52 protein-coding genes and 1 pseudogene (2 of these 53 running past the window's edge) are annotated in these 56,127 nt (G+C 64.8%); 20 read left to right on the forward strand and 33 right to left on the reverse strand.

From position 1 onward, the window contains the following. Positions 1 to 260, forward strand: the 3' portion of a protein-coding gene (locus RX330_RS23155) for a hypothetical protein (protein ID WP_317239944.1). Its footprint begins 430 nt before the window's first position; the window shows 260 of its 690 coding nt (coding positions 431–690); the start codon falls outside the window, past its left edge; the stop codon is at positions 258 to 260. A gap of 16 nt (positions 261 to 276) precedes the next feature. Here RX330_RS23155 and RX330_RS23160 read toward each other — a convergent pair whose 3' ends face one another. From RX330_RS23160 to RX330_RS23195, 8 genes are all read right to left on the reverse strand, one after another. Further along, positions 277 to 732, reverse strand: coding sequence for a MarR family winged helix-turn-helix transcriptional regulator (locus RX330_RS23160; protein ID WP_212087052.1), 456 nt, complete (start codon positions 730 to 732; stop codon positions 277 to 279). 24 nt (positions 733 to 756) lie between these two features. Beyond that, on the reverse strand, positions 757 to 1,461 hold the full coding sequence (locus RX330_RS23165; protein WP_212087055.1) for an ABC transporter ATP-binding protein: 705 nt from the start codon (positions 1,459 to 1,461) through the stop codon (positions 757 to 759). Continuing rightward, on the reverse strand, positions 1,458 to 2,249 hold the full coding sequence (locus RX330_RS23170; protein WP_317239945.1) for an ABC transporter ATP-binding protein: 792 nt from the start codon (positions 2,247 to 2,249) through the stop codon (positions 1,458 to 1,460). The genes RX330_RS23165 and RX330_RS23170 overlap by 4 nt, the downstream gene beginning before the upstream one ends. Beyond that, positions 2,246 to 4,135, reverse strand: coding sequence for an ABC transporter permease (locus RX330_RS23175; RefSeq protein ID WP_212087061.1), 1,890 nt, complete (start codon positions 4,133 to 4,135; stop codon positions 2,246 to 2,248). Before RX330_RS23175 ends, RX330_RS23170 begins: the two co-directional genes overlap by 4 nt. 149 nt (positions 4,136 to 4,284) lie before the next feature. Then, on the reverse strand, positions 4,285 to 5,487 hold the full coding sequence (locus RX330_RS23180; RefSeq protein ID WP_212087064.1) for an ABC transporter substrate-binding protein: 1,203 nt from the start codon (positions 5,485 to 5,487) through the stop codon (positions 4,285 to 4,287). Positions 5,488 to 5,507: 20 nt separating this feature from the next. Further along, positions 5,508 to 6,092 carry an amino acid synthesis family protein gene (locus RX330_RS23185; RefSeq protein WP_084803796.1) on the reverse strand — a complete coding sequence of 195 codons (585 nt, stop codon included), beginning with the start codon at positions 6,090 to 6,092 and terminating at the stop codon, positions 5,508 to 5,510. Positions 6,093 to 6,119: 27 nt separating this feature from the next. Next, the gene (locus RX330_RS23190) at positions 6,120 to 7,016 is read right to left on the reverse strand and encodes a UPF0280 family protein (protein ID WP_317239946.1); all 897 of its coding nucleotides are present in this window, start codon (positions 7,014 to 7,016) and stop codon (positions 6,120 to 6,122) included. Next, positions 7,013 to 8,470 carry a 6-hydroxynicotinate reductase gene (locus RX330_RS23195; protein WP_317239947.1) on the reverse strand — a complete coding sequence of 486 codons (1,458 nt, stop codon included), beginning with the start codon at positions 8,468 to 8,470 and terminating at the stop codon, positions 7,013 to 7,015. Before RX330_RS23195 ends, RX330_RS23190 begins: the two co-directional genes overlap by 4 nt. A 246-nt stretch (positions 8,471 to 8,716) precedes the next feature. On the opposite strand from RX330_RS23195, the gene RX330_RS23200 reads away from it, so the two are divergent. Both RX330_RS23200 and RX330_RS23205 read left to right on the forward strand, forming a co-directional pair. Further along, the gene (locus tag RX330_RS23200; protein ID WP_317239948.1) at positions 8,717 to 9,199 is read left to right on the forward strand and encodes a (2Fe-2S)-binding protein; all 483 of its coding nucleotides are present in this window, start codon (positions 8,717 to 8,719) and stop codon (positions 9,197 to 9,199) included. Further along, positions 9,199 to 12,720, forward strand: a complete 3,522-nt coding sequence (locus RX330_RS23205) for a molybdopterin cofactor-binding domain-containing protein (RefSeq protein WP_317239949.1) — start codon at positions 9,199 to 9,201, stop codon at positions 12,718 to 12,720. Before RX330_RS23200 ends, RX330_RS23205 begins: the two co-directional genes overlap by 1 nt. A 25-nt stretch (positions 12,721 to 12,745) precedes the next feature. Here the strand turns inward: RX330_RS23205 and RX330_RS23210 are convergent, their stop codons facing one another. Then, positions 12,746 to 13,711: a catechol 2,3-dioxygenase gene (locus RX330_RS23210; protein WP_317239950.1), complete on the reverse strand. Its 966-nt coding sequence runs from the start codon at positions 13,709 to 13,711 to the stop codon at positions 12,746 to 12,748. A gap of 440 nt (positions 13,712 to 14,151) precedes the next feature. On the opposite strand from RX330_RS23210, the gene RX330_RS23215 reads away from it, so the two are divergent. Both RX330_RS23215 and RX330_RS23220 read left to right on the forward strand, forming a co-directional pair. Continuing rightward, a complete protein-coding gene (locus RX330_RS23215; RefSeq protein ID WP_317239951.1) occupies positions 14,152 to 15,891 on the forward strand; it encodes an ATP-binding protein in 1,740 nt (579 codons plus the stop codon). A 30-nt stretch (positions 15,892 to 15,921) separates the two neighbouring features. After that, positions 15,922 to 16,425, forward strand: coding sequence for an MgtC/SapB family protein (locus tag RX330_RS23220; RefSeq protein ID WP_317239952.1), 504 nt, complete (start codon positions 15,922 to 15,924; stop codon positions 16,423 to 16,425). Here the strand turns inward: RX330_RS23220 and RX330_RS23225 are convergent. After that, positions 16,422 to 18,986 (reverse strand): cation-translocating P-type ATPase, encoded by a 2,565-nt coding sequence (locus tag RX330_RS23225; RefSeq protein WP_317239953.1) that lies wholly within the window; start codon positions 18,984 to 18,986, stop codon positions 16,422 to 16,424. The two genes, RX330_RS23220 and RX330_RS23225, sit on opposite strands and share 4 nt — an antisense overlap. Continuing rightward, entirely contained in the window at positions 18,983 to 19,150 is a 168-nt protein-coding gene (locus RX330_RS23230; protein WP_212087091.1) for a hypothetical protein, read from the reverse strand. Before RX330_RS23230 ends, RX330_RS23225 begins: the two co-directional genes overlap by 4 nt. A gap of 184 nt (positions 19,151 to 19,334) precedes the next feature. Between RX330_RS23230 and RX330_RS23235 the strand changes: the two genes are divergently transcribed. Then, positions 19,335 to 19,484, forward strand: a complete 150-nt coding sequence (locus RX330_RS23235; protein ID WP_317239954.1) for a hypothetical protein — start codon at positions 19,335 to 19,337, stop codon at positions 19,482 to 19,484. Positions 19,485 to 19,577: 93 nt separating this feature from the next. Here the strand turns inward: RX330_RS23235 and RX330_RS23240 are convergent, their stop codons facing one another. Further along, positions 19,578 to 19,721: a hypothetical protein gene (locus tag RX330_RS23240; protein ID WP_317239955.1), complete on the reverse strand. Its 144-nt coding sequence runs from the start codon at positions 19,719 to 19,721 to the stop codon at positions 19,578 to 19,580. A gap of 268 nt (positions 19,722 to 19,989) precedes the next feature. On the opposite strand from RX330_RS23240, the gene RX330_RS23245 reads away from it, so the two are divergent. Further along, positions 19,990 to 20,145, forward strand: coding sequence for a hypothetical protein (locus RX330_RS23245; RefSeq protein ID WP_317239956.1), 156 nt, complete (start codon positions 19,990 to 19,992; stop codon positions 20,143 to 20,145). A 71-nt stretch (positions 20,146 to 20,216) separates the two neighbouring features. Here RX330_RS23245 and RX330_RS23250 read toward each other — a convergent pair whose 3' ends face one another. Next, on the reverse strand, positions 20,217 to 20,846 hold the full coding sequence (locus RX330_RS23250) for a ParB-like protein (protein WP_317239957.1): 630 nt from the start codon (positions 20,844 to 20,846) through the stop codon (positions 20,217 to 20,219). 329 nt (positions 20,847 to 21,175) lie between these two features. Here RX330_RS23250 and RX330_RS23255 point away from each other — a divergent pair, with 329 nt between their 5' ends. The 6 genes from RX330_RS23255 (at position 21,176) to RX330_RS23280 (ending at position 25,946) form a co-directional block, all read left to right on the forward strand. After that, on the forward strand, positions 21,176 to 21,517 hold the full coding sequence (locus RX330_RS23255; protein WP_317239958.1) for a hypothetical protein: 342 nt from the start codon (positions 21,176 to 21,178) through the stop codon (positions 21,515 to 21,517). A gap of 221 nt (positions 21,518 to 21,738) precedes the next feature. Then, a complete protein-coding gene (locus tag RX330_RS23260) occupies positions 21,739 to 22,026 on the forward strand; it encodes an acyl carrier protein (protein ID WP_007592476.1) in 288 nt (95 codons plus the stop codon). Between the two features lie 10 nt (positions 22,027 to 22,036). Beyond that, on the forward strand, positions 22,037 to 22,507 hold the full coding sequence (locus RX330_RS23265; RefSeq protein ID WP_212087108.1) for a 3-hydroxyacyl-ACP dehydratase FabZ family protein: 471 nt from the start codon (positions 22,037 to 22,039) through the stop codon (positions 22,505 to 22,507). Next, positions 22,504 to 23,709 carry a beta-ketoacyl-ACP synthase gene (locus RX330_RS23270; protein WP_212087111.1) on the forward strand — a complete coding sequence of 402 codons (1,206 nt, stop codon included), beginning with the start codon at positions 22,504 to 22,506 and terminating at the stop codon, positions 23,707 to 23,709. Before RX330_RS23265 ends, RX330_RS23270 begins: the two co-directional genes overlap by 4 nt. Before the next feature lie 18 nt (positions 23,710 to 23,727). Continuing rightward, on the forward strand, positions 23,728 to 25,005 hold the full coding sequence (locus RX330_RS23275; protein WP_212087114.1) for a beta-ketoacyl-ACP synthase: 1,278 nt from the start codon (positions 23,728 to 23,730) through the stop codon (positions 25,003 to 25,005). 8 nt (positions 25,006 to 25,013) lie between these two features. Continuing rightward, positions 25,014 to 25,946: a lipid A biosynthesis lauroyl acyltransferase gene (locus RX330_RS23280; RefSeq protein ID WP_212087117.1), complete on the forward strand. Its 933-nt coding sequence runs from the start codon at positions 25,014 to 25,016 to the stop codon at positions 25,944 to 25,946. 80 nt (positions 25,947 to 26,026) lie between these two features. Here RX330_RS23280 and RX330_RS23285 read toward each other — a convergent pair whose 3' ends face one another. The 7 genes from RX330_RS23285 to RX330_RS23315 all read right to left on the reverse strand — a co-directional run bounded on the left by RX330_RS23285 (position 26,027) and on the right by RX330_RS23315 (position 34,646). Further along, the gene (locus RX330_RS23285; protein ID WP_317239959.1) at positions 26,027 to 27,136 is read right to left on the reverse strand and encodes a polyamine ABC transporter substrate-binding protein; all 1,110 of its coding nucleotides are present in this window, start codon (positions 27,134 to 27,136) and stop codon (positions 26,027 to 26,029) included. 6 nt (positions 27,137 to 27,142) lie between these two features. Continuing rightward, a complete protein-coding gene (locus tag RX330_RS23290) occupies positions 27,143 to 28,321 on the reverse strand; it encodes an aminotransferase (protein WP_317239960.1) in 1,179 nt (392 codons plus the stop codon). A gap of 8 nt (positions 28,322 to 28,329) precedes the next feature. Then, entirely contained in the window at positions 28,330 to 28,656 is a 327-nt protein-coding gene (locus tag RX330_RS23295; RefSeq protein WP_317239961.1) for a rhodanese-like domain-containing protein, read from the reverse strand. A gap of 211 nt (positions 28,657 to 28,867) precedes the next feature. Further along, positions 28,868 to 30,796: a potassium transporter Kup gene (locus RX330_RS23300; protein WP_212087125.1), complete on the reverse strand. Its 1,929-nt coding sequence runs from the start codon at positions 30,794 to 30,796 to the stop codon at positions 28,868 to 28,870. A 140-nt stretch (positions 30,797 to 30,936) separates the two neighbouring features. Next, positions 30,937 to 32,838: a potassium transporter Kup gene (locus tag RX330_RS23305; RefSeq protein ID WP_212087128.1), complete on the reverse strand. Its 1,902-nt coding sequence runs from the start codon at positions 32,836 to 32,838 to the stop codon at positions 30,937 to 30,939. A gap of 173 nt (positions 32,839 to 33,011) precedes the next feature. Beyond that, positions 33,012 to 33,839 carry a flagellar motor protein MotB gene (locus tag RX330_RS23310; RefSeq protein ID WP_212087130.1) on the reverse strand — a complete coding sequence of 276 codons (828 nt, stop codon included), beginning with the start codon at positions 33,837 to 33,839 and terminating at the stop codon, positions 33,012 to 33,014. A 33-nt stretch (positions 33,840 to 33,872) separates the two neighbouring features. Continuing rightward, positions 33,873 to 34,646: a motility protein A gene (locus tag RX330_RS23315; protein WP_212087132.1), complete on the reverse strand. Its 774-nt coding sequence runs from the start codon at positions 34,644 to 34,646 to the stop codon at positions 33,873 to 33,875. A 441-nt stretch (positions 34,647 to 35,087) separates the two neighbouring features. Between RX330_RS23315 and RX330_RS23320 the strand changes: the two genes are divergently transcribed. After that, a complete protein-coding gene (locus tag RX330_RS23320) occupies positions 35,088 to 35,381 on the forward strand; it encodes a hypothetical protein (protein WP_212087135.1) in 294 nt (97 codons plus the stop codon). Between the two features lie 14 nt (positions 35,382 to 35,395). On the opposite strand, the gene RX330_RS23325 is transcribed toward RX330_RS23320, so the two are convergent. From RX330_RS23325 to RX330_RS23340, 4 genes are all read right to left on the reverse strand, one after another. Next, a complete protein-coding gene (locus tag RX330_RS23325) occupies positions 35,396 to 36,115 on the reverse strand; it encodes an RraA family protein (RefSeq protein ID WP_212087139.1) in 720 nt (239 codons plus the stop codon). Positions 36,116 to 36,236: 121 nt separating this feature from the next. Further along, positions 36,237 to 37,118 (reverse strand): CDP-alcohol phosphatidyltransferase family protein, encoded by an 882-nt coding sequence (locus RX330_RS23330; protein WP_212087142.1) that lies wholly within the window; start codon positions 37,116 to 37,118, stop codon positions 36,237 to 36,239. Between the two features lie 86 nt (positions 37,119 to 37,204). After that, positions 37,205 to 37,903 carry a phosphatidylserine decarboxylase gene (locus RX330_RS23335; RefSeq protein WP_212087144.1) on the reverse strand — a complete coding sequence of 233 codons (699 nt, stop codon included), beginning with the start codon at positions 37,901 to 37,903 and terminating at the stop codon, positions 37,205 to 37,207. A 78-nt stretch (positions 37,904 to 37,981) separates the two neighbouring features. Next, positions 37,982 to 39,940 (reverse strand): ABCB family ABC transporter ATP-binding protein/permease, encoded by a 1,959-nt coding sequence (locus RX330_RS23340; RefSeq protein WP_317239962.1) that lies wholly within the window; start codon positions 39,938 to 39,940, stop codon positions 37,982 to 37,984. 200 nt (positions 39,941 to 40,140) lie between these two features. Between RX330_RS23340 and RX330_RS23345 the strand changes: the two genes are divergently transcribed. After that, on the forward strand, positions 40,141 to 40,746 hold the full coding sequence (locus RX330_RS23345) for a TIGR00730 family Rossman fold protein (protein ID WP_212087149.1): 606 nt from the start codon (positions 40,141 to 40,143) through the stop codon (positions 40,744 to 40,746). Positions 40,747 to 40,828: 82 nt separating this feature from the next. Here RX330_RS23345 and RX330_RS23350 read toward each other — a convergent pair whose 3' ends face one another. The 4 genes from RX330_RS23350 to cysS all read right to left on the reverse strand — a co-directional run bounded on the left by RX330_RS23350 (position 40,829) and on the right by cysS (position 44,865). Beyond that, positions 40,829 to 41,206, reverse strand: a complete 378-nt coding sequence (locus tag RX330_RS23350; protein WP_317239963.1) for a VOC family protein — start codon at positions 41,204 to 41,206, stop codon at positions 40,829 to 40,831. A 74-nt stretch (positions 41,207 to 41,280) separates the two neighbouring features. Further along, positions 41,281 to 42,879 (reverse strand): citramalate synthase, encoded by a 1,599-nt coding sequence (cimA, locus tag RX330_RS23355; RefSeq protein ID WP_317239964.1) that lies wholly within the window; start codon positions 42,877 to 42,879, stop codon positions 41,281 to 41,283. Beyond that, on the reverse strand, positions 42,876 to 43,367 hold the full coding sequence (locus RX330_RS23360) for a GNAT family N-acetyltransferase (RefSeq protein ID WP_317239965.1): 492 nt from the start codon (positions 43,365 to 43,367) through the stop codon (positions 42,876 to 42,878). The genes cimA and RX330_RS23360 overlap by 4 nt, the downstream gene beginning before the upstream one ends. A 115-nt stretch (positions 43,368 to 43,482) precedes the next feature. Then, positions 43,483 to 44,865 carry a cysteine--tRNA ligase gene (cysS, locus tag RX330_RS23365; RefSeq protein ID WP_317239966.1) on the reverse strand — a complete coding sequence of 461 codons (1,383 nt, stop codon included), beginning with the start codon at positions 44,863 to 44,865 and terminating at the stop codon, positions 43,483 to 43,485. Positions 44,866 to 45,158: 293 nt separating this feature from the next. On the opposite strand from cysS, the gene RX330_RS23370 reads away from it, so the two are divergent. Together RX330_RS23370 and RX330_RS23375 are read left to right on the forward strand one after the other, a co-directional pair. After that, on the forward strand, positions 45,159 to 45,464 hold the full coding sequence (locus RX330_RS23370; protein WP_317239967.1) for a hypothetical protein: 306 nt from the start codon (positions 45,159 to 45,161) through the stop codon (positions 45,462 to 45,464). A gap of 131 nt (positions 45,465 to 45,595) precedes the next feature. Further along, positions 45,596 to 46,783, forward strand: coding sequence for a DUF2865 domain-containing protein (locus RX330_RS23375; RefSeq protein ID WP_317239968.1), 1,188 nt, complete (start codon positions 45,596 to 45,598; stop codon positions 46,781 to 46,783). A 233-nt stretch (positions 46,784 to 47,016) separates the two neighbouring features. Here RX330_RS23375 and RX330_RS23380 read toward each other — a convergent pair. From RX330_RS23380 to RX330_RS23390, 3 genes and pseudogenes are all read right to left on the reverse strand, one after another. After that, positions 47,017 to 48,773, reverse strand: a pseudogene (locus RX330_RS23380) (NAD+ synthase). Positions 48,774 to 48,807: 34 nt separating this feature from the next. Then, complete coding sequence (locus RX330_RS23385) at positions 48,808 to 49,161, reverse strand: diacylglycerol kinase (protein ID WP_212087181.1); 354 nt, start codon at positions 49,159 to 49,161, stop codon at positions 48,808 to 48,810. A gap of 4 nt (positions 49,162 to 49,165) precedes the next feature. Next, on the reverse strand, positions 49,166 to 50,554 hold the full coding sequence (locus RX330_RS23390; protein WP_317239970.1) for a class II 3-deoxy-7-phosphoheptulonate synthase: 1,389 nt from the start codon (positions 50,552 to 50,554) through the stop codon (positions 49,166 to 49,168). A gap of 179 nt (positions 50,555 to 50,733) precedes the next feature. Between RX330_RS23390 and RX330_RS23395 the strand changes: the two genes are divergently transcribed. Next, positions 50,734 to 51,630, forward strand: coding sequence for an alpha/beta fold hydrolase (locus RX330_RS23395; protein ID WP_317239971.1), 897 nt, complete (start codon positions 50,734 to 50,736; stop codon positions 51,628 to 51,630). A gap of 860 nt (positions 51,631 to 52,490) precedes the next feature. Beyond that, on the forward strand, positions 52,491 to 53,303 hold the full coding sequence (locus RX330_RS23400; RefSeq protein WP_317239972.1) for a nickel-binding protein: 813 nt from the start codon (positions 52,491 to 52,493) through the stop codon (positions 53,301 to 53,303). Between the two features lie 141 nt (positions 53,304 to 53,444). Here RX330_RS23400 and RX330_RS23405 read toward each other — a convergent pair whose 3' ends face one another. Continuing rightward, positions 53,445 to 53,708, reverse strand: a complete 264-nt coding sequence (locus RX330_RS23405; RefSeq protein WP_212092503.1) for a hypothetical protein — start codon at positions 53,706 to 53,708, stop codon at positions 53,445 to 53,447. Positions 53,709 to 53,860: 152 nt separating this feature from the next. After that, positions 53,861 to 54,661, reverse strand: a complete 801-nt coding sequence (locus RX330_RS23410; RefSeq protein WP_317239973.1) for a LuxR C-terminal-related transcriptional regulator — start codon at positions 54,659 to 54,661, stop codon at positions 53,861 to 53,863. Positions 54,662 to 55,018: 357 nt separating this feature from the next. Here RX330_RS23410 and RX330_RS23415 point away from each other — a divergent pair, with 357 nt between their 5' ends. Then, on the forward strand, positions 55,019 to 56,127 hold the 5' portion of the coding sequence (locus tag RX330_RS23415) for an acyl-CoA dehydrogenase family protein (RefSeq protein ID WP_317239974.1). 124 nt of this gene lie beyond the right edge of the window; only the first 1,109 of its 1,233 coding nucleotides appear in the window; the start codon lies at positions 55,019 to 55,021; the stop codon falls past the right edge of the window.

A 56,127-nucleotide genomic window follows, 5' to 3' on the forward strand; every position in this document is an offset into this window, starting at 1 on the left:
ACATCAACACCATGCCTGCCGAGCTCAGCCCGGCCGGCTTTCGCCGTGATGGCGACCAAGCCGTCGTCACGGGTGAAGTCGAGCTCGCCTTTCGAACATCGCACCGGCAGCTCGCGGTCAACATCGAGGGACAGCCGAACCGGATCTACCCGATCGGATTGTCGGCCAGGGCGCCGCATACCCCGGAGCTCGGAACATGGCGTTCCCTGCCCGACCGCAGCGAGATCCGATACCGGGCCAAATGGCCGGAAAAAGACTAAGTTTCGATCGTCTTCGCTATCGCAGCTTGTTCAACAGCGCCATCAGCGTCTCGCGCTCTTTTGCGTCGAGCGGTGCCAGCGTCTCGCGCGTGATCGCCAGCGCGTTCGGCGCCAGCTTCTCCGCAAGCTGCTGACCCGCACGCGTCAGGCTCACCAGCAGGCGCCGACCATCCTCGGGATCCTGGCTGGTTTCGGTCAGGCCGCGCGCCGTCAGGCGGTCGATCACGCCCTTGATGGTGGCGACGTCCATTGCGGTCAGCCGGCCGAGCTGGTTCTGCGAGCACGGCCCGGTCTCGGCGAGCTTCGACAGCGCCGCCCATTGTGTCGGCGTTAGGTTGGTCCCGATGTCGCGGGAGAAAATCGAGCTGTGGCGCTGCCAGACCTGGCGCAGGATGAAGCCGACCTGCTCGTCGAGCACGTAAGGCGGTTTTGCCGGTTTGATGCTTTTCTTCGCCGTGACGCTTCTCGCCATCCGTTCGTGGCCCTTCCCATTGCCTCACAACGACAGATGCGCGTCGCGGATATCCGGACGCGCGTCGAGCTCGGCCATGGTGCCGCCGAAACAGATGCGGCCGCGCTCGACGATGTAGGCGCGATCCGAGATCAGCCGCGCGAAGTGCAGATTCTGCTCGGAGACGACGATGCTGACGCCTTCCTTCTTCATGGTCAGGATGGCGTCGACCATCTGCTCGACGATCTTCGGCGACAGGCCTTCCGACGGCTCGTCCAGCAGCACCAGGGACGGATTGCCCATCAGCGTGCGGGCAATGGTGAGCATCTGCTGCTCGCCGCCGCTCATGCGGCCGCCCGGACGGCCCCGCATCTCGCCCAGGTTTGGAAACAGGGCGAACAGCTTTTCACGGGTCCAGTGCGGCGCGTTCGGACGCTTCGGCTGGCGGCCGACTTCGAGGTTTTCCTCGACCGTCAGGTCGGTGAAGATGCGCCGCTCCTCCGGCACGTAGCCGAGTCCGTCGCGCACGATCTCATGCGTCGGGCGCAGCGAGATGTCCTTTCCCTCGAACAGGATGCGGCCGGTTCGCTGCGCGACGAGACCGACGATGGAGCGGAACGTCGTCGACTTGCCGGCGCCGTTGCGCCCGAGCAACGCCACCACCTCGCCCTCGCCGACCTCGAAGCCGATGTCGAACAGGATATGCGCCGGGCCGTAATGACTGTTGAGGCCCTCGACAGTCAGCTTCATGTCGAGGCTCCCTCGCGGTGGCGGGCATCATAGACGAGGCCTTCGCCGAGATAGACCGCCTGCACCTGCGGATTGCCGCGCACCTCGGCCGGCGTGCCTTCGGCGATCAGCGTGCCGCGGTTGAGCACGATGATACGGTCGGCGTGCTCGAACACCACGTCCATGTCGTGCTCGGTAAAGAGCACCCCGATCGACTTCTCGCGGGCGATCTGCGCGGTGAGCCGCATCAGGTCGACCCGTTCGCGCGGCGCCATGCCCGCGGTCGGCTCGTCCATCAGGAGCAGCTTCGGCTGGTTGGCGAGCGCCACCGCAAGCTCGAGTCGCTTAAGGTCGCCATAGGCGAGCTCACCGCAGGGACGATCCGCATAGCCGCCCATGCCGACGAGCTCGAGCAGCCGGCCGGCCTCGCCACGGTCGAACTTCGGCGCCGAGCCGAACAGATTGAACAACTGCTTGCTGTGAGAGATCAGGGCGACCTGGACGTTCTCGCGCACGGTCATGGTGGCAAAGGTCGCGGTGATCTGAAAGGTGCGCCCGACGCCGAGCCGCCAGACCTCCCGCGGCTTCCTGGCCGTGATGTCCTCGCCCAGCAGCCGGACATGGCCGGAATCCGGCTTGTTCTGGCCGTTGAGCATGTCGAAGCAGGTGCTCTTGCCCGCGCCGTTCGGCCCGATCAATGCCAGGATCTCACCGGCACGCAATGAGAACGAGACGCCGCGAACGGCATGGATACCGCCATAGGATTTGGTCAGGCCTTCGACGGCGAGAAGTGGAGGTGCAACGCTCATTCGGCAGACTCGATCGGCTTGGCGAGCAAGGGAGATCCGGGCGGCGATGCCTTCTTCCGGCGTTGCGCCAACATCTCCAGCATGCCGACGATACCCTTGGGGAAGACGACGACAATCAGCATGATGAAGCCGCCGAGCACGAGCTTCGACAGGTCGGTCTGGCTGACCAGCCAGATGTTCAACGCCTTGTAGACGATGGCGCCGATCACCGCGCCCGACACCGTCTCGACGCCGCCGAGCAGCACCATCACCAGCGCATCGACCGACAGCGAAATACCGAGATTGTCGGGGAAGACACTGCCCTTGAGGTAGGCGAACAGTGCGCCGCCGATACCGGCGGTCGTGCCGGCGATCACGAAGGCGGTCCACTGGATACGCTTGGCGTTGATGCCGATCGCTTCAGTGCGCAGGAGCGAGTCGCGGGTGGCACGAAGCGCGTAGCCGAAGGGCGAGAACACCATGGCCCGCAGCGCGACGGTCACCAGCGCGGCGACGCCGAGCGCCAGCCAGTAAAAGTTCGACGGGCTCGCCGCCCATTTTTCCGGCCAGACGCCAAGAATGCCGTTGTCGCCGCCGGTGACACTCACCCACTGGAACGCGATCGACCAGACGATCTGTGCAAAGGCCAGCGTCAGCATCGCAAAATACACGCCGGAGAGCTGCACGGCGAAGAAACCGAACACGGCCGCGCCCATGCAGCCGAGCAGCGGGCCCAGCAACAGGCAGACGATCATCGGCAGCCCCGCCATCTTGGCCAGGAAAGCAACGCCATAGGCACCGAGGCCGAAATAAGCGGCGTGGCCGAAGGACGCGAGCCCGCCGACCGACATCAGGAAGTGCAGGCTGACGGCGAAGATCACGAAGATCGCGATTTCCGAGCCGACGGTCAGCAGATAATTGCCGGCGAACAGCGGCAGCGTCGCCGCGATGACGAGTGCCGCGAGCGCGGCGAGCCGCTCGTTCGACGTCAGCGGCCGCCATGGATTGACGGTGAGACCCGGTGTCTTGCGCGCGGGCGCCTCCGGTTTGCCGAACAGGCCCCAGGGCCGCACGATCAGCACCACGGCCATCACCAGGAACACCAGGATGATGGAGATCTTCGGGAAGATCAGGATGCCGAAGGCATTGAGCTCGGAGACCAGCACGGCCGCGACGAAGGCGCCGACGATGCTGCCGAGGCCGCCGATCACCACGACGACGAAGACCTCGACGATGATGCGCAGGTCCATGGCGTGATGCACGGCATCGCGCGGAATCTGGAGCGCGCCGCCGAGCGCGGCCAGAAAGACGCCGACGGCGAACACCGACGTGAACAGCCATTTCTGATTGACGCCGAGCGCTGCAACCATGTCGCGGTCCTGCGTCGCCGCGCGTACCAGGACGCCCCAGCGCGTACGCTGGAACAGCAGCCAGAGAATGCCGAGCACGACGGGTCCGAGCACGATCAGGAACAGGTCGTAGCTCGGAATGTTCTGGCCAAAGAAATCGATGGCACCCCTGAAGCCCGGCGCGCGCCGGCCGACGAGATCGTCAGGCCCCCAGACCAGCACGACGAGGTCCTCGACCATCAAGGTCAGGCCGAAGGTTGCGAGCAGCTGGAACAGCTCCGGCGCATGATAGATGCGCCGGAGCAGCACCATCTCGACGAGCACGCCGATCAGCGCCACCGCAATCGCGGCCAGCACGATGCTGCCCCAGAAGCCGAACGCCCCCGAAAACCGCTCCGTCAGCGTGAAGGCGACGTAGGCGCCGATCATGTAGAAGGCGCCATGCGCGAAATTCACGATCCGCGTCACGCCGAAGATGATCGACAGGCCCGAGGCCACCAGAAACAACGACGCTGCGCTGGCGAGACCGGTCAGAAACTGTACGACATAAAAGGCCATCGGCGGTCCGGGTTGGTTGGATTTCAGTGCTGGGCTTTATCCTTCGAGACGGCGCTCCGCGCCTCCTCAGGATGAGGTCCGGGACCCTCATGGTGAGGAGCGCGGCGACGCCGCGCGTCTCGAACCATGAGGCCCCGGTCTCTCTTGCTTCAATCCTTCGGCCGCAGCTTCTCGACCTCGGCATCACCGGGCAGATAGTCCGCACCCTTCTTGTAGGACGAATCCACCATCACGCCCTTGCCGTCTTTCAGCGCGGTCTTGCCGACGAAGGCACCGAGCGTCGACTGGTGGTCGATCTTGCGGAAGGTGATCTCGCCGAACGGAGACGGCATGGAGATGCCCTCCGCCGCGGCAATCAGCTTCTCCGGATCGGTCGAGCCAGCCTTCGCCAGGATCGCGGCGGCCGCCTTGATGGTCTGGTAGCCGACGATCGAGCCGAGGCGCGGATAGTCGTTGTACTTGGCCTGGTAGGCCTTCAGGAACGCGTCATGTTCGGGCGTCTTGATCGAGTACCAGGGATAGCCGGTGACGATCCAGCCCTCGGGCGTCTCGTCCTTGAGCGGATCGAGATATTCGGGCTCGCCGGTGAGGAAGGACACGACCTCGCGTCCCTTGAACAGGCCGCGAGTGTTGCCTTCGCGCACCAGCTTGACGAGGTCGGCACCGAAGGTGACGTTGAGGATCGCTTCCGGATTGGCGGCGGCGACGGCCTGCACCACGGGACCGGCGTCGATCTTGCCCTGCGGCGGCCATTGCTCGTCGACCCACTGGATATCGGGACGCTTCTCCGACATCAGCTTCTTGAACACCGCAACCGCGGACTGGCCATATTCATAGTTCGGCGCGATCGTCGCCCAGCGTTTGGCAGGCAGCTTGCTCGCCGCTTCCACCAGCATCGCCGCCTGCATGTAGTTGGAGGGGCGCAGGCGGAAGGTATATTTGTTGCCCTTCGACCAGGTGATGGCGTCGGTCAGTGGCTCGGCCGCGAGGAAGAAAACCTTCTTCTGGTTGGCGAAGTCGCTGACCGCAAGGCCGATATTCGACAGGAACGTGCCGGCGAGCATCGCAACGCCCTCGCTCGAGACGAGCTCGTTGGCCGCAGTCTGCGCATCCGCCGGCTTGCCGCCGTCGTCCTTGGAGACGACGACGAGCTTCTTGCCGTTGATGCCACCGGCCGCGTTGACCTCCTCGACCGCAAGCTGCCATCCCTTCCGATAGGGCTCGGTGAAGGCCGGCAACAGCGAATAGCTGTTGATCTCGCCGATCTTGATATCCTGCGCCATGGCCGAATGAGCCATGCCACCCGCCAACAGCGCAAACGCCGCGCCGACGAAATAGTTCTTTGCTCGCATCCCAACCTCCACCGTTAAAATTATCTTAGACCGTCTTCGCCTTTGATCTCCGCAACCGTCAGCCCGCCGACGCGCGGCAGCGGACGACCGCTGTCGGTGACGGCGACCGCGACCATGATCTCGTTGGCGCGCGGCGCGTCGTTGATCTGAACCTCCATGCCGTCGAAATGACTGCGCACGAAGGCTGCGTCCTTGTGACCAAGGGGGATGTCGAGCGTGGTGCCGGGCCCGCTGCGCTTCTTCGATGACGGGATCAGCGCGGCACCCTTGCTCAGAACTTTGCGCACCGGCGCGCCCATCTTCGGGTGAAGGATCGCAGCCGCATGCTCCAATTCGCCGTTCTCGCCGACGGCCGCGGCCTTGCCATAGCTCTGCGCCTTCGCGCCATCGATGCCGAGCGCAGCCACCGCGCGCTTCGACAGCAGCTCGCCCAGCTCCTCGCCGATCGCGATCAGCGGCGAGAGGTCTTCGACGTACTTTCCGGCAAATGGATTTTCGATCACGGCGATTGCCGCGGCACGCCGCGTCGGCGGCGAGACCTGCCGGCCCATCTCCATCTGCGTCTCTTCGACGACGGTGACGATCTTGCGGATGATCGCGCTCATGGTTGCGTCCTTAAGGTTCTTCCTTGCTCAGGCATGAAGTGCGTTCTCCTGCTTACGCGGGCGCGCTTCCTGCCGCTCAAAATCTTTCGGTCCGACGACAAGCATATCACCACATAGTTGCAATACGGCACCCTCGATCAAGCCGCGATCGAACAGTTGGCGTGCACGTTCCGCGCCAGATTCGAGCGCGTCGGCGATTTCATGGTGAGACAGCTCGCCCACGTCGCGGGTGACGAGGCGTGGGCCGAGGTCACTGTCGGGCTGAAGCTCGCTGGCCGGCTGCCGGATGATGCCAGGATGCCCCGGCAGATCCACGGCATTGGCGATGACCGTCGCCGCCGCATCGGCTTGCGATGCCGTTGCGGCCAGCACGGTCACCGCGTCGGCAATCCCAAGCGAAAAGCTGCGGCCATGGCGTCCGCTGGTCGCGATGCCCCGCACCGGATCATCGGCATCGATCCTCATCGTCCGCATCACGCCGTCGCGGTCGGGCCGATCCATCAGGCCGACCGAAAACCTCTCACCTTCGCCAAGATGAAGGGCGATATCGCCGCCATTGTTGACATAGGCCTGATCGAGGCTCGCAGCGCCCAGCATTGCGCCGAGGATTTCCTCCGCCACGCTGCCGGCAACGGCGGCCATCGGCGTAATGAATCCATCAGCAGCGAAGGGCGCGACCGCGGCATGCATCCGGCGCGCCACCACGCCCCTCAGCGAAGTCCGCTCCTCGGCAACGGCGCGCAGCTCCGGCAGCTCCGCGCATAGCTCGTCGAGTAGCCCCGTGAACCGCTGCGCCGCAGCCTGGTAGGCAATGTGCACCGCGTCCGCGCGGCCCCTCGCCTCAATGACCAGATCGATCGGACCATCCTGCAAATGCAGCCGCCGGCCATCAGACAGCAATGCGATTTGCGGGAGCCTGGTCATGCCCGAGGTCCCGGAATCGGGTTCTGCCAGGGCAATTGCCTGATATCATCACCGCCCTGCACCTCGGACAACGGCTTTACATAATCCATGTGCCCGCCGAGCGCGGCATAGTCCGACAGCTTCATCGTGAACTCGATCGGCGCGACCAGGGCCGGGGTCGGCACATAGCCGAACGCCCCCGCCGGCATCTGCGTCACGTCGACCATGTAGGTGATGCCGCCACCCGGCCAGACATAGACAGGTGCACCGCCGCTGGTGACGCGCGTCAACGCGTCCTTCACCGAGCGCGTCAGCCGCACCGGATTGTCGGTGACGCCAGCGCGCAGCGAGCCGCCCGCGCCGGCCATGAACAGCACCGTGCACAGCGCCGGTTCGCAATTCTCCTGGATACGCTCGACCGAGAATTTCAGATCGGCAGGCATCTCGGTCTCGACCGGCTTCAGGGCCTCGTCGAGCACGTAATAGGACGAATGCTCACCGGTGGTGGAGACCATCAGCATGGTCAGGCCGGGTCGTGCCTCCTTGGCATCGAACGGCCCGAGGATCGCCAGCGGATCGGAAATGTTGGTGCCGCCCCACCCCGTACCGGGATCGGCGACCTGGAAATAGCGGCCCGGCGTCGAGCGTCGACCCTTCATCTTGATGCCGGTGTCGGCGATGTCGAGCAGCTTGCCGGCCTGATGCTCCGAGAGGACGCCGGTGATGTGGTCGTCGACCACGACGACTTCGTCGACCTTGCCGTGCCATTGCTTGGCGAACATGCCGATTGTCGCCGAGCCGCAGCCGACGCGCATGCGCTCTTCTTTCACGCCGTTGACGATTGGCGGCTGGCCGGCTTGCACCACCACGCTCGCGCCGCCGTCGATAGTCAGCTCGACCGCCTTGCAATTGGCGAGATCCATCAGGGTGTCACAGGTGACGCGGCCCTCCTTCTTGGAGCCGCCGGTCAGATGATGCACGCCGCCGAGCGAGAACATCTGTGAGCCGTATTCGCTGGTGGTGACGTGACCGACCGCCTCGCCCTGCGCGCGCACCGTCGCGGTTTCGGGGCCGAGATAACGGTCGGTGTCGATCTTCACCTTGATGCCGCAATAGGAGAAGATGCCCTCGGTGACGACGGTCACCATGTCGACGCCCTCGACCTCCGCGGAGACGATGAAGGGCGCCGGCTTGTAATCGGGATAGGTCGTGCCCGCGCCGATCGCGGTCACGAAGGTCGAGGGTTCGTGGACGATCTTGCCGTCCCAATCTTCGGTACGGCTGAACGGGACCAGCTTGCCGCCATGTGAAACCGTGCGCTCCAGGATCACATGGGGATCGACGCGAACGAGCTTGCCCTCGTGGTTGGCATAGCGGTCGCAGGCCCCCGCTGCGCCCGGCTTGATGTAGCACATCACCGGACAAGCATCGCAGCGGATCTTGTCGATGGCGGCGCTCGTCGTTTCAGTCACCATGTAGGAGCCAGCGGCATTGCGGTTATCATTCGTATACGAACGATGGTGCGCGCGCTCCGGATGGCTGTCAAGCGGCGGTGCGGCGCAAAAGATGAGGCTGCCGTATAAAACCTCATTTGCCTATCGGCTCTGTCCACAAAGAAGGCAATCGCGCTGCAGTGCGGCATGCACGGCTTGCACGTTTGTGTACAAACGGTATCGTCGCGGCGTTGATCGGCAGCAGTTGCCGCGGGCTTGGGAACGAGGATGACGCAGGCACCGATCCGCCTCACCGTGAACGGCAGGACCCACGAGATCGCCGCGGCGCCAGAGACGCCGCTGCTCTACGTGCTGCGCAACGACCTCGCACTCAACGGTCCGAAATACGGCTGCGGTCTCGGCGAATGCGGCACCTGCACCGTCCTGATTGACGGGGCCGCGGCCCGCTCCTGCGTGATCCCCGTGAGCGGCTGCGCCGGCCGCGACATCGTGACGCTCGAAGGACTTGGCGCACGCGACAAGCCCGATGTGGTGCAGCAGGCCTTCATCGACGAGCAGGCCGCGCAATGCGGCTATTGTCTCAACGGCATGATCATGACCGCCAAGGCGCTGCTCGCGATCAACCCGCGACCGACCGAACAGGAAGCGCTGGCAGCGCTGCGTTACAATCTGTGCCGCTGCGGCACCCATGTCGAGATCCTGCGCGCCGTGATGCGCGCATCGGGTCAGCTCGCCGAGGCCGGTGATTGATGAACTCCCCTCTCCCTGATGGAGCTGAGCGGCAGTCCGGTTCGCTCGTCGTCGTCCGCACCGTGGACGAGGTCACATCCGAAACCTTCGTACGCATCACCGCGGACGGATCGGTGACGGCCTATAACGGCCATGTCGATCTCGGCACCGGTATCCGCACCGCGCTCGGCCAGATCGTCGCCGAAGAGCTGGACGTGTCCTTTGCACGCGTCGTCGTGGTGCTCGGCGACACCTCTGTGGTGCCGAACCAGGGCGCGACGATTGCAAGCGAGACCATCCAGATCACCGCCGTCCCGCTGCGCAAGGCCGCAGCGCAAGCGCGCCACTTTCTGATCGCGCGCGCGGCCGAACGGCTGGAGCTGCCGGAGGCCGACCTCAAGATCGAGGACGGCCTCGTGCGCGGTCACGACAATCGCAGCGTCAGCTATGGCGAGCTGATCGGTGACGAGACGATACGCCTCGAGCTGGCCGACGACGTCACCGTCAAGGCAGTCGGCGACTATGCTATCGTCGGCCAGTCGGTGCCGCGCGTCGACCTGCCCGCCAAGGCGACGGGCGAGCTGACTTTTGTGCATGATATCCGCGTACCAGGCATGCTGCACGGCCGCGTGGTGCGCCCGCCCTATGCCGGCGTCGATGCCGGCCCGTTTGTCGGTACCAGCCTGATCTCCGTCGATGAATCCTCGGTACGTGACGTCCCTGGAATCATCGCTGTGGTGCGCATCGGCGACTTCGTCGGTGTCGTCGCCGAGCGCGAGGAAAATGCGATCCGCGCGGCAGAACAGCTCAAGGTGGCCTGGAAACCGACGCCCACCCTCGACCTCGCCGACGTCGAGACCGCGCTGCGCGCCAATCCGTCGACGCCGCGCACGCTGATCGACAAGGGCGATGTCGATGCGGCGATCTCAGGCGCGGCCAAGCCGATGCAGCGCACCTATGTCTGGCCTTATCAGATGCACGCCTCGATCGGTCCGTCCTGCTCGGTCGCGGATTTTCAGGACGGCAACATCCGCGTCTGGTCGGGCACGCAGAATCCGCATGTGCTGCGCAGCGACCTCGCCCTGCTGATCGAGCGCCCCGAGAGCGAGATCGAGGTCATCCGTCTGGAGGCCGCCGGTTGCTACGGCCGCAACTGCGCCGATGACGTCACCGCCGATGCGCTGCTGCTGTCGCGCGCCGTCGGCCGTCCTGTGCGTGTGCAACTGACCCGCGAGCAGGAGCATGCCTGGGAGCCCAAGGGCACGGCGCAGCTCATCGACGTCAATGGCGGGCTCGACGCCGACGGCGGCATCGCCGCTTACGATCTCGCAACGCGCTATCCCTCGAATGCAGCACCAACGCTGGCGCTGCTGCTCACCGGCCGGATCTCGCCCGATCCCGCCGTGCTTCAGATGGGCGACCGCACCGCGATCCCGCCTTATGACTACGACCACATGCGCGTCGTGGCCCACGACATGGCGCCGATCGTGCGGGCGTCCTGGTTTCGCGGCGTCTCGGCGCTGCCGAACACCTTTGCGCACGAGTCCTACATCGACGAGGCCGCAACCGAGGCCGGCGTCGACCCGGTAGAATACCGGCTGCGGTACCTGAAAGACCAGCGCGCGGTCGATCTCGTCAATGCCGTCGCCGAACGCGCCGGCTGGACGCCGCGCCCGGTGCGCGCGGAGAAGGACGGCGAGATCGTGCATGGGCGCGGCTTTGCCTATGCCCTTTACGTCCACAGCAAGTTTCCGGGCTATGGCGCGGCATGGTCGGCGTGGGTTGCCGACGTCGCCGTGAACAAGGCCACCGGCGACGTCAGCGTCACACGCGTGGTTGCGGGTCAGGATTCCGGCCTGATGATCAATCCGGATGGCGTTCGCCACCAGATCCACGGCAACGTCATCCAGTCCACCAGCCGCGCACTGATGGAGGAGGTCTCGTTCGAACGCGGCGCGGTGGCGGCACGCGAATGGGGCGCCTATCCAATCATCCCGTTCCCTGACGTCCCCAAGATCGACGTCTTGCTGCTGCCGCGTCAGGACCAGCCGCCGCTCGGCGTCGGTGAGTCCGCCTCCGTCCCGAGTGCAGCGGCGATCGCAAACGCAATCTTCGATGCGACCGGCGTCCGCTTCCGCGAGCCGCCATTCACGCCGGAACGCATCCTGAGGGGGTTGCGCGGCGAAGCTTCGCCCGTGCCGCAGGCCTTGCCAGCACCCGCTGCGCCAAAGCCGTCCCGCATCTGGGAGAATCCCTTCGCCAAACGCGCCGGCCTCTTCGCCGCGATTGCGGCCGTCTGCACCGCCGCGATCGGCATCGGCGCCGCGCTGCTGCCCGGGCGTGCGATTGCGCCGATCGCGCGACCGGATGCATCGGTCTATTCCGCGGCGACCATCGCGCGCGGCGCGCAGCTTGCTGCGCTCGGCAATTGCGCGGAGTGCCACACCACCATCAACGGCGTGCCGAACGCCGGGGGCCGTGCGCTCGAAACGCCGTTCGGCATCATCCACAGCACCAACATCACGCCCGACGTCGAGACCGGCATCGGCGCCTGGTCCTATCCCGCCTTCGAACGGGCGATGCGCGACGGGCTGCATCGCGACGGCAGGCAGCTCTATCCCGCTTTTCCCTATACGCATTTCGCCAGGACCAGCGATGCCGACATGCAGGCGCTCTACGCCTATCTGATGGCGCAGCCTGCGGTGCACGCGACGGCGCCCGCGAACGAGTTCCCCTTTCCATTCAATCTGCGGCCGCTGCTGGCCGGATGGAATGCGCTATTCCATCAGGCCAGGGAGTTCAAACCCGATCCGACCAAATCCGAGGCGTGGAATCGCGGCGCCTATCTCGTGGAGAGTCTCGGCCATTGCAGCGGCTGCCACTCGCCGCGCAACGCGCTCGGCGCCGAGCAGCGCGAATCCTACCTGGCCGGCGGCTTCGCCGAAGGCTGGGAAGCTCCGCCGCTGACCTCGCTCTCGCATGCGCCGATCCCGTGGAGCGAGGACGAACTGTTCACTTATTTGCGAACCGGACATTCGCGCTATCACGGCGTTGCCGCCGGCCCGATGGCACCGGTGGTCAGGGACCTCAAAGCTCTGCCCGATCAAGACATCCGCGCGATGGCCGTCTATCTCAACTCGTTCAACGACAGCGCGGCCGAGACGCCGGAGGCGCTTGCGGCACGGCTCGAAAGCGCAAGCCAGGTCACAGTCGCCGCATCCAGCGGCGCGCGCCTCTATCAGGGCGCCTGCGCCGTCTGCCACGAGGTCGGCGGACTGCCGCTGTTCGGCACCAGGCCCTCGCTCGCCCTCAACAGCAATCTGCACAGCGGAACGCCGGACAACCTCGTGCAAATCATCCTGCACGGCGTTACCGAGCCCGTCTCCAGCGATCTCGGCTACATGCCCGCCTTCAGAAGCAGCATGAGCGACGCACAGATCGAGGAGCTCGTCACCTTCCTGCGCGGGCAGTTCGCGCCGGACAAGCCGGCGTGGAGCGGTGTGCGCGAGACGATCGCGCGGACGCGCGGCTCGACCCACTAGTCATTGAAACGTCAGAGTTACAGCTCTAACCGTGCTTCACGTCCACCGGCGGGGTGCCGTGGGTGTGGAAGGACTCGATCGTCTTCAGGCCCCAGGCCTGGCCCTTCTTGCGCTCCTCCTCGGTCCACACGATCGGCTTCCAGTCGGGCGCGAGAATGAGGCGTGCGCCGGCATTGGCAACTTCGACGCGGTTGCCGCCGGGCTCGTAGACATAGAGGAAGAAGGTCTGCTGGATCGCGTGCTTGTGCGGGCCGGTCTCGATGTGGATGCCGTTCTCCAGGAAGATGTCGGCCGCGCGCAGAATCTCCTCGCGGCTGTCGAGCGCGTAGGTGACGTGATGGAAGCGGCCCGGCACGCCTGAATGGTCGAGCGAATAGGCGAAATCGTAGCTCTTGTTCGACATCGTCAGCCACATCGCCGCTTCCCGTCCGTCGTTGAGCACGATCTGCTCGGTGAGGCGGCAACCAAGGTAATTCTCGAAGAACTCGCGGTTGGCCTTGATGTCGACGGCGAGACAATTGAGATGATCCAGACGGCGGACGTTGACGCCGCGTGCGGGAAAACGCTGGGCCTGGTTCTTCAGCGCCGGCTTCAGCTCGGGCGGCGCCTGATACCATTCGGTCTCGTAATAGAGCTCGACGATGTGACCGTCGGGATCGCGGCAGCGGAAGGTCGGCCCCTGCCCCATGTCGCCGTCGATCCAGCCGATGTCGAAGCCGGATCCCTTCAGCGCAGCGACGCGGCGCTCCAGCGCCTGCTGGCTGCGTGCGCGCAGCGCCATGTGCTCCATGCCCGAGGTCTTCGACGCCGTCAGCTTGAGCGAATAGCGCTCGTAATCGTCCCAGCCGCGCAAGTAGACCGACTCGCCCTTCTGGCCGCTGACGGTCATGCCCATGACGTCGACGAAGAATTTCAGGCTCTCGTCGGGCTTGGGCGTCAGCAGCTCCATGTGGCCGAGATGGGCAAGATCGAGGACCGGTTCGGGCTGCATGCTTTCCTCCAGGTAAAGCTCGCGATCCTTCGGACCGGATCGTGCAAATCGGCGCAGGGCCGCAATGCGACCACTTTGCCCGAGGGAGAGACATCGAAGCCGCGCTCATTTGTACTAATGTACAAATGATTAGGTCCCGTCAACAAAGCAAACATCGCCCTGAATCGAGTGACGTTTCCCTTCTCGAAGACCAACGTCCTCCGACCGGCGGACGGACTGGCCGGATGGTAAAGTATTGCTTAATTGCTTTCGGCGCCAATGACTTGGAATTGCGCCATTTTCCCGCCGATTCTGTCCATAAGCGTGCCATCGGAACAAACCTCTTCGCCGAATTGTCACGGATTTAACGAAGCGCCCGCGCCTGCCGCTTAACCGTTTATGCAGCCGCGGCCGCGCATAGTCTGGTCCAAAGCCCCTCGTTCTTGCCAGGTTCATTCATCGTGACATCCTTTGGACGCGTGATTTCGGTACGTGGATCGCTCGCCCGGGTCGGGCTTCTGGCGGCCAGCCAGATGCCGATCTCGGAGGTTCGGGCGACCGTCGGCCGCTTCGTCAGCATTCGCTGCGCCAGCTCGGTCATCGTCGCCATGATCACCGAGGTCTCCTGCGAAAACCTGTCGAGCAGCAACGATTACATCGCCATCGCCTCGGTCGACCTGCTTGGCGAAATCCTCAACGCCACCGGCAAGGCCAAATTCCAACGCGGCGTCACCAATTATCCGACCATCGGGGATTCCGTCGACCTGATCACCAGCCAGGAGCTGCGCACGATCTACGCGCCGACCGGGTCGGACCAGATCAATGTCGGCTTCCTCCAACAGGACAGCTCCGTCATCGCCTATGTCGACGTCGAGGAAATGCTGTCCAAGCATTTTGCCGTGCTGGGATCGACCGGCGTCGGCAAATCGACGGGCGTCTCGCTCCTGCTCAACGAGATCCTGAAGGCGCGCCCCAACCTGCGCATCTTCTTGCTCGACGTGCACAACGAATATGGCCGCTGCTTCGGCGACCGCGCGCTGGTGCTGAACCCGCGGAACCTGAAGCTGCCGTTCTGGCTGTTCAATTTCGAGGAAATCGTCGACGTGCTGTTCGGCGGCCGCGCCGGCGTGCCGGAGGAGCTCGACATCCTCGCCGAGGTGATCCCGATCGCCAAGGGCGTCTACACCCAGTACCAGAACGCCGACCGCATCGGCCTGAAGCGCATCGATCCCAAGCAGGTCGGCTACACCGTCGACACGCCGGTGCCGTATCGTCTCGTCGACCTGATGTCGCTGATCGACGAGCGCATGGGCAAGCTCGAAAACCGTTCCTCGCGCATCATCTATCACAAGCTGATCTCCCGCATCGAGGCGGTGCGCAACGATCCGCGCTACGCCTTCATGTTCGACAACGCCAATGTCGGCGGTGACACCATGGCCGAGGTCATCAGCCATCTGTTCCGTCTTCCGGCGAACGGCAAGCCGATGACGGTGATGCAGCTCGCCGGCTTCCCGGCCGAGGTGATCGATTCCGTCGTCTCGGTGCTCTGCCGCATGGCCTTCGACTTCGGCCTGTGGAGCGACGGCGTCTCGCCGCTGCTGTTCGTCTGCGAGGAAGCGCATCGCTACGCCTCCGCCGATCGCAATGTCGGCTTCGGGCCGACCCGCAAGGCGGTGTCGCGCATCGCCAAGGAAGGCCGCAAATACGGCGTCTATCTCGGCCTCATCACCCAGCGCCCGGCCGAGCTTGACGCCACCATCATCTCCCAGTGCAACACGCTGTTCACGATGCGCCTTGCCAACGACCGCGACCAGGCGCTGCTGCGCGCCGCGGTGTCGGACGCCGCCGCGAACCTGCTCTCCTTCGTGCCCTCGCTCGGCACGCGCGAGGTGCTGGCCTTCGGCGAAGGCGTCGCGCTGCCGACGCGCTTGCGATTCAAGGAGGTGCCGCCGCATCAACTGCCGCGCGGCGAAGCCACCATCTCGAGCGTACCGTCCGTCACCTCCGGCCACGACATGCATTTCGTCGGTGCCGTGCTCGAGCGCTGGCGCGGTGCCACCTCGCAGCGCGACGTGCCGAACGATCCGGTGTTTTCGGCCCCACCCGCCAAGACGCTCTCCAACGTCGAGGCCCCGATGCTGCAGCCCTCGATGGGCCTCGATCCGGACCGCTTCTCGCTCCTGAAGAAGCCGCTGCGATAGCGGCCCCGGTGTCCCGGACACGCTGAAATCATGACCGAGCTGGACTGGCCGGAAATTCTGCTGCGCCTTGGAGCCGCGACGCTCGCCGGCGGCGCGATCGGCCTGAACCGCGATCTGCACGGCAAGCCGATCGGGTTGAAGACGCTCGGCATCGTCGGGCTCTCCACCGCGACCGTGGTGATGCTCGCCGTTCAGGTCGCCGAGCCCGGCAAGATCAGCGATGCGGCGAGCCGTGTGATCCAGGGCATCCTCACCGGGATCGGCTTCCTCGGGGCCGGCGTCATCGTCCACGAGAGCGACCGTTTTCGCGTGCGCGGCCTGACCAGCGCGGCCTGCACCTTTCTCGCCGCTTGCCTGGGCATTACCTGCGGCGTCGGAGAATGGAAGATCGTGCTGGTCGCACTGGCCTTTGCTTTCGTGCTGCTCACGATCGGCCGCCGCGTCGAACGCTGGCTGCATCGCGCCCTCGGTGGCAAGGAGGATCCGCACCGGGCGGAGGTCTTGCCGAAGACGGACTCTCACGAAAGCAACTAGAACCGCAACCGCCGCCCCCATATCGGCTTCAGCATTTCGAGCACCGTGAGCACCAGCAGTCCCGCGCCGAGCGTGACCATCAGATCGTCGAGGTGCAGGGGACCAAAACGAAACAGGCTGGACGCCGGCGGCCAAAACAGAGCCGCGGCGAGAACGAGTGCGATCGACAGGAATATCCAGAGCAATGCCGGGTTCGGACGGAAGAAGGCAGACAGGAAGGAGGCGCTGAAGGACCGGTTGACCAGCACCAGCGCGACGACGCAGACGACGAGCGCAATGAAGGCGAGCGTGCGCGCCTCATCGGGCGGAATGCCGGAACGAAGCGCGACGACGAAGATCACGGCGATCAAGGCAAATGCCATGGCACCCTGAAGGATGCTCCAGCCGATCAAGGCCCATGAGAACAGCTCCGCATCCGCGCGCCGCGGCGGACGTGTCATGATATCGCGCTCCTCCCGCTCCGCTTCGAACACGAGCGAGCAGACGGGGTCGATGATCAGCTCCAGAAAGGCAATGTGAACGGGACCGAGAATCAGCGGCAGGCCGAAAACCAGCGGCAGCAGGGCAAGCCCCGCGATCGGAACATGGACTGCGAAAATGAAGGCCATCGCCTTGCGCAGATTATCGTAGATCCGGCGCCCCAGCCGAATGGATGCAACGATAGAACCGAAATCGTCGTCGAGCAGGACGATGGAGGAGGCCTCGCGGGCGACATCGGTGCCGCGGCCACCCATCGCGATCCCGATATGGGCAGCCTTCAGGGACGGTGCATCGTTGACGCCGTCACCAGTCATCGCGACGATCTCACCGTTGCGCTTCATCGCCTGAACGATCCGCAGCTTCTGCTCCGGCAGGACCCGCGCGAAGACGTTCACATTCCTGACGAGTGCCTCGAGCTCGTTCTCGTCCGCGAGCTTGATCTGCTCGCCGGTCACGACCCCCTTGACGTCGAGTCCGGCCTGCCCGGCGATGGCCATCGCGGTCGCCGGATAGTCGCCCGTGATCATGACGACGCGAATGCCGGCCGAGCGCGATTCGCCCACCGCCGCCGGGACCTGCGGACGAAGCGGATCGGCGAGCCCGACGAGACCGAGGAAGCGAAAGGAGAAGTCTTGCTGCGAGGCCGGCAGGCTCTCGCCGTCGTAAGCCGCGACGGCCACGCCCAGCACACGAAGACCATTCTTCGCCATCGCCGCGACCGAGTCCTGCAGCGCCGCCAGCTCCGCACCGTCCAGCTTGCAGAGGTGCGCAATCGCCTCGGGTGCGCCTTTCGCCGCAGCCAACATTCCCTGGCGATGCGGCACTTGCCAAACCTGGGTCATCGCCAGCAGTTCTGGCCGCAGGCCGTAGCTGCGTACCAAGGTCCGCGTGCCCCCGGTTTCGTCGTCATCCGGCAGACTCTCTTGCACGAACGCGTGCAGGGCCCTCTCCATCGGATCGAACGGTTCCGGCGAGCTTGCCAAAACGCTGCAACGCGCCAGCTCGAAGAACGCTGCGCCCACCGGCGCGGGCTGCGACGATCCCACGCGCGCGCTCGTCCCGTCGCGTAGCCTCAGCTCCGCAATCGACATCCGATTCTGGGTCAGCGTGCCGGTCTTGTCGGTGCACAGCACCGTGGCGGAGCCGAGCACCTCGATCGCGGCAGCGCGCCGCGTCAGCACGCGCGCCTTCGAGATACGCCAGGCCCCCATCGCCATGAACACCGTGAGAACGACGGCGAACTCCTCGGGCAACATGGACATGCCGATTGCGATGCCTCCGAGCAGCGCTTGCAGCCAATCCCCGCGCAACGTTCCGTAAAGCAGGACGGCGGCGAGGCTGATCGCCGCGCCGCCGAGAAAGCAAAGCCGCACGAGCCGTGCGGTCTGCTGCTGCAGCCGGGGCGGCTCCGCCTGCAAGCCATGCAGCGACAATCCGATCTTGCCGATCTCGCTGCGAGCGCCGGTGGCCTCGACCTCGGCCAGGCCCTCGCCTCGCACCACCAGCGAGCCGGAATACACGAACGGCAGGTCATCGCCGCCCGGGCGATGATTTGCCAAGGCGGCGTCGGTGGCCGGCGTCCTGGCGGCCTGCTTGCGAACCGGAACCGACTCTCCGGTCAGCAGGGACTCGTCGACAGCCAGATCGCGTGAGCTGACGAGCACCGCATCTGCCGGAATCCGATCACCTTCGGCCAGGACGAGGAGATCGCCGCGGACGACGTCCCGGCCCGCAATCCGCCGGCGCTCCCCATCCCTCACCACGAGCGCGCGCGGACTGGTCAGCTCTCGCAACGCTTCCAGCACGCGTTCGGTGCGGGTTTCCTGCACGATCGTGATCACGACGGAGATGGCGCCGAAGGCCAGGAGAAGCGCGGCCTCGCGGAGGTCGCCGAGCAGGAGGTAGACCAGCCCGCCGCACAGAAGCAGCGCGAGCATCGGCTCACGCAACACTTCGAGGACGATGCGCAGCGGAGTGCGGCGTTCGGGCCGAGGCAGTTCGTTGTAACCGTCCTGTTGCAGCCGCAGCCGGGCCTCGGCTTCGCTCAGCCCGGCCGAACCGCCGCGTTCTGCCTTGCTCATGTCTTCCGCCGCAGGCTCCAGAGACTTCCCGCCCCCACGACGGCTGTCACGAGCAGGACGGCGACGAAGGTCTGGATGATGGTGAAGTTCAGGGCATCACGCGCGACGAACAGCGCCGTGACCGCGCCGGCGATGATAAAGACGACGCGAAAGATGAGGCTCATTGTCATGTCTCCAGTCAGCATGACCCGGGCCACCTCGCCCTCGACACCGGGCGCAACGCTGCTTCGACGATCATGCAGGCGGACAGTAGCGACCGGCACGGGCACGCATTTGCGGCATGTCAAGCCGCGCCCGGGGCGCGCTGTCGCTGGCCCGGCGGAGGGCCGCTGGGAGCTGTCGAGAGAATTGCAGGCGCTGACGAGGCGCCTGTCGCCAGAAGAGATCAAGCAGGCACGCTGCGCGCTGCTTGCGATCGATCCCGCCGACAAGGATTATCCGCAGGCCTGGGCAGCCTTCGTGCGGTTCCGGAACATCGATCGAGAACTGGCCGGTTGAAGCCATAGGCTCGCGTGCGCGGCGATGCGATCGCCGCGACGGCAGACTCTCTCGTCATCGTCGACCGGACTGCACGCTCGAGGCGCTTTGCCGCTAGCGGTTCGCCATCAGCTCGAGGGCCGGAACAAAGCGCTGCGCGAACGTCAACGACTTGGCGTGGTGAACGGCGGCAAACGATGCCGAGATTCCCGCCGAAGCAACCGCGAGCAAGGCAACTACGAAAACCAGACGGCGCATGTTCGCCTCCTGTGTGAGCTCGACCAATCATAGAGATGGGCCGGCTCTGTTTCAGGACGGTTTCATAGACGCGGAAATTGATTTCGCTCAAGCGACTGTGATGGGATTCGGCTTATCTGGGCGCGTGCCGCAACCACCTAATAATGGTCGACGTATTTTGCAGCGGAGCGCGAGCATTGTCGGGAATTCCACACCCGCGGCCAACGCTCCTAAGCACTGCAGCGACAAGCAGCATTCGCTGGAATGGGAGTCATCGAGGACTGTTCAAATGAAGATCATGATCCAGAAGCTCAATGGCCTGTGGCACCTCATCGTCGGGTCGTGCCGGATCCGAACGCCCTTCCTGGATACCCAGGACCGCGCCCTGGTGATCACCTACGCCCGCCGCGCCTACCCCGGCGCCAGGATCTTCCAGCGCGACTGACGCGAGCGGCCGCGCGTGATGGTCGGCTCCCGAGGCACGGGGTGCATCACAACGCCCGATTTCTGGTGCCTCTAGTCATCGTCCGCCGGACCGCACCAGCCGGGCAGATAGATCGCATCCTTGCTCCTGGCGGCGGACATCCCCTTCTCGATGGCCTTGTCGAAATCGGCCTCCACCACCTTCCGCGAGAGCTTTCGGCGCAGGAAGTCGGCCCACAGAAATTCGGAGAATGGCGTCGTGTCCTTGGCGAAGCCGCCCATGCGGCGCAATTCGCCGGCAAGGCTGCGGAACGGATCGTCCTTGAGGTCGGCGATCGATTTTGGCAGGTCCCGGAACTGCCGCCGCTCGCCCTTGGCATCGTGAGGGTAGACCCAGCGCTTGTTGTCCATCACGCCCCAGAAGGCTTCGCGCTCGACCATGCGGAGGTCCCCGACGATGGTCACCAGCACCTCCTTGACGCCTTCATCGTGCAGCGCGCGGCCGAGATGATGATGGTCGATCACGTAATAGCGCGCGTCCGGGCCGTAGACGACGGGGATCATGTGCTTGCCGAGCAGGTCGGCCTGCTTCTTCTTGTCATGCTCACGCCAGCGCTTGCGCTTCTCCTTGACCTCGCGCATGCCGCCCGTCATCTGCGTCGGCCGGAGCGACAGGATCGGAACCGGATGCACTCTCGGCTCGCGCGCGTTGGTCGTGGTCATGGTCGAAAGGTCCCCTCGCATGGTGCAACTGGCGGTCCAGGTTTCCTCGACTATGACATGGGCTTTGGGGCGGCAACACGTGTTCGGAACGACGCGGAGATCACAAGCCGATGTGGACGGCGTGACGTCCCCGGCCATCGCTATGACCGTTGTTGCAACGCAACCTCATGTCCCGCCGCCGACATGACGGCTTGCTCCGCGGCCGCTCTACGCCCGTCGATGCACAATAGTGCAAGCGGACGAATGCACGCAGGAATTGCGAAGAATTTCTGCAACACCCTCACCACCCGTGCTATCTAAAACCGCTGCTTCGGAGTGATCCCCGCCCCATGAATAGCCAGCGGCCCATAAGCTCTGACGACGAGCACCGGGTGCTCCCGTTCAGGCCGCGCACCTCCCCTTCTCCGAAGGCCCACCGCGGCAGCGGCACCGTGCAGCCGGCACGCGTCGGGCCCGAACCGCTCGACCTGTCACGCTACGAGCAGCCCCGCGCCGGGCCGGACGACTTCCGCCATCGCATGCTCGCCAACATCGCAGCGCTGGCCTTCACGATCGCCCTGACCGCAATCGGAATTTGGCTGGCGGTCAGCATTGCCGACCTGCGCCGGACTCAGGATTGCGTGCTGATGGGCCGTCGCGACTGCGTCAAGATCACGACGCCACATATCTAGGCCCGATCTGCCGCACACCCCGGCGGGAAAGGGCTCCGACGGGCATCCCCAGCCCCGTCTCCTCGCCTGTCCGGCTCCATTGAACTCAGGGCGGCGCTCCGATATACGGGCTCTCGACCCGGCCAGAGGGGGGTTGAGGGCGTCATCAGGGGCGCGATGCCCACCCACGGTGCCACTCTGGATAATCTGACAAATATCCGCAATATATCAAAGGCTTAGTGATGTCTTCCACATTCGATCAGGTCGCCACGATCATCGCTGAAACCTGCGACATCCCGCGCGACACGATCACGCCCGACAGCCATGCCATCGATGATCTCGGCATCGACAGCCTCGATTTCCTGGACATCGCGTTCGCGATCGACAAGCAGTTCGGCATCAAGCTGCCGCTGGAAAAGTGGACCCAGGAGGTCAACGACGGCAAGGCGACCACGGAACAGTATTTCGTACTGAAGAACCTGTGCGCCCGCATCGACGAACTGGTTGCGGCCAAGGGCGCGAGCGCCTAAGGGCGCGGTCATGCAACTCGAATACTTCCACATGATCGATCGCATCGTCGACCTCAAGGTCGACGAGAAGACGATCGTCGTCGAGGCCCAGGTCCCGCAGAAGAGCACCATCTTCGAGGGGCACTTCCCGGGCTACCCCTTGATGCCCGGCGTGCTCCTGATCGAATCGATGGCGCAGGCCTCGGGCTGGCTTCAGCTCGGCGTGTTCAAGTTCGAGCGCATGCCGATCCTGGCCGCCGTCAAGGAGGCCAAGGTGCGCGGTTCGGTTTTGCCCGGCGAACTCATGAGCATCGAGGCGAGCCTCACGCATGAAGGTTCGGGCTATGCCATGACCGAAGCCAAGATCAGGGTCGGCGGCAAGCTGCGCGCCAACTCGGCGCTGACCTTCACGCTGATTCCTTTCCCCAATGCGGATATGCGCGGATACATGGCGAAAGTCGCCGAGCGCGTCGGCTTTCCGCAACAGGCCGTATCGCCATGACTGACACTGCTTCGAAGCCTGGCCAGACCGAAGTCTGGATCACCGGCATTGGACTCGCCACCTCGCTCGGCGAGGGCCTGGACGCCAACTGGGCCGCGCTTCAGGACAAGCGCATCAATGTCGACGAGAAGGGTTTTGCCCCCTACATCGTGCATCCCCTGATGCCGGTCAGCTTCGACAGCCAGATTCCGAAGAAGGGCGACCAGCGCCAGATGGAAGCCTGGCAGCGCATAGGCACCTATGCGGCGGGCCTGGCGCTCGATTCAGCCGGGATCAAGGGCAACAAGGACATCCTGTCGAAGATCGACATGGTGGTGGCCGCCGGCGGCGGCGAACGTGATCTCAACGTCGACACCGGCGTGCTCACGGCCGAAGCCAAGGGAGCGAATGCACCCGGCTTCCTCAACGAACGGCTGATGAGCGATCTGCGCCCCACCTTGTTCCTGGCGCAGCTCTCCAACCTTCTCGCAGGCAATATCGCGATCGTGCATGGTCTTGGCGGCACCTCGCGCACCTTCATGGGCGAAGAGGTTGCCGGCGCCGATGCGGCCCGTATCGCGCTGGCGCGCATCGCCTCGGGCGAGAGCGACATCGCGCTGGTCGGCGGCTCGCACAATGGCGAGCGCAAGGACCTGCTCGTCCTCTACGAATTCGGCGATTTCAACCTGAAGAACAAATTCGCGCCCGTGTGGGCCCGCAAGGACAATCCCGGCTTCGCACTCGGCTCGGCCGGCGCGTTCCTGGTGCTGGAATCGCGAGCACACGCGGAAGCGCGCGGTGCAAAGCCGTATGCGAAGCTGTCGAGCGTCGTCGCCGATCTCGCCCGGCGCAAGCAGGGTGGCGACATGACCGCGACGCTGGAGAAGCTTTGGGCAAAACTGCCGAAGCGCGAGGGCAAGGGCGCGATCATATCGGGCGCGACCGGTGCGGAGCCGGCCACGAGCGAGGAGCGCAGTTTCCTGAAGAGCCATGCGGATCTCCCGGTGCGCTCGACCGGCACGATGTTCGGTCACACCATGGAGACGCAATTCCCGCTCGGCATCGCGCTCGCCGCGCTGTCGATTTCGCGCGGTGCGCTGTTCCCGCCGAACGATTCCACGGGCACCGAGATTGAAATGCAGGGAGCGCCCACCCAGATTGTGGTGGTGGGGGCCGGACACTGGCGCGGCGAAGGCATGGCGCTGGTCGAGGCAGTTGGCTAGCTCACCCGGGGGATCGACATGACTGCACCACGCGACAAACTCGGGCGGCCCGTCGTCGTCGTCACCGGCATGGGCATCATGACCTCGCTCGGTGCCGGCAAGGCCGACAATTGGGCCAAACTCGTCGCCGGCGAATCCGGCATCCGCACCATTACGCGCTTTCCGGTCGACGGCCTGAAGACCACGATGGCCGGCACTGTCGATTTCGTCAGCGTCGATCCGTTCTCCTCGACTGGCCTGTCCGAGCGGATGGCCGAGCTGGTGACGGAGGAAGCACTCGCGCAAGCCGGCATCGGTGCCAAGGCCGACTTCCCGGGCCCGCTGTTCCTTGCGGTTGCGCCGGTCGAGGTGGAATGGCCGCAGCGACGCGAACTCGGCCGCGCCGTCGGTGCGCTCGACTTCAACTATGACGATCTGCTGCGCATCTCCGGCGGCGGCAAGTACAGCGCCTATCATCACCGCTTCATGTTCGGCTCGGTGGCCGCGCACCTCGCCGAGACTTTCGGCACCAAGGGCTCGCCGATCTCGCTGTCGACGGCCTGCGCCTCGGGCGCGACCTCGATCCAGCTCGGCGTCGAGGCGATCCGCCGCGGCGAGACCGATGCCGCCCTCTGCGTCGCGACCGACGGCACCGTGAATCCGGAAGCGCTGGTGCGCTTCTCGCTGCTCTCGGCGCTGTCGACCCAGAACGATCCGCCGCAGGCGGCCTCCCGCCCCTTCTCCAAGAACCGCGACGGCTTCGTCATGGCCGAAGGCGCCGGCGCCCTCGTGCTGGAGAGCTATGAGGCCGCTGTCGCGCGCGGCGCCAAGATCCTCGGCGTGATCGCCGGCTGCGGCGAGCTGACCGATTCCTTCCATCGCACCCGCTCCTCGCCCGACGGCAAGCCGATCATCGGCTGCATGAACAAGACGCTGGCCGATGCCGGCATGACGCCGGACCAGATCGACCACATCAACGCGCACGGCACCGCGACGCCCGAGAACGACAAGATGGAGTTCAACACGACCTCGGCCGTGTTCGGCGAGCTCGCGCAGAAAATTCCGGTCACGTCCAACAAGTCGATGGTCGGCCACACCATCTCGGCGGCCGGTGCGGTCGAGGCGATCTTCTCGCTGCTCACGCTCGAGCATCAGCGCATCCCGCCGACGATCAATTACGAGACCCCGGATCCCACGATCCTGTTCAACGTGGTCGGCAACACCGCGCGCGACGCCCGCGTCACCGCCGTCATGTCGAACTCGTTCGGCTTCGGCGGCCAGAACGCCTCGCTGATCCTGACGCGCGAACCAGCCTGACCGGACGCATGGCGCTGATTCCCATCAGCACGAAGATTCGCGCGCGGAATGCAGCCAAGTCGGTCAGCGGAGGCCTGATCGGCGCCGCCACCGTCGGCATGCTGCGCACCACGCGCTATTTCGATCCGGTCAAGACCTCGGACTTTTTCGCGCGCGTCACCAAGACGATCGGCCCGCGCCTGCGCGAGCACCGCATCGGCCGCGCCAATCTCACCGCCGCCTTTCCCGAGAAGTCGCCGGAGGAGATCGAACAGATCCTGATGGGCGTGTGGGACAATCTCGGCCGCGTCGGCGCCGAGTTCGCCCACATGGACCAAGTCTGGGATTATGACCGCGAGCATCCGGAGAAGAGCCGGATCGAATTGCCCGCGCGCAGCATCGAGCTGTTCGACAAGATCCGCGACGATGGCAAGCCGGCGCTGATCTTCGCCGCGCACCTGGCCAATTGGGAATTGCCGGCGCTCGCGGCGGTCGCTCATGGCCTCGACGCCGCGATCCTCTACCGCCGGCCGAACATCGCCTCGGCCGACCGCATCATCCAGGAGATGCGCCAGATCAATATGGGCACGCTGATCCCCGCGGGCCGCGATGCGCCGCTGCGGCTCGCGCAGGCGCTGAAGGACGGCAAGCACGTCGCCATGCTGATCGACCAGTACCTGACCGGTGGCGTCGAGGTCACCTTCTTCGGCCGCAAGACCCGCGCCAATCCGATGCTGGCGCGCCTCTTGCGCCAAATCGAATGCCCGATCCACGGCGCCCGCGTCATCCGCCTGCCCGGCGGCCGCTTTCGCGGCGAGCTCACGGAAGAGATCCAGCCGGTGCGCGATGCCGACGGCAAGATCGACATCCAGGGCACGACCCAGGCGATCACGAGCGTGGTGGAAAGCTGGGTGCGCGAGCATCCCGAGCAGTGGCTGTGGCTGCATCGCAGGTGGCGGTAGGCGCGCTGTCATTGCGAGGAGCCCGCGACGAGATCGCGAAGCGAGTTTGCGCAGGCTCCTCGCAATGACGCGTGCTGCCTCTATCGCCCCGTCTTCAACTTCGTCCACAACCGGTTGATCACCCGCTGCGTGGCCGGCTCGCGCGCCGTGATGACGAACAGTTTTGCGAGCGTCGCCTCGTCCGGATAGATGTTCTTGTCGTTCAGGATCTTCGGATCGACCAGATTCTGGCTGGCGAGGTTGCCGCTCGCGTAGGACAGGAAGTCGGAATTCTTGGCGGCAACGTCCGGACGGTAGAGATAATTGATCAGCTCGTAGGCTTCCTTGACGTTCTTGGCATCCGTGGGGATCGCGAGATTGTCGAAGAACATCTGCGCGCCCTCTTTCGGGATCGCGTAGCCGATCTCGATGCCACCTTTGGCCTCCGCCGCACGGGCGCGGGCCTGCATGATGTCGCCGGACCAGCCGACCACGAAGCAGATCTCGCCGGTGGCGAGCGCGCTGAGATATTCGGAGGAGTGAAACTTGCGCACGGACGGGCGAACTTTTGCGACGGCCTCGGCGGCCTTCTCGAGATCGCCCTGCCTGGTCGAGTTCGGATCGAGCCCGAGATAGTTCAGCGCCGCCGGGAAGATGTCGTCGGCGGAGTCGAGCATGTGCACGCCGCAGTCTTTGAATTTTGCGAGGTTCTCCGGCTTGAAGACGATGTCCCAGCTGTCGATCTTGGCGTCCGGCCCGAGGATCTGCTTCACCTTGGCGACGTTGTAGCCGATGCCCGTCGTGCCCCACATGTAGTTGGCGGCGTAGAGATTGCCGGGGTCGTAGGTCGCAAGGTTCTTCGTCACCATCGGCCAGGCATTGGCGAGGTTCGGCAGCTTCGACTTGTCGAGCTTCTGGAAGATGTTGGCCTTGATCTGGCGCTGCAGGAAATAGGCCGTGGGCACCACCACGTCATAGCCGGACTTGCCGGCCATCAGGCGCGTCTCCAGCGTCTCGTTGGCGTCGAAGGTGTCGTAGACGACCCTGATGCCGGTCTCCTTGGTGAAGGCATCGAGGACGTCGGGCGCCATGTAGTTGGACCAGTTGTAGAAGTTGACGACGCGCTCCTCGGCGGTCGCTGACGCGGTCCAGAATGTCAGCACTGCGGCGGCGAGACCAAGGCGGAATCCCGAGCGGCCGATCGTCGTCATCTCTCTCTACCTCTTACGTCCGCGCACCGCGTCCGACAGCCGTTCCAGCGCGGTGTCGAGCGTCTCGTCCTTCTTGGCGAAGCAGAAACGCACCACTGACGTCACCGGGTCCTGCTCGTAGAAGGCCGAGACCGGGATCGCGGCGACCTTATAGTCCTTCACGATCCGCCAGCAGAACTCGGTGTCACTCTCGTTGAGCCCGAGCGGCGACAGGTCGACGGTGAGGAAGTAGGTGCCTTGCGACTTCAACACGGGGAAGCCGAGGCTCTCCAATCCCCTGGTCAGGCGGTCCCTGCTCCGGCTCAGATCCTTGCGCATCGACAGGAAATACTCGTCCGGCTTGCCGAGGCCGTAGGCGACGGCGGCCTGCAGGTTGGGCGCGGTGGTGAAGGTCAGGAACTGGTGCACCTTGGCAGCCACCCGCAGCAACGGCGGCGCCGCGCAGACGAAGCCGATCTTCCACCCGGTCAGCGAGAAGATCTTGCCGGCCGAGCCGACCTTGATGGTGCGATCGCGCATCCCCGGAATGGTGATCAGCGGGATGTGCTTGTGCTCGTCGAAGGTGACGTGCTCCCAGACCTCGTCGCAGATCGCGATGACGTCGAACTCCTGGCAATAGCGCGCCAGCAGCTCGAGGTCCTCGCGCGGATAGACCACCGCGGACGGATTCAAGGGATTGTTGAACAGCACCGCCTTGGTCTTTGAGTTGAAGACACTTTTCAGCATGTCCTCATTCAGCCGCCAGTGCGGCGGCTCGAGCCGGACGAGGCGCGGAATGCCGCCGGCCTGGCGGATGATCGGCAGGTAGGAATCATAGACCGGCTGGAAGCAGACCACTTCGTCGCCGGGCTGGACCACCGCGAGGATGGCCGAGGTCAGCGCCTCGGTGCCGCCGGAGGTGACCATCACCTCGCTCATCGGGTCGAGCTTGAGGCCGTGCCAATGGCCGTAATGGGTCGCGATCGCCTGGCGCAGCTCCGGCAGGCCCATCATCGAGGGGTACTGGTTATAGCCGTTGAGCGAGGCGTCGGCCGCGGCGCGGCGGATGTCCTCGGGGCCGGGATCGTCAGGAAAACCCTGGCCGAGATTGATGGCGGCATTGTCGCGCGCGGCCTGCGACATCGCCTCGAAGATGGTGACCGGAAGGTCGGCAAAGACCTTGTTCAGGGAAGCGCTCTTGGACATCGGGCCGATCAGCCGCCGACCTTGCTGGGAAGACCCGCCGCCTTCCAGCCCAGCATGCCGCCCGCGAGGTGCTTGTCGTAAGGCAGGCCCGCCGCCTGCGCCGCCAGCGAGGCCGTCACCGAGCGCTTGCCCGATCGGCAGGCGAACACGACCTCCTTGCCTTGGGGATCGGGAATCGCCTTGGGGTCGAAGGTCGAGAGCGGCACCACCACACCGTAAGGATAGGCTTCGACGTCGACCTCGTTCGGCTCGCGGACATCGACCAGCAGATAGCGCCCTTCCGCGACCCCCTTGGAGACTTCGTCCGGGGTCAGATCCTGTACCTGGTTTGCCACATCATCCTCCAACGTCGCGCCTGTCGACCGGGCTGCCACGGCCGGCGGGCAACCTCGCCTCTCAGGCGTCGAAAATCAAGCGCTACAAAGGCTTGAGCTGCCTTGCGCAAGTTAAAGCTAAATCGCAGCGGCTTGAAGTGGGGCTTTCAGGATGCCTGAAAAACCTGACCCGGCTCTCAACGCGCATTCGGTGTCATTCCCCGCGGTGGAGCTAGATCGTCACCTGCGTTCCGACCTCGACCACGCGGCCGGAAGGAATCTGGAAATAGTCGGTGGCGTCGTTGGCGGAGCGGCTGAGCGAGATGAACAGCCGGTCCTGCCAGCGCGGCATGCCGGAATGCACCGCGGGCTTCAGCGCCCTCCGCGACAGGAAGAACGAGGTGGACATGATGTCGAACTGCCAGCCCAGCTTGCGGGCGATGGCGAGGGCCTTCGGCACGTTGGGCGATTCCATGAAGCCGAACTTCAGCGTCACCTTGGAGAAGGTCGGTGAGATCTGCTCCAGCTTCACCCGCTCGGCCGGATCGATCCGCGGGGTCTGCGCCGTCTCGATGGTGAGAATCACGTTCTTCTCGTGCAGCACCTTGTAGTGCTTCAGACTATGCATCAACGCCGTCGGCGCGCTGAGCGGGTCCGAGGTCAGGAACACGGCGGTGCCGGGCACGCGCTGCGGCGGCCGCTTCTCCAGCATCGCCACGAGGTCGGCGAGCGGGAACTCGAGCTTGCGCGACTTCTCGAACAACAGCCGGCTGCCGCGCCGCCACGTGTACATCAGGATGATCATGAGCGCGCCGAGCGCCAGCGGCACCCAGCCGCCCTCGAACACCTTGAGCAGGTTCGCCGCCAGGAAGGTCAGGTCGAGGAACAGGAACGGCGCGATCAGGGCTGCGGCGGCGATCGGCGACCACCGCCAGACTTTCCAGACCACGACAAAACCCATCATCGCCGTGACCACCATGGTCCCGGTGACGGAGATACCGTAGGCGGACGCCAGCGCGCTGGAAGAACGGAACAGCAGCACCAGCAGCACCACGGCAAGCAGCAGGAGCTGGTTGATGCGCGGGATGAAGATCTGTCCGGAATGGGCTTCAGACGTATGGCGAATTTCGAAGCGCGGCAACAGACCGAGTTGAATCGCCTGGCGCGTCAGCGAATAGGCGCCCGTAATGACCGCCTGGCTGGCGATGACGGTCGCCATGGTGGCGAGCACGACCATGCAGCCCCGGACGAATCCTTGCGGAAACAGCTGGAAGAACGGACTGACGATCGCGCCGGGATCGCTGAGGACGAGCGCGCCCTGCCCCAGATAGTTCAGCGCCAGCGAGGGCAGCACGATCGAGAGCCACGCGAACTGGATCGGCCGCTTGCCGAAATGGCCGAGATCGGCATAGAGCGCCTCGGCGCCGGTGACCGCCAGGAACACGGCGCCCAGCGTGACAAAGCCGACAATGCCGTGGTGGAACATGAAAGACACGGCGTAGAGCGGGTTCAGCGCGTACAGCACCTGCGGCTGCTGGATGATCGGATGGATTGCCGCCGCCGCGAGCACCGCGAACCAGACGCACATGATCGGGCCGAAAAAGGCGGCGACGCGGGCGGTTCCGCGCGACTGCACCGCGAACAGGCAGACCAGGATCACCACCGTCAGCGGTACGATATAGGGCTCGAACCGGAGCGTGACGTCCTTCATGCCCTCGATCGCCGACAGCACCGAGAGCGCCGGCGTGATCACAGCATCGCCGTAGAACAGCGCGCCGGAGATGATGCCGAGCAGAACGATGGTGGCCCCGCCGGTGCCGACCGCGCGCTGGGCCAGCGCCATCAGTGCCAGCGTGCCGCCCTCGCCATTGTTGTCGGCGCGGAGCAGGATCACGACGTATTTGAGCGTCACCACGACGATCAGCGCCCACAGGATCAGGGAGAGCACCCCGAGCACCGCTGCCGGCGTCGGCAACCCCTCTGCGCCCGAGGCGGCCATCACCGCCTCACGGAACGCATAGAGCGGGCTGGTGCCGATATCGCCGTAGACGACGCCGATGCTGCCGAGCGTCAGCGCGCCGAAGCGGGCGGTGGTGTGGGCCTCACCATGCCCATTGGCCGCCGCCGTTTCCGGGGCGGAAATCGCTACGTCGCTTGTCATGGGAGAGCCCAGTGGCCTCTGAAAATGCTTCACTGCACAATGGCGGAAGAGCGCGCGGCTTATAGTCCTGCGCTACCGGCATGGCCTAGCCCGAATTCGGAGCTTAGCCATGCATATTTGCATGGCTTGGGCAGTGCATTCTAGATGGTGACCTGGGTCCCGACTTCAACCACCCGTCCCGTGGGGATCTGGAAGTAGTCCGTGGCATCGTTGGCGGACCGGCTCAGCGCAATGAACAGATGGTCCTGCCATAGCGGCATGCCCGACTGCGCCGACGCTTTCAGCGACCTTCGCGACACGAAGAACGACGTGGACATGATGTCGAACTGCCAGCCCTGCTTGCGGGCGATCGCGAGCGCCTTGGGCACGTTCGGCTGCTCCATGTAGCCGAAGCGCAGGCGGACCTTGGAGAACTTCTCGCTGATCTTCTCCATGCGGAACCGCTCCGCCAGGTCGACCCGCGGCGTCTGCGCGGTCTCGATCGTCAGGATCACGTTGTGCTCGTGCAGCACCTTGTTGTGCTTCAAATTGTGCAGCAACGCGGTCGGCACGAAAGCGGGATCGCTGGTCAGGAATACCGCGGTGCCCTTGACGATGTGCGGCGGCCGCTTCTCCAGGCTCCGGATCAGATCGTCCAGCGGCACCTCGATCCGGCGCGTCTTCTGCATCAGGATTCCCGAACCCCTGCGCCAGGTCCAGATCGTCCCCACCATGACGACGCCAAACAGCAACGGCACCCACGCACCATCGAGCAGCTTCAAGAGATTGGCACTGAAGAAGCTCAGGTCGACGATGACGAACGGCACGATCACAGCCGCAGCCGTGGCGGCGCGCCAATTCCACAATTTCCAGATCACGACGAAGCCCATGATGCCGTCGGCAACCATGGTGGTGGAGACCGCGATGCCATAGGCCGAAGCCAGATTGCTGGGGGTGTGGAACAGCAAGACCAGCAGCATCACGCCGATCAACAGCAGCCGGTTCACGCGCGGCAGATAGATCTGGCCGGCGTGAGTCTCGGAGGTGTAGCGCACCTCGAAGCGGGGCAGCAGGCCGAGTTGCACCGCCTGATAGACCAGCGAATAGGCGCCGGTGATCACCGCCTGGCTCGCGATCACGGTGGCGGCGGTCGCGAGGCCCACCAGCGGAAGCACCAGACTATCAGGCACCATGCGATAGAAGGAATGCTCGATCGCGCTTGGATCGGACAGCACCAACGCACCCTGCCCGAAATAGTTGATCAAGAGCGCGGGCAGCACGAAGAACATCCAGGCCGACTGGATCGGCTTGCGTCCGAAATGACCGAGATCGGCATAGAGCGCCTCGCCCCCGGTCACCGCCAGAAATACGGCGCCGAGAGTCACGAGGCCGATCACACCGTGCGAGAGCACGAACTGCACCGCGTAATAGGGATTGATCGCCGCCAGCACGGAGGGATCGTCAGCAATGTGGACGGCTCCCATCACGGCGATGACGGCGAACCAGACCACCATCACCGGACCGAAGGCCGAGGCGACCAGTGCGGTCCCCTTGCTCTGGACGGCGAACAGCAGCACCAGAATCAGGACGGTGAGCGGCACGACATAATGCTCGAGCGCGGGGGCCGCGAGCTTGAGGCCCTGGACCGCCGACAGCACCGAGATCGCCGGCGTGATCATGGAATCGCCGATGAACATGGAGGCGCCGACCACGCCGAGCGCGAGCAGAACCCAGCTGCGCCGCCCGAGCGCGCGCTGGCCGAGCGCCATCAGCGAGAGCGTGCCGCCCTCCCCGTTGTTGTCGGCCCGCAGCAGCAGCAGGACGTATTTGGCGGTGACGACGATCAGCAGCGCCCACAGGATCAGCGAGAGTACGCCGAGCACGATGATCCGCGAGACCGGCTCGCCATGGGCCGCGCCCTTGACCGCTTCATGGAATGCATAGAGCGGCGAGGTACCGATGTCGCCGAAGACGACGCCGATGCTCCCGAGCGTAAGGGCCCAAAAACCTGATGTGACCGGTTTCCCGTCTGGGGACTCGGTCGATGAGATGCTCGCCGTCATGGGGGTGGAGAACGCCTGGTCCCTGAATTCGATCCGGCGCCTTTCGACCGTTCCGGCGCGCCTGTCAATTGGCTCGCCACCATAGCAGCCGCCGAGACAGAAGCTGTGACACCGCAGCAACGTTCATCGCCTGCGCGACGACATGCCTCAGGTAAAATGGTAATGCAAGACCGTTACGGCTTCAGGTTCGGCGGCAGCGGGGGATCTTCGCGCATCAAGGTGATGGTCACCCGCCGGTTGGCGGCCAGCGACGGATCGTCCGGAAACAACGGCTGCGTGTCCGCCTTGCCGGAGACGGCGAAGATGTGCGACGGCGGCAGACCTTGCCGTTCGAGGATCTGGCGCACGGCATTGGCGCGGTCGGCTGACAGATCGAAGGCGCCGTAGTCGCTGCGGGTCGGCACGAAGCCCGCGGCGGTGTGGCCGGCGATGGAAACGCGCAGCGGCGTGGCCTTGAGCGGGACCGCGAGCTTCTCGACCAGGCGGCGGGTGCGGTCGTAGGGCACCTTGGAGCCGTCGGCAAACATCGAGCGGCCGTCCTGATCGACGATCTCGAGGTTGAGACCCTGCTTGGTCTCCTCGAACATGATGTGCTTGGACATCTCCGTCAGTTCCGGCATGTCCTGCAAGGCTTGGCGCAGCGAGGCGGCGGCGAGCGCGAAATTGCGGTCGACCTTGATCTTTGCGCCGGAGGTCTTGTCGCGATCCTCCTGGTCCGGCGTCGGCGTGTTGGAGGCATCCTCGGGCTGGATGTGGTCGACGTTCTTCAACCGCGGACGGGTCGGCAGGCCGTCGGACTCGACGATCCCGGAATAGCGCGCCTCGGTCTGCACGCCGAATGCCTCGCGCATCGAGCCGGCGACGATCTTCAGCTTCTGCGCGTCCTGGGTGGAGAACGCGACCAGCATCACGAAGAACGCCAGCAATAGCGCCATCAGGTCGGCGAAGGTCACGAACCAACCGTGGCCTCCATGCGCGCCGCCGCGTTTCTTCTTGGCCATTGGCTGCTTTCTGCGACCGCCCTACCCCGCCGATCAGGCCGGCACCGGCTCGCCCTCGCCGTGGCGATGTTTCTCCGGCAGATAGGCCAGCAGCATCTCGCGCACGAGCGTCGGGCTCTTGGAGTCGCGGATCATCAGGATGCCGTCGATGATCAGCGTCCGGTTCGTCTCCTCGTCGAGCAGCTTGCCATGGAGCTTGTCGGCAATCGGCAAGCAGATCAGGTTCGCGACGACGGCGCCGTACAGCGTCGCCAGCAAGGCGGTGGCCATGAACGGACCGAGCTTGGAAGGATCCGACATGTTGGAGAACATCTGCACCATGCCGAGCAGCGTGCCGATCATGCCGAACGCGGGGGCGCAGTCCCCGACCGCGCGATAGATCTTGCTGCCCTCGTCCAGATGCATCAGGAAGTTGTCGCGGTCGCGCTCCAGATTGTCGCGAATGAAGTCGAGGTCGTAGCCGTCAGCGACGTAGCGGATACCCTTGGCGAGGAACGGCTCGTCGGTCTCCACCTTTTCCAGTCCCACTGGACCCTGCTTGCGGGCGATCTCGGCAATGCGGGCGAGTTCGTCGACGAGGTCGTGCGCCGAAAGGCTGCTCAAGGTGAAGGCGAATTTTGCGCCCAGCGGCACGCCGTGCACCATCGCCGACAATGGAAAGCGGATCATCGTTGCGGCGAACGAACCGCCGAAGATGACGATGACGGCGTGGATGTCGTAGAACATCCCGAAGGTACCGCCCATCAGGATCAGCGACGACACAACAATGGCGCCTGCGACCAGGCCGACAAGTGTTGCGATATCCATTATCGACTCCAACGCCTGCGCAACAACGGCCATCCTGGCCGCTGGCGCGGCTCAACCCCGAGCCGCATCGCAGACCCTAGAGCCCCGCCATTAAAGACGCGTAAAGGTTAAGTCCGGACAGTTGGTATGCCGCTCCGCAAGCGGCGGCAGCACAGCCGGCGGCGGAAATCTCAACACTTTGCTAACCATGATCAATCGCTGGACCGGTAACCTGCCAGGCGCCGTGCGCCCGACCCTGCCGGACGTTGCCTTCAACGAGATGCAGGATCGCATGCTGCCTTGTTCCACGGTCGAAATCGGGTGATGCCACCGCATGACGTGGCGCCGACGCCGCCGGTCGCGTGCGTCCTCGACTGCGGCCCTGCGTCACATCTGCGACAAGGGATGGTGGCGGTATTCTCGCCTCGTGGAGGCACGCTCCGTCGTTGGGAGCCATTTGCAATGTTGACGCTGTTCAGTCTTCTCACCGCGCTGCCTGCGGTATTGGCGCTCCACCTGCTCGAGCCGGAGCTCGTTCTGCCGGCGTTCAGCCTTGCGCTCTTTGCCGAGGCCGTCTTCGCGGTGATCGCAGCGCGCTTGATTCGCCTCCCGGACAATGCGGAGGCCATCACGCTGTGGGACTTTGCTGGCGGCTTCACCCTGATCGGATGCGCCGCCGCAATGTTTGCCGAGCCGGATCAGGCCGCGCTCTTTCTGGCGGAACAGGCCGGCTCACAGCCGACGTCGCGGCCGTAGGCCGTTCAGCCGCGTCAGTGAATTTCCGCCGAGCGCTTCAGCGCGGCCTTCAGCTTCTCCAGCGAGAAGTCCGGGCTGCGGGCGATCTCCAGGATCGGGGTCTCGCGGCGGCCACAGAGTTCGGCGGCCTCGGGCAGCTTTGCCGCGACATCGAGCGGGATTACGATGGCGCCGTGCTGATCGGCATGGATCAGATCGTCCGACTTCACGGTCATGCCCGCGACGCGCACCTCGCCGCCGAAGCTCTCCGCATGCACCCAGGCATGCGACGGGCCGATCGAACCGGCCAGCGCCTGGAAGCCTGGGGCCCATTGCGGAATGTCGCGGATCGAGCCGTCGGTGATGACGCCGAGGCAGCCGAGCGCCTTGTGGACATTGCTCTGCACCTCGCCCCAGAACGCCCCGTAGCCCACGTCAGGGCCGTCGATGTCCTGAATGACCGAGATGCGCGGGCCATGGCCGGTGCCGACATACTCGTAATATTCGATACGACGCCTGGACTGCTCTTCCGGTGCAAGCGAGGATTTCAGCACCGAGCGGATCGCAACCGTGCGGGCATAGCCGACGATCGGCGGCAAATCGGGGAACGGGCACACCAGTTGCTTGGTGGTGTAGCCGATCAGCCGGCGCTCGGGCGCCACGATCTCCATGGCATTGCAGATCGTCGGCGTGTCGTAGCGGCCCAGCGCTTCGAGGACGGAAGCGGGCAGCGGCCCGGTCGCGGAATTGGTCACGGCGTTCTCTCCCAGATTGGCGGTCGCTGTTGGCGCGGTGCCGCCGGCACAGGGCGATATAGCCGAGATCGAGCCTCGACCCAACTCAGCGCACCCTCATGGCTGATATCCGCGAAAGAGCTCAGTGCAGCCGCCCGGGGCGGTCGTCATCCTGCGGCGGCTCCGACAAATTCGCCAGCGTCGGCGCTGAAGGCGGCGATGAGACCTCGTCTCCCGATGGCGCCGTGGCTTCCATCGCGCGCGCCTGGTCGCGATAGGATTTGTATCCGAGCGGCAGGCAGAGCAGATAGAGCACCGTGCCGATCGACAGCACGTGCCAGGGATAGGCGATCAGCAATGCGATGAAAACGATCACGGCAACGAAAGCCGGCAGCACCAGCTCCGGCGCCACGCGCATGCGCTTGGTCTTGCCGGAGAACACCGGCAAGCGGGACACCATCAGGAAGGCGATCAGGAGCGTATAGGCCGCCGTCAGCGCCGCAGGAGTGCGGCCGAGATCGAGGAACGCGACGTAGATCGGCAGCAGCACGGTGATCGCGCCCGCAGGCGCGGGCACGCCGGTGAAGAAATTGGCGGCGAAGGCGGGCTTGTTGGGATCGTCCATGGTGGCGTTGAAGCGCGCCAGACGCAGGCCTCCGGAGATCGCGAACACCATGGCAGCGATCCAGCCGGCATTGCCGAGCTCGTGCAGTTGCCAGAAATACAGCATCAGGCCGGGGGCCACGCCGAAATTGACGAAGTCGGCGAGGCTGTCGAGCTCGGCGCCGAACTTGGACTGGCCCTTGATCATGCGCGCGATGCGGCCGTCGATGCCGTCGAGCGCGGCCGCGAACACGATGGCGTAGACAGCGAGCGACATCCGCCCCTCGATCGACAGCCGGATCGAGGTCAGGCCGGCGCAGATCGCCAGCAGCGTGATGACGTTGGGCACCAGCATCCGCACCGGAATCGGGCGGAACCGCCGGCGGCGGACGTCGGGATCTCTCAGATCGTAGGGTGTCATGGCTGTCCTCACCTCGAGGCGAGATATAGCAAGCCGCGCCGCCCTCCGCCATTGCGGCGGAAAGGCCCCCTAGACCGGCTTATTGGTTAATTGGCGCGGAAGGCGCGGCTGGGATCCTCGCCCGCAAGATCGGCCAAAATCGTCTCGCCGGCGATGGCAGTCTGCCCTTCCGAGACCAGCGCCTTGGTGCCAACGGGCAGGTAGACGTCGAGCCGCGAGCCGAAGCGGATCAGGCCGAACCGCTCGCCGGCGCCGATCGCCTGGCCTTCCCTGACGAAGCAGACGATGCGCTTGGCGACCAGCCCTGCGATCTGGACGACGCCGATCCGCGCCGTCGGCGTCGAGATCACCAGCGAATTGCGCTCATTGTCCTCGCTGGCCTTGTCGAGCTCGGCATTGATGAAGAGGCCCGGGCGGTAGGCGATGCGGTCCACCCTGCCCGCGACGGGCGCGCGGTTCACGTGGCAATTGAAGACGCTCATGAACACCGAGATGCGTGGCAACGGCCGGTCGCCGAGCCCGAGCTCGGCCGGCGGCAACGCCATGGTGATCATCGAGACGCGGCCATCGGCCGGCGACACAACCAGCCCCTCGCGCACCGGCGTCACGCGCACGGGATCGCGGAAGAACAGCGCGCACCACACGGTCAGGATCGTGCCGATCCAGCCGAGAGGCGACCACAGCCAGAACAGGATCAGGCTGGCCAGCGCAAAGCCGCCGATGAAGGGATAGCCCTCCTTGTGGATCGGCGGGATCTGACGCTGGATCGAATCGAGAATGGACATCGCTATCTGCCGGTCGGAGTGAATGGCACGGGTCGTCGCGCGGGCTTGTTTAGGCCAGAGTTGGGACCGGAGACAAGGTCACTCCGCCGCCGCTGGCGCCGTCAGGGCATCGACGACCGGCGGCGGCTCCCGGTTGGGGGCCTCGCCGGTGTCCGCCATCTTGGCCAGCTTCTCGCGCGCCGCCTCGGCCTCGCGCTGCCTGTTCCACATGCTGGCGTAGAGGCCGCCATGCGCGAGCAGCTTGGCATGGGTGCCTCGCTCGGCGATGCGCCCCTGGTCCAGCACGATGATCTCATCGGCCCCGACGATGGTCGAAAGCCGGTGCGCGATCACCAGCGAGGTGCGGTTCTTCGCCACCCGGTCGAGCGCACCCTGGATCTCGTGCTCGGTATGGGTATCGAGCGCCGAGGTCGCCTCGTCCAGCACCAGGATCGGCGGCCCCTTCAGCACGGTGCGCGCGATCGCGACGCGCTGCTTCTCGCCGCCGGACAGTTTCAGCCCGCGCTCGCCGACCTGGGTCTCGTAGCCCTTCGGCGACATGCGGATGAAATGGTCGATCTGCGCGAGCTTCGCCGCCTCCTCGACCTCGGCATCGCTGGCATCCCAGCGGCCATAGCGGATGTTGTAGCGGATGGTGTCGTTGAACAGCACGGTGTCCTGCGGCACCATGCCGATCGAGGCCCGAAGCGAATCCTGCGTCACCGCGCGGATGTCCTGGCCGTCGATCAGGATCTTGCCTCCGGAAACGTCGTAAAGGCGGAACAGAAGGCGCGAGATGGTCGACTTGCCCGCACCGGACGGTCCGACGATGGCGACCGTCTTGCCGGCCGGCACCTCGAAGCTGATGCCCTTGAGGATCGGGCGCGTCGGCTCATAGGCAAAGCGCACGTCCTCGAAGCGCACGGTACCGGCGGAGATGACCAGCGGCTGCGCATCGGGCGCGTCCTTGATCTCGGCCTCGCGGCCCAGCACGTTGAACATCTTCTCGATGTCGATGATCGCCTGCTTGATCTCGCGATAGACCATGCCCATGAAATTCAGCGGCTGGTAGAGCTGGATCATCATGGCGTTGACCAGCACGAAATCGCCGACCGTGTTGGTGCCGTTGCGCACGCCGATCGCGCACATCAGCATGGTCGCGGTCAGGCCAAGCGTGAAGATCACCGCCTGGCCGGTGTTGAGCACGGCGAGCGAGGTGTAGGTGTGGACGCTCGCCTCCTCGTAGCGCGCGACCGATTTGTCGTAGCGCTGCGCCTCGCGCGCCTCTGCGCCGAAATACTTCACGGTCTCGTAGTTGAGAAGCGAGTCGATCGCCTTGGTGTTCGCCTCGGTGTCGGAATCGTTCATCTTGCGACGGATGCCGATCCGCCACTCGGTCGCGATGTAAGTGTAGTACATGTAGAGCGCAACCGTGATCAGGGTGGCGACCACGTAGCGCCAGTCGAACTGCCAGAGCAGCACGGCCATCAGCAGCGTGACCTCGACGATCGTCGGGATCAGTTGCAGGATCACCATGCGCACGATGACCTCGATGCCCTCGCGGCCGCGCTCGAGCACGCGCGTCAGACCGCCGGTCTTGCGCTCGAGGTGGAAGCGCAGCGACAGCTCGTGCATATGGATGAAGGTGATCGTGGCGAGCTTGCGCACCGCGTGCATGGCCACGCGCGCAAAGATGCCGTCACGCCACTGCGTCAGCAGCGCCATCAAGATGCGCATCGTGCCGTAGCTGACGGTCAGCAACAACGGCGAGGCGATCACCCAGAGGTGCCAATTGTCAGCCTGCAGCGGCGCGGTGTTGGCGCCGGTCAGCGCGTCCGTCGCCCATTTGAAGCTGAATGGTACCGTCAACGTGATCAGCTTGGCGACAAGCAGCAGCACCAGCGACCACACCACACGCATCTTCAGGTCGAAGCGGTCGCCCGGCCAGATATAGGGCCACAGATGCGCCAGCGTGCCCATCAGCGTGGCCCGCTCCAATGGTCCTCCCGCGGGAGGATCTGGAACGTCGGCGCCGTCGAACGATTGAGGTTGGTCCATCAAAAAGCCTGAAAGCCCGGCCGATGCGGGCATCGCTGCAATTTACGATTTTCGCCTGTCATATAAAGCCTTCCCGATGTCCGCGCACCCCGCCAGATGGCGAATCTTCGATTGTTTGTCGCCATTTACCGGTAGTTTCCGTCAGTATCGAATCACCGATTGGGCTTGACGCCTCTTCGCTGCAATGCATCATGGTGACAATGAGCACGATCAAAACCGTCTGTGTCTATTGCGGCTCCGGCCCAGGAACCAACCCCAACTTCATCGAAGCGGCGAAGGCGCTCGGCAAGGCGCTGGCGGACAGCAAGATCCGCCTCGTTTATGGCGGCGGCTCGCTCGGCCTGATGGGGGCGGTCGCAACCTCCGTGCTGGATCACGGCGGAAGCGTCACCGGCATCATCCCCGACTTCCTGCGGATGCGCGAGAACGCGCTGACGCGCGTGCAGGAGATGGTCGTCACGCCCGACATGCACGAACGCAAGCGGCTGATGTTCGAGCGCTCCGACGCTTTCGTCGCCTTGCCCGGAGGGCTGGGCACGCTCGAGGAGCTGGTCGAGCAACTGACCTGGCAGCAACTCGGCCGTCACGCCAAGCCGGTGCTGCTCGCCAATATCGACAATTTCTGGGAGCCGCTGTTCTCCCTGGTGTCCCACATGCGCCAGACCCAGTTCATCCGCGCCGGTCTTTCCGTCGACATCCTCAAGGCGGACAAGGTCGAGGAGATCGTCCCACGGCTGCGCGCCGCGGCAGCGCAGATTCCCGAGGGGCAGGGCGACCTCGCGCCGGAAGTGGCGCGCAAGCTGTAACGCCTTATGTTTTGAGCATGATCTTTTCGGAAAACCGCTGCGCACTTTGCGCTAACGCGGCCCTTCGGGTCCGGATCACGCTCTACGCCGCCGGAAACGTCACCGCCTCGATGCGGTTGCCGTCGGGGTCGGTCACGAAAGCCGCGTAGTAGCGCACGCGATCGTGCGGCCGGATGCCGGGCGCGCCGTCGGAGGCTCCGCCGGCAGAGAGCGCTGCGGCGTGAAACGCATCCACTTCGCTCGCCGTCTTCGCCCGCAGGCAGATGTGGACGCCGCTCTGCGCCGGCACGTGCGCCATGTTCTCGCGCAGATTGATCCAGAACTCGGGATAGGCCTTGCCGAAGCCGACGGTGCGTGGCCGCGTGACGAGGCGCGTGAGGCCGAGTGCTGCGAGCGTGGCCTCATAGAATTTCGCGGCGCGATCGAGATCGCTGACCCCGACGGAGATGTGGTCGATCATGCCCTGCCCTCTCCTCACCCCCGCTGTCATCGCCCGGCTTGACCGGCCGATCCAGTACTCCGACACGCCGCGGCTTAGGCCGGCGCGCCCGACTTCACCAGCTTGTAGATCACCGAATCCATCAGCGCCTGGAACGAGGCGTCGATGATGTTCGGGGAGACGCCGACCGTGGTCCAGCTGTCGCCGTTCTCGTCCTCGCTCTCGATCAGCACGCGCGTGACCGCGCCGGTGCCGCCATTGAGGATACGCACGCGGTAATCGATCAGCGTCAGGCCCTCGATGTATTTCTGGTATTTGCCGAGGTCTTTTCGCAAGGCGACGTCGAGCGCGTTGACGGGGCCGTTGCCCTCGGCGGCCGAGATCAGGTGCTCGCCCGCAACATCGACCTTGACCACGGCCAACGCGACGGTGACGCGCTCGCCGTGCGAGTTGTAGCGCTGCTCGACGTTGACGTCGAACTGCTCGACCCCGAAATAATGCGGCACCTTGCCCAGCGTCCGGCGCGCCAGCAGCTCGAACGAGGCGTTGGCGGATTCGTAGGCGTAACCTTGCGCCTCTCGCTCCTTCAATTCCTCGACGAGCCGCGTCAGCTTCGGGTCGCTCTTCTCGTAAGGGATCCCGGCACGGTCGAGCTCGGCGATGACGTTGGAACGTCCGGCCTGGTCCGAGACCAGCACCTTGCGGTGGTTGCCCACCGTCTCCGGCAGCACGTGCTCGTAGGTCTGCGGGTCCTTCAGCACAGCGGAGGCATGGATGCCGGTCTTGGTGACGAAGGCGCTCTCGCCGACGTAAGGAGCATGCCGGTTCGGCACGCGATTGAGCATGTCGTCGAGCGTGCGCGAGACTTTCACCAGCGTTGCGAGTTTCTCGGCGCTGACACCGATCTCGAAAGCGTCGGCAAAATCCTTCTTCAATTTCAGTGTCGGGATCAGAGAGCAGAGATTGGCGTTGCCGCAGCGCTCGCCAAGGCCGTTCAGCGTGCCCTGGATCTGCCGGGCGCCGGCCCGCACCGCGGCGAGCGAGTTGGCTACGGCCTGCTCGGTGTCGTTATGGGCGTGAATGCCGACATGGTCGCCGGGGATGTGCCTCGTCACCTCGGTGACGATGGCCTCGACCTCATTGGGCATGGTGCCGCCGTTGGTGTCGCATAGCACCACCCAGCGTGCGCCGGCGTCATAAGCGGCCTTGGCGCAGGCGAGCGCAAAGTCGGCATCCTCCTTGTAGCCGTCGAAAAAGTGCTCGCAGTCGAGCATGACCTCGCGGCCGGCGGCCTTCGCCGCCGCAACGCTGTCGCGGATCGAGGCGAGGTTCTCCTCCTTCGTCGTCTCCAGCGCGACGCGCACCTGATAGGCCGAGGATTTTGCCACGAAGCAGATCGCGTCGGCCTTCGCTTCAAGGAGCCCGGCGACGCCAGGATCGTTCGAGACGGAACGCCCGGCCCGCCGCGTCATGCCGAAGGCAGTGAAACGTGCATGGGCCAGCTTGGGCTTGGCCGCGAAAAACTCGGTGTCGGTCGGATTGGCGCCGGGATAGCCGCCCTCGACATAGTCGATGCCGAGGTCATCGAGCATCGCGGCGATGACCTGCTTGTCTTCAAGCGTGAAATCGACGCCGTTGGTCTGCGCCCCGTCGCGCAGCGTGGTGTCGAACAGATAAAGACGCTCCTTGCTCATTGCGGTGCTCCGAGCGTCTTCTTCATGGTGGTGTTGGCGAGCCACTCGTCATTGACGGTGATGCTGTTGCGCTGCATGGCGACATAGCCGCGCTTGGCGAAAAAGCCCTGCGCATTGTCGCTGGCATCGACCGAGAGGCTTGTCGCGCCGCGGCCGCCGGCAAGCTTTTCCAGCGCATCGACCAGCATGGCCGCGATGCCCTGCCCGACGACGGCCGGATGCACGTAGAGCATGCGGATGTGATCGTTGCCGCGCAGCGAGGCGAAGCCGACGGGCGAGCCCTCGAGCGTCGCGATCAGCGTCAAGTCGGCGGCAAGCCGCTTGCCGAATTCTTCGGTTTCGGCTGCCTCCATCCAGGCTCGCTGCTGCGCCTCGGTATAGTCTTCGCCGGTCAGCTCCTCGATGCTGGCGGCGAAGATCGCGGCGAGCACCGGCACGTCATCAGGCAGGAAGGGCCGCAAGCCGGGCTTTGGCAAAGTCTGTCCCATCGTCCTCACCACATCCCATAGAGCTTGAGCACCAGCGCCACGGCGCCCGCGAGCAGCGCGATCTTTAGCGCGATGTAATAGAGCCAGTGCCGCGGGAAAGGCGTGTCGGGCCGCTTCATCGTGAGACCTCCCACGTCGTTCCTTCCTTGGAATCCTTGATCGCAACGCCCATCGCGGCGAGCAGATCGCGGATGCGGTCGGACTCCCCAAAATCCTTGCGGCTACGCGCCGCCGTCCGCTCCGCGATCAGGCGCTCGACTTCCCCGGCATCGACGCCGCTCGCCTGCTGCTTGCGGCCTTCCCATTGCGCCGCGCTCTCGGACAGGAAGCCGAGCAGCCGGAGCGAGCCCGCCAGGGCCGCCACGTCGCCGCCGCGCAGGCCGTGCAGCGCCGCGATCGCCAGCGGCGTGTTGAGATCGTCGAGCAGCGGCTCGACCACGGACGCCGCCGGCCTGCCGGGCTCGACGTCGGCCGCGACGCGATACCAGTCGTCGAGCGTCTTGGCACTCTCCTCCAGCGACTTCGTGGTCCAGTCGATCGGCGAGCGGTAATGCGTCTTCAGCATGTTCAGGCGCAGCACTTCGCCGGGCCAATCCGCGAGCAGTTCGTGGATGGTGATGAAGTTGCCGAGGCTCTTCGACATCTTCTCACTCTCGACCTGGAGGAAGCCGTTGTGCATCCAGTAATTCGCCATGCGCTGCTGGTGGAAGGCGCAGCAGGTCTGCGCGACCTCGTTCTCGTGATGGGGAAACACCAGATCGATGCCGCCGCCGTGGATGTCGAAATGCTCGCCGAGATGCTTCCAGGCCATCGCCGAGCACTCGATGTGCCAGCCCGGACGCCCCTCCGCCTTGATGCCTGAAGGCGACAGCCATGACGGCTCGCCGGGCTTGGACGGCTTCCACAGCACGAAATCGGTGTTGTCCTTCTTGTAGGGCGCGACATCGACGCGGGCGCCGGCGATCATCTCGTCGAGCGAGCGATTGGACAGCGCACCATAGCGCGGCAATCCGGTATTGGCGGCGTTCATCGCCTGCGGCGAGAACAGCACGTGATCCTCGGCGACATAGGCAAAGCCGCCCTTGACCAGCCGCTCGATGATCTCGCGCATCTCGGCGATGTGCTCGGTCGCGCGCGGCTCGACGCTCGGTCGCAATGCGCCCAGCGCATCGACATCGGCATGAAACTGCTTGCCGGTCTGCTCGGTCACGTTGCGAATGGCTTCGTTCAGCGGCAGGCCGGGGAAATCCCGCGCGGCTCGGTCGTTGATCTTGTCGTCGACGTCGGTGATGTTGCGGACATATTTGACGTGCGCCTCGCCATAGAGGTGGCGCAGCAGCCGAAACAGCACGTCGAACACGATCACCGGCCGGGCGTTGCCGATATGGGCGAAGTCATAGACGGTCGGTCCGCAGACATACATGCGGACATTGCTCGGATCGAGCGGCTGAAATGGCCGCTTCTCCTTCGTCAGCGTATCGTAGAGGCGCAATTCCATATGGATACCCGTCGGCTGTTGGCCGGGCGTCCAGGGCTCTCAATGTGTTTGAGAAAAGACGGCTCCAGCCAGCGAATCGCTAGCTCGTAATCTCGCGGCAAATGGCGCAAATGGCGAGGAGACCGTTCATGCGGAACATATGGGCTATGAGGCGCCCCGGCGTCAAGAGAGCCGCGAAAGGCGCCGCTTTTTCATCGAACAGCGCGCTGCCCGTCACGATGGTTCATGATCCCCTAACCATTTGAGCCCATTTTGGAACCGGCGGTTCCCCTTTTTGCCACCGGTGCTTTTTCATGCGATTTTTGCCCGCGCTCATTTTTGGCGCCTCCATCATTGCGGCCTCCAGCGCCTTCGCCGAGAGCCGCGTCTTCATCATCGCCAACCAGGCGGACGGCTACGGCATCGACCAGTGCCTGGCCAAAGGTGACAAATGCGGGGCCTCCGCTGCCCGCACCTACTGCCAGTCACGAGATTTTGCCCAGGCATCGAGCTATCGCCGGGTCGATCCCGACGAAATTACCGGCTCTGTCCCCAAATCCGGCACAAATTGCTCCCATGGCCATTGCGACGAATATGTCGCAATCACCTGCCAGCGCTGAATTCGCTCGGAGCTGGCGTAGCTTAGGCCAGGGCTTTGGTGCCCGAAACGACGTGACGATGCCGCAGGAAGCGGCTATGGGAGGGCGCGCTTCGGCCCTCCAAAGTCATGCCGGGCCGTGACCTCGCTAGAATGGCGGATATGCCTGAATTTTTGTCCCTGTCCCGTGCCCGTTTCCTCCTTGCCTGCACCGTGCTCCTGAGCACCGTCGTGCTCGCGAACGGTGCTTTCGCGCAGGCCGGCCCGCCGGGACCGCCGCCTCAGCCCGGCCAGAACGGACTCGGACCCAATCCGATGTGCGTGCGACTGGAGGGCCAGCTCGCGGCACTGGACCGTGGCGGCGGTGGTGACCCCGCGCGTGAGGAGCAGATCCGCCGTTACCAGGATTCCCAGGCCAAGCAGCAGGCCGAGCTCGACCGCGTCACCATGCAGGCCAAGCGCATGGGCTGCGATTCCTCCGGCTTCTTCTCGCTGTTCAGCGGCCAGTCGGCCCAGTGCGGCCCGGTCAACACCCAGATCCAGCAGATGCGGGCCAATCTCGACCAGATCACCGTCAATCTCGAGCGCCTGCGCGGCGGCGGCCCCGGCGGCTTCAGCCCGGAACGCGACAATCAGCGCCGCTCGGTGTTGACGGCGCTGGCGCAGAACAATTGCGGCCCGCAATACGCCAACGCCGCGCAGTCGCAGGGCGGCGGCAACTTCCTGAGCAATCTGTTCGGCGGCAACAACGCGGGCAATCCGCAGGGCGTGCCGCCCGCCGATCTCGGGCCGCAATCCGGCACCTTCCGCACCGTGTGCGTGCGCACCTGCGACGGCGCTTATTTCCCGGTCTCGTTTGCGACGGTGCCGGCGCGCTTCTCCGACGACGAGAAAACCTGCAAGGCGCTCTGCCCGGCCGCGGAAGCCGTGCTCTACACCCATCGCAATCCCGGCGAAGACATGAACTCCGCGGTCTCGATCGGCGGCCAGCCCTACACCGCGCTGCCGACCGCGTTCAAATTCCGCAGCGAGTTCAACCCGTCCTGCTCCTGCAAGGCCGCAGGCCAAACCTGGGCGGACGCACTGAAATCCGCCGACGACAAGGCGTCGGCCGAGCAGCAGGGCGACATCATCGTCACCGAGGAGAGCGCCAAGAAAATGCAGCAGCAGCGGCTCAACAAGGGTACGCCTGCGAATGCCAAGAAGGGCGCAGCCCCCGCGCCAACGACGGCGAATGCACCGGCAGCGACACCGCCAGCGGATGCAGGCGCGGCGGCGAACTCCGAGAACAAGCCGATCCGCTCGGTCGGACCGACCTTCCTGCCGCAACAGCAGAAATAAGGTCTTGCTTCGGTCAGATCTATCGATCTGTCCCCTTCTCCCCTTGCGGGAGAAGGTGGCGCGAAGCGCCGGATGAAGGGTTCTATCCACGCTCCCATATGTGCATGCGGAGACAACCCCTCACCCAAGTGAGTTTACAGCGACTACGGAGCTGCCCTCTTCCGCAAGGGGCGAGGGCACAATAACGCCCATCTCGCCCGCGGTACGAGAGAGGTAACCGTAAAAGTCAGCACTCACCCCTCGAACGCGTCGATCGAGGCCTTGCTCCGCGCGACACCAGCGTCTCGTCCGCCGTCGGCAGCCCCTCGCCCCTGTCGCGAAACCGGTTGGTGATGGGATAGCGCCGGTCGCGGCCGAAATTCCTGGGTGTCACTTTGACGCCGGGCGCAGCCTGACGGCGCTTGTATTCGGCGACGTTCAGCAGATGGTCGATGCGGGTGACCGTCTCGCGATCGAAGCCGGCGGCAATGATCTGATCCAGCGGCTGCTCGTGCTCGACAAGACGCTCCAGGATGGCATCGAGCACGTCGTAAGGCGGCAGCGAATCCTGATCGGTCTGATTCTCGCGCAATTCTGCGGTCGGCGGGCGCGTGATGATATCGGGCGGAATGACTTCGCCCGCAGGCCCGAGGGCGCCCTCCGGCTTCCAGCTGTTGCGCAAAGCCGCCAACCGAAACGCCTGCGTCTTGTAGATGTCCTTGATCGGATTGAAGCCGCCGTTCATGTCGCCGTAGAGCGTGGCGTAGCCGACCGACATTTCCGACTTGTTGCCCGTGGTCACGACCATCAAGCCCGTCTTGTTGGAGATCGCCATCAGCAGCGTGCCGCGGGTGCGGGCCTGCAGGTTTTCCTCGGTGATGTCAGGCGGCAAATTCTTGAAGAGGCCCGAGAGGATGGTCTCGAACCCGCTCACGGCCTCCGCGATCGGCAGGACCTCGTAACGGATGCCGAGATGGCCGGCGAGTTCGCCGGCGTCCGCAATCGAGCTTGCCGCGGTGTAGCGATAAGGCAGCATCACGCCGTGCACCTGATCGGCGCCGAGCGCATCGACCGAGATCGCCGCGCACAGCGCGGAATCGATGCCGCCGGAGATGCCGAGCAGCACGCCGGGAAAGCCGTTCTTGGCGACATAGTCGCGTAAGCCCAGCACGCAGGCCGCATAGTCGGCCTGATCGCCCTCGGGCAGCGCAACGATCGGCCCCACGCAGCGCCAATCATCGCCGTTACGGGTGAAGCGCAGCGTGACGATGCCTTCTTCGAATGCCGGCAGTTGCGCCGCCAGCGAGAGATCGCCGTTGAGGGCGAAGGACGCGCCGTCGAACACCAGTTCGTCCTGGCCGCCGACCTGATTGAGATAGACCAGCGGCAGCCCGCTCTCGGTCACGCGCGCCACGGCGACGGACAGGCGCACGTCGTTCTTGTCGCGGGCGTAAGGAGAGCCGTTCGGCACCAGGATGATCTCGGCACCGGTTTCGGCCAGCGTCTCGACCACGTTCTCGTAGTCCTCGGACTCCTCCAGCCAGATGTCCTCGCAAATCGGGACGCCGATGCGCACGCCACGCACCGTCACGGGACCGGCGGCAGGGCCGCGTGCAAACAGCCGCTTCTCGTCGAACACGCCGTAGTTCGGCAGATTGCATTTGAAACGCAAGCTGGCGATACGGCCGCCGTCGAGCAGTGCGCAGGCATTGTAGAGCTTGCCGTCCTCGACCCAGGGGGTGCCGACCAGCATGGCCGGGCCGCCACCGGCGGTCTCGCGCGCGAGGCTCTCGATCGCCGCACGGCAGGCCGCCTGGAAGGCCGGCTTCTGCACGAGGTCTTCCGGCGGATAGCCGGCGATGAACAATTCCGGAAACAGCACGAGATCGGCGCCGTCGGCGACAGCTCGCGCGCGCGCCGAGCGTGCCTTGGCAGCATTGCCCTCGATGTCGCCCATGGTCGGATTGAGCTGGGCGAGCGTGACCGCGAATGCGTTGAGACGTTCGGTCATGGCGCTCCGATCCGCAAGCTAGAGGAACCCCAGGCTAGAGGAACCCCAGCCGCTCGATAATGGCGATGATCCAGAACGCGCCGGCCATCAACAGCGCCACGCCGACCGCCGCCGAGCCCATATCCTTGACCCGGCCGATCTGCTTGTCATGGTCCATGGTCAGCCGGTCGGCAAGCTTCTCGATCGCGGTGTTGAGCAGCTCGACCGTCAGCACGAACGCAACAGAGCAGACCAGCTCGACGGCCCGCATCGCGGTCGCGCCGACGAACCAGGCGAGCGGCACCGACAGCAGGAGCGCAAAGATTTCCTCGCGGACGGCCTGCTCCGACCGAAACGCAAAGGCCAGACCGTTACGGGAATTGATCGTGGCCTTCCAGATCCGCAGCAAGGTTTTAGAGCCCCGCTGCGACCGGCATCGGCTGGGCCTTGCCGGCGCGCTCCTGCTTGAGGAGCTCGGCGACCAGGAAAGCCATGTCGATGGATTGCTCGGCGTTGAGACGGGGATCACAGACCGTGTGATAGCGGTCGTTGAGGTCCTCGTCCGTGATCGCGCGGGCGCCGCCGATGCATTCGGTGACGTCCTGACCGGTCATCTCCAGATGCACGCCGCCGGCATGAGTGCCTTCGGCGGCATGAATGGCGAAGTACGATTTCACTTCGGACAGGATGCGGTCGAACGGTCGCGTCTTGTAGCCCGACGTCGAGGTGATGGTGTTGCCGTGCATGGGATCGCAGGACCAGACCACCACCCGGCCCTCGCGCTTCACGGCCCGGATCATGTTCGGCAGGTGCTCGCCGACCTTGTCAGAGCCGAAGCGGCCGATCAGCGTCAGCCGGCCCGGTTCGTTGTCGGGGTTGAGCACGTCGATCAGCTTCAGGAGCTCGTCAGGCTTGAGCGACGGGCCGCATTTGAGCCCGATCGGATTCTTGATGCCGCGGAAATATTCGATATGGCCGTGATCGAGCTGGCGGGTGCGATCGCCGATCCAGATCATGTGGCCCGAGGTCGCGTACCAGTCGCCGGTGGTGGAATCGACGCGGGTCATGGCCTGTTCGTAGCCGAGCAGCAGTGCCTCGTGGCTGGTGTAGAAATCGGTGGCGCGCAGCTCGGGATGGGCCTCGAGATCGAGGCCGCAGGCGCGCATGAAATTCAGCGCGTCCGAGATGCGGTCGGCCAGCTCCTTGTAGCGGCGCGACTGCGGACTATCCTTGAGGAAGCCGAGCATCCACTGATGCACGCTGCCGAGATTGGCGTAGCCGCCGGTGGCAAAGGCACGCAACAGGTTCAGCGTCGCGGCCGACTGGCGATAGGCCATCAACTGGCGCTGCGGATCCGGCACGCGCGCTTCCCTGGTGAAGGCGATGTCGTTGACGATGTCGCCGCGATAGCTCGGCAGCTCGACGCCATCAATCTTCTCGGTCGGCGACGACCGCGGCTTTGCGAACTGGCCGGCGACGCGGCCGACTTTCACCACGGGGACGGCGCCGGCATAGGTCAGCACCACCGCCATCTGCAGCAGCACGCGGAAGAAATCGCGGATGTTGTTGGCGCCGTGCTCGGCAAAGCTCTCGGCGCAGTCGCCGCCCTGGAGCAGGAACGCTTCGCCCGCCGCAACGCGGCCCAGGGCCTTCTTCAGATTGCGCGCCTCGCCCGCGAACACCAGCGGCGGAAAGGTCGCAAGCTGCGCCTCGACGTCGGCCAACGCCTTGGCGTCGGGATAGTCGGGCACCTGTAGCACCGGCTTGCTGCGCCAGGACTCGGGCGTCCATCGCTCGGACATCGCAATCTCTCCGTGAAGCGAAAAGTGCAACCTGATCTGTGGGTTGCGAGGGCCGCCTTATACACAGGCCGGCCCCGACCCGCCAGTTGTAAATCGATTCGGCACTGCAAACCCTTGCAGGGAAAGCCAAATTCGCATTTGCTGGGCGGGCGAGGAAGCTGGCAGGATACCTTGCGCCCATGGACGTGGCAGTGGACGACGTTTTCATCGACGAGATCAGCTTCCCGGCGACCGACGGCTATGCGCTGGCCGGCACCCTGTTCCTGCCGCGCGGCACCAAGCGCCATGCCGTGCTGATCAATTCGGCCACCGCCGTCCCGCGCAAGATCTACCGCGGCTTTGCCTCCTATCTCGCCCATCGCGGCTGCGCGGTCCTGACCTACGACTATCGCGGCATCGGCGATTCCCGGCTGCCGGCGATGGTCGGCTACAACCAGCCGAAATCGCTGGTCGGCTTCAAGGCCTCGATGTCGGACTGGGCCGCGCTCGACGTCACCGCGGCGGTGCGCTGGATGCGGGAGCGGTATCATGGGCTGGAGCTGGCCTATGTCGGCCATTCCTTCGGCGGCCAGGCGCTGGGACTGATCGCGAACAACACGGAGATCTCACGCGCCGCCTTCGTGGCCTCGCAGGCCGCGACCTGGCGGCTGATGACGTCGCCGGAAAAATACCGCGTCTTCGCCTTCATGAATTTTGTCGGCGTGCCGCTCACCTACGCACTCGGTTATGCGCCGGGCTGGGCCGGCGTCGGCGAGGATCTTCCCAAGGGCGTCTTCCTGGAATGGGCTGAGTGGGTCTCGAACCCCCGCTATCTCTTCGATTCCAAGCTGCCGGAGCTGGACAATTTCGCGAAGTTCAAGGGCGAGCTGCGGGCACTGTGCTTTTCCGACGATCCCTGGGCGACGCGGCCCGCGGTCGAGCTGCTCGCGAGCGGATTCACCGGGGTCAAGCCGGAGGTGATCAGCGTCAAACCATCCGACGTCGGCGCCAAGGCCATCGGCCATTTCGGCTTCTTCCGTCCCGACGATCGCGACACGCTGTGGCGCAGCGTGGCGGAATGGATTCAGGGGGACTAAGACACACCTTCGCGTCCTCGCGGCTTTTCTCGCCCGAGTTTTGCTCGTCGCCTTGCCCTCGATTGAAAGAGGGCGCAGGGAAGGCCGGGAGCCGGTTGGCTCCCGTGGACCGCCATGCCAAGAGCAGACTGCGTGTGCTTCATGCATAGCGGGAAACAGGGCAACCGGAGCATCCCGGCCTTCCCTGCGCAGTGGTTGGAACGGCTTATGTCGTACTCTCCCCGGGGAGCGTTGCACTATTGCCCCCGTCGCCTTGCGGATGACCGATGCGCTTGCCCGGTTGGGCAGTTCGCATCACCGCAAGACTTGACGCACAGACCCCGGGCGTCAGGACCACACGATTTTGCCGTACGCCGATCACACCGGTCGTGCGCGCGAGGTGTTTCGCTCACGGTTGCCCGCCCTGCAAAATCCTTCGCGCCGATGTGACCTGCGTCCACCGCGGCCCGGCCCGCGTTCGTGACGATCGCGATACGCCCCTCTTCGTTGGGCCGGGATGCAGCAATGAATACGCCATTACCGAATTTCGGTAAAGTGGAATATTTTCGCCGCCGCGCGTTGACCCAGGGCTCGCGTGTTTTGCCCGTCGGGCAACACAAGGGATTGTAGATATCGTGCCTGGCCGCGGCTCGGGCGCTTCCGTGAAAGCGCGTGCGACTCCCGTCCCGCAGCCGCGCCTTCACCGTCCAGGAAGCCGCCAAGCGGGAGGCCGGCATAGGACAAGTTGAGCGAATTACCCTGGTGAAGGCATACTGCACTTCCAAAGCGGCCCCAAGATGTTACATTGAGTATGCTGTCGGCGAACCATATTTAGTGCAGATTTGATCGACACCGGCAGAAGAAGCGTTGGAGCAACGCCAATGCCAATTTTCCTCGACCGACACGATCTCTCGGGCCTGACAGCTTCCGATATCGCGGAGGCGCATCGTAAAGACCTAGAGGTGCAAGATCAGTACGGAGTTCGTTTCCTGACGTATTGGTTTGATGAATCGCGCGGCACGGGCTTCTGTCTCATTGACGCACCGGATATCGAAACGGCGATGCGGGTTCATGATGAAGCTCACGGCGAGGTAGCGAAAGATGTGATTGAAGTCGACCTCTCAGCCGTCCAGGCATTTCTTGGGAGAGTGTCTGATCCGGAGCCGTGCGGCGAGGCAAACAACGTCAGAATTGATTCTGCCTTGCGGGCCATAATGTTCACCGACATCGTTGGCTCTACCAGCATGACAGAGCGTCTTGGCGACGCTCGATCTGTCGAGATGGTTCGAGCACATGACGCGTTGGTTCGTCGCGCATTGAAGGACAAGGGTGGGCATGTCGTGAAGCACACCGGGGACGGCATCATGGCATCTTTCGCCGACACCGACGCCTCCGTGCAATGCGCCCGCTCTATCCAGCAAGCGTTTGAAGCCTTCAATCTGGCCAGCAAGGAGAAGCTTCAGGTGCGAATTGGGATTGACGTAGGAGAGCCGATTGCCGACAGCAACGACCTCTTTGGCGCGACCGTTCAACTCGCTGCTCGATTGTGTCAGTTGGCCGAGCCAGATGCCATTCTTGTGTCAAGTGCCGTTCAGGATCGCATCCGGGGTCGTTTCCAAGGGACAAACATGGGTCCCTGTCATCTCAAAGGTTTGATGAAGCCTGTCGACGTATACGGGATCGAATGGCGCTAGCCGTCGCGACTGCCGAGGAAATCGATTGAGGCGACGATGGCAGCTATTGGCCCATCTGCGACCTCGGAAGCCATCCGCTCTTCGGCCGACGCGGGCGGCAAACCGGACGTCGGGCCGACAGACGATTAGCGAGTACGGGCCCTACCGGATGATCGTCGTCAGCGACGAGTAACGCCTGTTGGGCTTGGCCTCGCCCGCCGAGAACTGCGCGAAGGCATCGCTGACGCGGGCGGCCGGCGTGGTCCCGTCTGCGAAGCGGAATTCCTTGGGCCGCGGCGCATAGAAGCTGGCGCGGTAATAGGCATCGTCGAAGCGTGCCTCGCCGACGCCGAACAACGCGTCGCAGACGAACAGGAGCGCATAGACTCCCGCCATTGCAGCGACGACCTCCTTGAGAACTGACATGTGATGCCCCACCCTTTTGCCGGGAAGCATGCACGCCGGTTCCAAAGCCGAGGTTTAAGGCTCCGATCTTCCTGTCCGCACGGTTTGCCGCTGCTGGACGGATTGCAGACAATTTTAACGACCCCGCCGAACGCACGCTGTGACCGGCGGCTTCACTGCCGCGCGCCGAGAAGGCAGGCCGCAAGTTCGGTCCGGTTGTGCACGCCGAAGCGCCGGCACAGATTCGCGACGTGCTCCTTCACGGTCTGGTCGGAAATCCCCATTTCGCGGGCAATCTCCTTGTTGGTCTGGCCACGGCAAACCCGGATGGCGACATCCGCCGAGCGCGGCGGCAGCGATGCCGAGAGCATCCCGGCCGTCTCGGGTTGACGGCCCGGGCTACGATCGGCTTGCAGCTCGCCCGTATCCATCATGTTGGTCAGCGCCAGCGAGCCGGCCCGGCATAGCATCTGCATGCGCAATCGTGCCCGCGGCGTATAGGGCGCGCCCGTCTCCGTCGTCGCAGTGAAGAGCACGCCGATGATCTTCCGGCCGCACCAAAGCGGCCCACCCATATTGTAGGCGAAGCCCCATTCATGCAGCATCTCGAAGCTCGGGCTGTGCCGCCATTGCTGCGGGCCGATCACGGTTTCGCCGTCGACCGCGCAGCCGCGGGTCATGATGCAATCCAGCACAGGGTCGTGCTTCCAGAAGCCGGCCTTGTAATTGTCGAGCAGGCCATCGGCGACGTGGCGGCTGTAGACCAGGGCGGGCTCCGGGCCGTCGAACAGGTAGAGGCCGACGGTCGGCGATCCCGTGAGTTCGGTGATTGCCGAGCAACAGGCCGCGCCCAGTGCACGCACCGAACGGCTCTCGGCGATGGACATCAAACGATCCGCCAGCTGGCCCTCAGGCAGACGGTTAAACTGCTCCTGCTCGGCCCTCACCGCCACTCCTCGCACGACGTGCGCCATTTCGTTTTGTTATAGGGTTAAAACTTCTTCTTCGCCCGTTCTCCGGTCAAGCGAAAAGAAGCGGCAGAACCGCGCTTCTCCGGCTCAGCTTTGCGGCACAGCAGCAACGGCGATCCCCCCATGATGGGGGATTGCTGGTCTGCCCGCGTCATCCCTAGCATCTGTCCATCGTGATCGCGTGACGAAATCACGCGGTTCCGACGGGGTCATGTCACCATCGCGAGCTGTCTGCTCACCTGCGCGCCAACAGCCTTGGCGCGCGACGGCAGAGCTTTGCCGACGGAGGACGTTCCCGCGGTCCCGATCCTCCCCGCCGATGGCGCAGCGGAGCAACAGCTTGACGTGGAGATACCGACCATGAGCCTTTCCATGCAACGCGCCGCCAGGCCTTCCACGACGCCATCAGTGGCCGAGTTCCACGCGCGCCTCGACGCCGTGCTGCCACTGGTCGAGTCTCGTGCGGCCGAGGCCGAGGCGCAGGGATATCTCACCGACGACGTCGTCGCCGCGCTTCGCAAGGCCGGCATCTACACGATGCTGTTTCCCCGCGAGGTCGGTGGCGCAGAGCTTCTGCCATACGACGCCATGACCGTGATCGAGCGCCTTGCCTATACGCATGCATCCGCCGGATGGTGTGCGATCGGCAACAACATGGAAGGCACGACGCTCGCCATCTATGTCGAGGACGAGGGCATCAAGAAGGTCTTCGCAAAAGGCGCCGACATCACCATCGCCGGCAACGGCGTCCCGCGGGGCTTCGCCCGTCCGGTCGACGGCGGCTACATGATCCGCGGCAACTGGGCCTATGGCAGCGGCATCCAGCATGCCGAATGGATCCACTCCGGCTGCTTCGTCACCGACGCCTCCGGCAAGGACATGGTGTTCGGTCCCAACGGACAGCCCAAGATCGTCGTCACCCACCATCCGCGGGCGACCATCAAGCTGATGGGCAATTGGGACGTGCTCGGCCTGCGCGCCACCGGAAGCTTCGACTACACGCTCAGCGAGGGCGACGAGCTGTTCGTGCCGACACACATGACCTACGATTTCGACATAGGTGCGCCGCGTCGCGGCGGGGTGCAAGGCGCGCTGGGGCTCGCGGGCTATAGCGCCTGGTCGCACTCGGGCTGGGCAGTCGGGGTCGGCCGCCGCATGCTCGACGAACTCGTGAAGGTCATCGTCCCGCGCCAGGATCCCTTCGGCAAGTCGTGCGAGAGCGCCAGCTTCAAGTTCCAGTTCGCGCAGGCCGAGGCTCGTTTTCGCGCGGCACGCGCGCTGGTGCACGAAACCTGGAAGGAGGTCTCCGAGACCTGCGCCGCCGGCGAAAGTCCGTCGCTGGCGCAAATGACAATGATCAAGCTGTCGCTGCGCCACATCCACGACGTCCTGTCTGACGTCTCGACCTTCGCGCACCGTGCAGCCCGGGGCGCCTCGCTGCACAACACGCCGATGCAGCGCTTCTATCG

It is taken from the genome of Bradyrhizobium sp. NDS-1 (assembly GCF_032918005.1).
Classification (GTDB): Bacteria; Pseudomonadota; Alphaproteobacteria; order Rhizobiales; family Xanthobacteraceae; genus Bradyrhizobium; species Bradyrhizobium tunisiense.

What these genes read in the sequence shown, in the direction of transcription:
- RX330_RS23345 (WP_212087149.1), top strand. Translation starts at nt 40,141, where the DNA reads ATGAGCACGATCAAAACCGTCTGTGTCTATTGCGGCTCCGGCCCAGGA.
- RX330_RS23210 (WP_317239950.1), bottom strand. Translation starts at nt 13,711, where the DNA reads ATGCAGCCCGAACCGGTCCTCGATCTTGCCCATCTCGGCCACATGGAG.
- RX330_RS23165 (WP_212087055.1), bottom strand. Translation starts at nt 1,461, where the DNA reads ATGAAGCTGACTGTCGAGGGCCTCAACAGTCATTACGGCCCGGCGCAT.
- RX330_RS23375 (WP_317239968.1), top strand. Translation starts at nt 45,596, where the DNA reads ATGGCGGATATGCCTGAATTTTTGTCCCTGTCCCGTGCCCGTTTCCTC.
- RX330_RS23410 (WP_317239973.1), bottom strand. Translation starts at nt 54,661, where the DNA reads ATGGCGCACGTCGTGCGAGGAGTGGCGGTGAGGGCCGAGCAGGAGCAG.
- RX330_RS23255 (WP_317239958.1), top strand. Translation starts at nt 21,176, where the DNA reads ATGAATAGCCAGCGGCCCATAAGCTCTGACGACGAGCACCGGGTGCTC.
- RX330_RS23220 (WP_317239952.1), top strand. Translation starts at nt 15,922, where the DNA reads ATGACCGAGCTGGACTGGCCGGAAATTCTGCTGCGCCTTGGAGCCGCG.
- RX330_RS23280 (WP_212087117.1), top strand. Translation starts at nt 25,014, where the DNA reads ATGGCGCTGATTCCCATCAGCACGAAGATTCGCGCGCGGAATGCAGCC.
- RX330_RS23370 (WP_317239967.1), top strand. Translation starts at nt 45,159, where the DNA reads ATGCGATTTTTGCCCGCGCTCATTTTTGGCGCCTCCATCATTGCGGCC.
- RX330_RS23180 (WP_212087064.1), bottom strand. Translation starts at nt 5,487, where the DNA reads ATGCGAGCAAAGAACTATTTCGTCGGCGCGGCGTTTGCGCTGTTGGCG.
- RX330_RS23250 (WP_317239957.1), bottom strand. Translation starts at nt 20,846, where the DNA reads ATGACCACGACCAACGCGCGCGAGCCGAGAGTGCATCCGGTTCCGATC.
- RX330_RS23330 (WP_212087142.1), bottom strand. Translation starts at nt 37,118, where the DNA reads ATGACACCCTACGATCTGAGAGATCCCGACGTCCGCCGCCGGCGGTTC.
- RX330_RS23300 (WP_212087125.1), bottom strand. Translation starts at nt 30,796, where the DNA reads ATGACAAGCGACGTAGCGATTTCCGCCCCGGAAACGGCGGCGGCCAAT.
- RX330_RS23335 (WP_212087144.1), bottom strand. Translation starts at nt 37,903, where the DNA reads ATGTCCATTCTCGATTCGATCCAGCGTCAGATCCCGCCGATCCACAAG.
- RX330_RS23260 (WP_007592476.1), top strand. Translation starts at nt 21,739, where the DNA reads ATGTCTTCCACATTCGATCAGGTCGCCACGATCATCGCTGAAACCTGC.
- RX330_RS23340 (WP_317239962.1), bottom strand. Translation starts at nt 39,940, where the DNA reads ATGGACCAACCTCAATCGTTCGACGGCGCCGACGTTCCAGATCCTCCC.
- RX330_RS23160 (WP_212087052.1), bottom strand. Translation starts at nt 732, where the DNA reads ATGGCGAGAAGCGTCACGGCGAAGAAAAGCATCAAACCGGCAAAACCG.
- RX330_RS23390 (WP_317239970.1), bottom strand. Translation starts at nt 50,554, where the DNA reads ATGTCCGAGCGATGGACGCCCGAGTCCTGGCGCAGCAAGCCGGTGCTA.
- RX330_RS23175 (WP_212087061.1), bottom strand. Translation starts at nt 4,135, where the DNA reads ATGGCCTTTTATGTCGTACAGTTTCTGACCGGTCTCGCCAGCGCAGCG.
- RX330_RS23200 (WP_317239948.1), top strand. Translation starts at nt 8,717, where the DNA reads ATGACGCAGGCACCGATCCGCCTCACCGTGAACGGCAGGACCCACGAG.
- RX330_RS23315 (WP_212087132.1), bottom strand. Translation starts at nt 34,646, where the DNA reads ATGGATATCGCAACACTTGTCGGCCTGGTCGCAGGCGCCATTGTTGTG.
- RX330_RS23265 (WP_212087108.1), top strand. Translation starts at nt 22,037, where the DNA reads ATGCAACTCGAATACTTCCACATGATCGATCGCATCGTCGACCTCAAG.
- RX330_RS23185 (WP_084803796.1), bottom strand. Translation starts at nt 6,092, where the DNA reads ATGAGCGCGATCATCCGCAAGATCGTCACCGTCGTCGAAGAGACGCAG.
- RX330_RS23205 (WP_317239949.1), top strand. Translation starts at nt 9,199, where the DNA reads ATGAACTCCCCTCTCCCTGATGGAGCTGAGCGGCAGTCCGGTTCGCTC.
- RX330_RS23230 (WP_212087091.1), bottom strand. Translation starts at nt 19,150, where the DNA reads ATGAGCCTCATCTTTCGCGTCGTCTTTATCATCGCCGGCGCGGTCACG.
- RX330_RS23240 (WP_317239955.1), bottom strand. Translation starts at nt 19,721, where the DNA reads ATGCGCCGTCTGGTTTTCGTAGTTGCCTTGCTCGCGGTTGCTTCGGCG.
- RX330_RS23270 (WP_212087111.1), top strand. Translation starts at nt 22,504, where the DNA reads ATGACTGACACTGCTTCGAAGCCTGGCCAGACCGAAGTCTGGATCACC.
- cysS (WP_317239966.1), bottom strand. Translation starts at nt 44,865, where the DNA reads ATGGAATTGCGCCTCTACGATACGCTGACGAAGGAGAAGCGGCCATTT.
- RX330_RS23305 (WP_212087128.1), bottom strand. Translation starts at nt 32,838, where the DNA reads ATGACGGCGAGCATCTCATCGACCGAGTCCCCAGACGGGAAACCGGTC.
- cimA (WP_317239964.1), bottom strand. Translation starts at nt 42,879, where the DNA reads ATGAGCAAGGAGCGTCTTTATCTGTTCGACACCACGCTGCGCGACGGG.
- RX330_RS23405 (WP_212092503.1), bottom strand. Translation starts at nt 53,708, where the DNA reads ATGTCAGTTCTCAAGGAGGTCGTCGCTGCAATGGCGGGAGTCTATGCG.
- RX330_RS23245 (WP_317239956.1), top strand. Translation starts at nt 19,990, where the DNA reads ATGAAGATCATGATCCAGAAGCTCAATGGCCTGTGGCACCTCATCGTC.
- RX330_RS23395 (WP_317239971.1), top strand. Translation starts at nt 50,734, where the DNA reads ATGGACGTGGCAGTGGACGACGTTTTCATCGACGAGATCAGCTTCCCG.
- RX330_RS23350 (WP_317239963.1), bottom strand. Translation starts at nt 41,206, where the DNA reads ATGATCGACCACATCTCCGTCGGGGTCAGCGATCTCGATCGCGCCGCG.
- RX330_RS23290 (WP_317239960.1), bottom strand. Translation starts at nt 28,321, where the DNA reads ATGTCCAAGAGCGCTTCCCTGAACAAGGTCTTTGCCGACCTTCCGGTC.
- RX330_RS23195 (WP_317239947.1), bottom strand. Translation starts at nt 8,470, where the DNA reads ATGGTGACTGAAACGACGAGCGCCGCCATCGACAAGATCCGCTGCGAT.
- RX330_RS23320 (WP_212087135.1), top strand. Translation starts at nt 35,088, where the DNA reads ATGTTGACGCTGTTCAGTCTTCTCACCGCGCTGCCTGCGGTATTGGCG.
- RX330_RS23360 (WP_317239965.1), bottom strand. Translation starts at nt 43,367, where the DNA reads ATGGGACAGACTTTGCCAAAGCCCGGCTTGCGGCCCTTCCTGCCTGAT.
- RX330_RS23225 (WP_317239953.1), bottom strand. Translation starts at nt 18,986, where the DNA reads ATGAGCAAGGCAGAACGCGGCGGTTCGGCCGGGCTGAGCGAAGCCGAG.
- RX330_RS23310 (WP_212087130.1), bottom strand. Translation starts at nt 33,839, where the DNA reads ATGGCCAAGAAGAAACGCGGCGGCGCGCATGGAGGCCACGGTTGGTTC.
- RX330_RS23275 (WP_212087114.1), top strand. Translation starts at nt 23,728, where the DNA reads ATGACTGCACCACGCGACAAACTCGGGCGGCCCGTCGTCGTCGTCACC.
- RX330_RS23400 (WP_317239972.1), top strand. Translation starts at nt 52,491, where the DNA reads ATGCCAATTTTCCTCGACCGACACGATCTCTCGGGCCTGACAGCTTCC.
- RX330_RS23190 (WP_317239946.1), bottom strand. Translation starts at nt 7,016, where the DNA reads ATGACCAGGCTCCCGCAAATCGCATTGCTGTCTGATGGCCGGCGGCTG.
- RX330_RS23170 (WP_317239945.1), bottom strand. Translation starts at nt 2,249, where the DNA reads ATGAGCGTTGCACCTCCACTTCTCGCCGTCGAAGGCCTGACCAAATCC.
- RX330_RS23285 (WP_317239959.1), bottom strand. Translation starts at nt 27,136, where the DNA reads ATGACGACGATCGGCCGCTCGGGATTCCGCCTTGGTCTCGCCGCCGCA.